Origin of the sequence: Caldisphaera sp., from assembly GCF_023256325.1 — an archaeon.
Taxonomy (GTDB): Archaea; Thermoproteota; Thermoprotei_A; order Sulfolobales; family Acidilobaceae; genus Caldisphaera.
In genome coordinates, this window is record NZ_JAGDXI010000015.1 from 20,305 (window position 1) to 77,975 (window position 57,671).

A 57,671-nucleotide genomic window follows, 5' to 3' on the forward strand; every position below is an offset into this window, starting at 1 on the left:
CTTCCGCCTACGGCAGGCTGGCTGCCTATTGTCTACGGGTTAAAAGCCCGCCGCTCTACCTGGCTGAGCTACGGGCCCTCCGCATATATTGCTATTTTATTTAGGATTAAAAACACTACTGTCAGTTTGAAAGAAGATATGGTTAAATATCCCTAACCAAAAAAGTTAGATTTATTGAGATTTCTTAGACCTGGCACAAGCCCCTAGGCCTTTTGCAATATCGAGCAATATACCTAATCCTTGAGACACATCAGGATCTCCTAAGGCTCTCATTAATCCTAATAAACCTAATTTTCTTGGCTTACTAACATCCACATTCCCTAACGCATTAAAGGCACAATTTGTTAAATCTTCAACAGCCATTTTTGCCTTTGCATATTGAGTTCCATCAACTTTTTCAATACCTCTGCCTAATGTTGCTAGTAAGCCTGCTAGTCTCATTAATACTGGATCATCCGCTACTGTCAAGAACGTATCATCAGATTTTTCAGCTAGATAATTTAAAAGACCTAGAAGACCGCTCTTTTTAAGAGCAGCAACAGAATTTAATAACTCTCCTAAAGTTTGAGCTTGAACTTCGGGTGAAACTTCCTCTACATTTCCTTCTACCATCTTTCTCACCTCAGAATTTTAAAGAGTCAATCCAACCTCCATAGAATCCTTGCTTCAATAACCTTCCAACAGTATATTTACCAACAAAGTAACATTTTGGTACATACATCCCTTTTTGTTCATCAAATGGTACTTCGCAAGTTCCCATCCATCCTCTTTCTCCTGCGTATCCGACGCATGTAACTGGGCTATAAGGCTGTGCGGGGGCGAATCCGGTTAAATCAGCTATTATATTACCTGATGCAGTAATTGCCATGGATTCAACAAATACTCCTGCTAAACCAATTCCTATTGTTGGTAAACTATGTTCTCCAGCCATGTATACATCATCATATTGTGGATGCCTCATACTTCTAGGCATAGCTGGTGACCATCTTGGATCCTGCTTAAATACAAAGCCTTCACTATTTTCCAATGCTTTTGGTAATCTTGCAGGCGGAATCTTTACTAATAAATCATATTTAAATTCACCAGAACTTGTTACAACTGTTTTCTTTTGAACATCAACTTCTCTAAGTTTCGCATTTGGCACATATTCTACTCCAAACTCGTCCAAAGTTTCCTTTAAAAATCTTGATATTTCAGGCCCTAAACCTCCATTTGGAACTGGCATTATTGGAGCAGGTATTGGATCCAATAATGTAACTTTCGCTTTTCTACCCCTTTGCTTTGTGTATAAAGAAAGCATCGGCGCGGCTTCGTATGGATAAATTCCGCATCTATAGGGGAATTCTGGAACTAGTAAAACAATATTAGAATTATCTTTAACTTGGCTTAATGCTTTTTTCATCTCTAATGCTCCTTCTAATGTAAAGTTATGAACACCATCTTTATCTAATCCTGGATAGGCATTCCAACCTTGGTCTGTACCTAATGAAACCACTAGGTAATCATACTGATATTTGCCTTTAGCTCCGACAACAGTTCTATTAGCAGCATCTATTTTTTGAATTTCATCTACAGCTGTTTTAATGCCATATTTTTCCATATTCACAACAGGAGCCCTAGTATCTTCGGGCTCTCCATAACCGAAGGCTACATCAAAGAAGAGAGGAGGCATGTAATGAAAACCATCTTTGTTTACAACCAAAACCTCTGCATCTATATTTTTCTTTTTAATCTGTTCTTTTAGTCTTTTTGCTGAAATATAACCACCAATACCGCCACCTGCTATAACAATCTTTTTTGTCAAGCTAACCACCTTTCCTTTTAAATTGTTAATACATCACTTTAAAAAGCCTTACTAATAAAAAATATTAAACGTTGAAAACAAATAAAAAATAAATATTATAAACTTATGAACCCAAGGCCTTTAATAAATTTAGCATAACATTTAATCCTTTTGAAACCTCTGGTTCTGATAATGTTGTGATCATCTTAGATATTGACATTGGTTTGACTTTTTCTTCAGCCTTAATAGCTTTAAATGCATTACTTAATTTTTCAAGCATCTGTTTGTCTAAGGATTGTAATAAGCTTAACATTAACTCAATTTTTTCTAAGTTTTCTTGTCTTGTTAGTTGCTCTATTAACTTAATTAGTTGAGGTAGCCTATCAATTATCAGAAAGGTCTCCTCACTCACAACTAACTTAGATATCGCCTTTAAGAGTTCTTCATCTTTTAAAATATTATTTACCATTTCAACCAAATGAAGAAGCCTTTCGAGGCTTTCTGATTGGAGTTCTGCCTCATTTATTTCCTCCATACCATATCACCTAAACAACTTCCATAAAACCTCTGGTTGTGTATTTTCAAAATAAACATCAAATATAGGATCCCAGAATTCAGGATGTCTTATTATATCCCAATAAGCATCTGCAAACAATCTCTTCATTATAAAATTAATTGTATTAGCTGGAACCTTTGCTGCAGGATGATTATAATCGCTTATAACAAATGTTCCTTTTTCGAATCCTAATTCTGTTGGACAATTTGTTCTTCCTGTATTCCTAGCATCTAATCCTAAAACCCTTTTAGAAACAACTTTTGCTTGTAAATGAGCTGTAACTCCAGTCTTTGCATTAGCTGAAGTTGATGCATCTCCTATTGCAAATGCATCATCATATTTCAATATTTGATTTGTAAACTTATCGGCATTTATAAAACCATCTTGGTTGATTGCGTCATCTGGTTTAATTTCAATTTTTGGTCCCTTGTGAACTGGGACTACAATAGCTGCATCGTAGCTTAATTCTTCTCCTTCTAGAGACGTTATCTTTTTATTTTCTGTATCAATTTTATCTGCTGTGAAGAAAGTCATTACATTAATGCCTCTTTCTTTTAGTATAGGCTCTAGTACTTCATTAAACGTTTCTGCAGGATAAGCCCTAGGATATGGTACTGCTAATATCATATTAATATCATTTCTAACTCCTCTCAATCTAAACACTTCATCTGCTAACAAAATACCTTCATAAGGTGATGGCGGACATCTATGGTATGGATCTCCTACAGCTATTACAAATGTCCCTTTTTTCATATTACTAACAACATCGAAAACCTTTGACGCATTTTGAGGTGTAGAATGAAAATCTCCATATTGCTCTACTAGCTTTTCATTTCCATCGATGCCTTTATGTTCTATTGTAACTCCTGGAGCAATTGCTACATAATCATAGTTCATAGTTTTATTATTGCTTAAAGTTACTATCCTGTCTTGTAAATCAACTTTTTTAACTCTATCTATAACTAAATTTACACCCTTTACTAATAAAGAGCTTAATGATCTATATAAATTAGAATAATCATTTCTAAATGCTATTTGCAATAACTGAGGCCAATAATAGTGATATGGGCTATCATTTATAACGGTAACATCAAAATCTTTAACTAAAGAGTTAGCCAGAATAGCCCCTCCAGCCCCTCCCCCTACTATCAAAAATTTCTTTTTTTCTGCCATATTAATCACGCTTAAAAAAATTATTTTTTAGCTGTAATTTTAATAATTGCTATAATTTTATCCTTTTCTTCCCTTAACTCGACTAATTCATTTTTCGTTCTCTCAATCCATGCTTTTATATCGCTCTTAAAACCAGGATCAGTAGCCCAAATTTCTAATACATCTCCATTTTTAGCATCTCTATAAGCTTTTGTTAAATTCGTGATAGGCCCAGGGCATGACAGACCTCTCGCGTCTACAACTTTTTTAGCTTCGCTCATATTTCTCACCTTAAATAAACAATGTTTGACCTCCTTCAGCTTGTTGTAAAAATGTTGCAACTCCAACAATATCATCAATCAATTCATTGAAATCTTCTTTCTTTAGCCCCATGACAGATGCCATTAAGCTGCACGCATATACTTTTGCCCCCATAGATTTAGCTTCTTTTACCATTTCTATCCATGAAGGTGCGTTGCTTTTCTTCATACCTTCCATTAGCATTGGAACCATATTTTCAAATTCCTTCGGCCATACAGGATTTGATTGCTTTTTTGTGAATTTAGTTAATGCCCATCCTGTTACAAAAATTTGCACATCCATACCTAGGGCAGCTGCGCCCTGGGCTATAACCCCTACAGGAATTAATTTATCATCCGTACCCGAATAAACTATAATAGATAGCTTAGACAACATACCACACCTCTCACTTTAATATTTCCTTTGTAGAGAATCTTATATTTTAACATATACACTATCTATACAATAAAAATAGTATAATTTATATACTAGTCTCTATAAAGAAAATCAAAAACTATTTTAAATATAATATAAATTTAAATTCCCTAGAAAACAAAATTCATATTAGGTGCTGAATAGAGTTATGGAGCAATTCCCACTTGTTTATGTAGATCAGGTAATAGGTCTTGTAAAATATTTAAATTCGATAGGTGGTAGGGTAGACTCTTCTAGATTAGATGAAATGCTAGACGTGGACTTAGATATCTTGCCTCATGTAATTAAAGCAGCTGAGATGTTAGGCCTTATAAAACAGGAAAACGGAGATCTAGTATTAACTGAAGTAGGTAAAAAAATGGAGGATATGGAAAACAAAGATTTAAGAATTATTTTGAAAAAGATAAATAAAAATATAGAACCATTTAAAGATATAATAGCTGAAGTTAAAAAGAATAAAATAACTCTAGAGCAATTAAATAAAATTTTAGAAAAAAATGGTTATACTAATTTAGACGTTGCACTACCTGTAATAACGCAATGGTTGGCATTAATAGGAATAAGTGTCGTTTCAGATTGAATTTTTTAATAATTATGATTTTAACTTTATTTAAGCTTATTACCTCTGCCATAAAAAGTTCTATTTAGAACTCTAATCTATAATAATCTCAATGATCAAATATAATAAATTTAATAATAAGAAATAATTGAATTATAGTTGTTGTTTTTAGCACAAGATCTGTTTACTTTAAAGTGTTTTATATTTTTATATTAAATCCTTTTCTTGAGCTTCTTGTAACTTATCTGGAGCTATTACCATAACCATTTTATTTACCATCAACTCAACGATTTTTTTAATGCCTCTTTGACCAGGTGAATATTTTGACCTGACAATATCAACTTCTTCCAATCTCCTTATTTGGCTGCTTACATTAGCCTTGCTTTGGTTTACTAAATTTGCCAAATCTTCTAAGTCAGCAGGCCCTTTTTGCAGTATTGCTAATATTTTTGCTCTAGTATCGCTTGCCAATGCCGACGAAACCTTAGCGATTGCTTTGGGTCCAATTACATACAATACCTTATCCCTTTCATAAATACCTTCCTTAGCAGGCACACTTTCTGTCATATCATTTCACTCTCTGCTTCTAACTATCTCAGCGTTTAATATCTATGCAATACAGGGTTAATATTTTTTTGTATCCAATATAGTTATTAAAGTATTAATTTTATTATTTAAAAAACAGCTAATCTTTCATTTACAAATATATTTGTAACATATTCCCACTTTAGTAAAAAATAAAATACATTCTATAATAAATTATAAAAATTTTAAATGCTGTATAAAAGCATTAAATACAGAAGAAATAATTACAGTGATAAAAAATTGGGGATATCATTAAAGGAGAAATACTACAACATGGATACAAATGATTTCAAAGTTTTAAGTTTAATTGAAAGGCTAATGAAAAAGTACGGTTTTGTTCCTTTAGAATTAATTGAGAAGGCGTCTAAATTACCGTCGAGTTCCATTAAGCGCACGATACAAAAACTGCTTGACTTTCATCTAATAGTTTCTGAAACTTCCCCTTTTTATGGTTACCAATTAACTTTTGATGGATTAGACATGCTATCTGTAAGATTCTATTTTAATAAAAATATTATTTCGGATTTAGGGCATAAAATAAATACTGGTAAAGAAAGTGATATTTATATTGCTCAATTAGTTTCTGGAAAGGAATCGGTTATTAAATTTCATAGAGAAGGAAGAACATCATTTAAAGCAATAAAAAGAAAAAGAGAATTTGATTTCAAGAAATGGATATCATGGATAGACTTATCAAAAAAAGTTGCTTTAAGAGAATTTAAAATTTTAAATGAACTATGGAAAAATGGAGCTAACGTGCCAGAGCCTATTTATAACAACAGAAATTCTTTCATTATGGAAAAAATTGATGGGATAGAGCTATATAAACTTAAGTATTTAGATAAGGAAATAGCTAAAATTATATTAAATGATATAATAATAACATTAAGGATTGCCTATACGAAAATAGGTATAATACATGGAGATCTAAGCCCATATAATATAATAGTTAGTAATAATGAAAAGCCAAGAGGTTTTATAATAGATTGGCCGCAATATATAAGAATAAAGAACAAAAATTCAGATATAGTTTTAAAAAAAGAACTTGAATATTTAGCCTTTTATTTGCATAAAAAATCTGGAGTAGAGGTAAAAGTAGAAGAGCTAATAAATAATATTAAGGGGGGAATTGATGGAAGATAAAAAAGAATTTTTTATTGGCATTGATATAGAAAGTGGAAGCCCCCTCTCTAAAGAAAATCATAAATTTACTGCCATTATATTAGACAAAGATTTAAAAATGATTAACAAAATTAATGGAGTCTCTTTGTCTTCTCTAATTAGGCTTGCATGGGAATGGAGACCTAAATTAATTGCAACAGATAACATATTTGAGATAGTTCCTGACGAAAAATCTTTGTCTAAATTTCTCTCTCTTCTTCCCCCTAATACTCAGCTAATCCAAGTAACAATAAATGAAGGCAAATTTGTTGAATTAAAAGATGTAGCAAAACAATTAAATTTAGAGATAGACCAAGCAAAGCTTTCACCAAGCAAAACAGCTTACTTAGCAGCAGTAATTGCAGCTAAAGGTAAAGGAGTAAAAATTGGTTTTAGCAATGAAAAAACACAAGTTATAGTATCTAAAGGTAGGTGGTCAAAAAGCGGTGGTATGAGCCAAGGTAGATATCAAAGAAGAATAAGGGCATCTGTAAATATTGCTGCTAATAAAATTAAAGAATCTCTTGAAAAAGCAGGTATTGATTATGATATGTTTGTAAGAAAGGGAGAAGGTGGTATAGATTCTGCAGTTTTTACTGTGTATGCCCCAAGAGAGAAATTATTTGGTATAGTTAAACCTCATAAAGGAATAGATTACAGTATATCAATTAAATCTGTTTATGATGGAAAAATCTTGTTTGGAAACAATACTGAAAAACCTGATAAACCAATAATAGTGGGTATTGATCCAGGTATTACTGCAGGAATAGCAATTATAGATCTAAATGGAAATATATTATATCTAGGAAGCAAGAAAGAAATGGATAGAGGAGATATAATATCTCTTATTTACTCCTATGGAAGACCTATTTTGTTAGCCGTTGATGTTGATATAATACCTGACATGGTTAAAAAACTTGCTGGCCAGATAAATGCTGAAATTTATGTCCCTCCTGAAGACATGCTCGTTGTAGATAAAAGCAACCTTGCATTAAAAGCAACGGGCGGAGATAATCCTGATACAACACATGAAAGAGATGCCTTAGCAGCCGCCTATAAGGCTTACCTTAATTATAAATCAAAGTTATCACAAGTAGAATCTTATGTAGAAAAAATAGACATAGACCTTGATGTAGAAAAAATAAAAGCAGATGTGATAAAAGGTATAACCATAGCTGAAGCTATAGAAAAACAAATCAATGAGATGCTGAACTTAAATGAAAACTACAAAGAGCAAATCAATAACAATTGCAACAATGATAATCAAAGTTTTAACGAATTAATTTACAAAATACAAAAATTAGAAGCAGAAAAAATTGTACTCGAAAATAAGCTCAATGAAATGAAAAAATCGCTTTCTATAGCTGAAAATGAAGTTAGAATTGCTAAACAAAACTTAAAAGCAGAGCTACTAAAAGATGAAGAAATAAAGAAGCTTAAAGGAGATGTTACTAGACTTAATTCACTTATTAATGAAATTGAAATGAACTTAAACGTTGCAAATGAAAAAAACAATATATTTAAAAGCGTTTTAATAAAAATATTAAACAATGAGCTAATAATTTTAAAAAGATTACAATCTTTAAAAATAAACAATATTAAAAAAATTGAAGAAATTTATGGAAAAATAAAAGAAGGAGATGTTATATTAGTTGAAGATCAAGGATCATTTGAAAACGAAGCATTAAATTATATAGAAAAAAGCAAAGTCTATGGGGTTTTATTAAATAGAGATGATACTACTCTTTCAGAACTCTTAACAAAAAAAGGAATTGTTGTTTTAAATAAAACCAAATATAATATTTTCGATATAGATATTTTCACTTTTGGTCCATCAACAATATTAAGTGATATAAAAAGAAAAGGAAAGGAAATCAGAAAAACTAATGAGGATAACATCAATTTGAAAAATATAATAGAGCAATATAGAAAAAATAAATTTTAAACTAGTATAGAGATGCTTCTCCTTTAAGTATTCTCATCGTTAGCGAAGGTAAATTCTCAAGATATTCCTCAACAATACTGTTTATCTCTTCTTTCATATTAGATGTTACCTTTGAATTATTTTCAGGTATTACAGCGACATCTGCTATCAAAGGATCATTTATTGGCCTTCCGATTTGGCCTAATAATCTCACTGTTACTTCCTTTACACCATTAACTTTAGAATATATTTGTTCAGCTATTTCTTTTGATGCAACATTATAAATTTTACCTATATGAGTAACTGGGTTTTTACCAGCCGTTGCCTCAAGACTCATTGGTCTCATTGGAGTTATCAAACCATTAACCCTATTTCCTCTACCTGTTGCACCGTCATCTCCATGTTCTGCACTTGTACCTGTTACTGTAAGATAAAATACTCCTTCGTCAGGCAAATCTCCATTATTTATATATACCCTTACATTATAATTTGATGCTAATCTTGATGAGATATCTAATACTTTTTCCTTGATTTCTTCCTTAATTTGTAAATACTCACTAGGATTAGTTACAAACCTTGATACTATCGCATTTGCAATTGTTATATCTATATTATTTCCATTCCTTAAACCCATTACCTTAACATCTTCTCCTGATGCAGGAACTTTGCTCTTAAATTCTTTACTGTTCAAAGCTCTCTCAGTCTCATAAACTAATTTTTCAAGTGTAGTCATAGGAGCAAAACCAGCTCCAAAACTTGTATCGTTAGATCTATGAGATTGAGACTTTGAATCATATATACCTCTTAAATCTGCGCTTCCTTTTCCTATTTTATAATCAACTATAACATGTTGTTCTGTGTCTAAAAACCTTAAATTGTTTGAAATCCAATCTTTAACAGCTTTAACTACAATCCTTCCCAGAGGAATCTCTTCAACTCCTTCCGAGGTTTTAACTTCAGTTGTTGCCCTGCCCGAAACTATTATGTATATAGGCTGAAGTACTTCTCCTCCGCCCCACTTTGGCATTGCCTGACCTCCAACTAGTAAAACCTTATCTAAATTATGATGCATTATAACCCCAAATCTTTGTAAGTAATAAAGGCTCAGCTGTCTACTAGCTTCTTCAGATACAGCATCACTTATATAATCCGGATGGCCAAGGCCCTTCCTTTCAACAAGTTCAATCTGATTATCCTGAACAGAAGCGTTTACCAATTCCCTTATTACTACATTTTTCACCATTCTTCGCACCTTTTAAATAGTCTCTGCTCTTTTAAAATATAATACAAAGTTTTAAATTATTTTGCCCATACTTATTTATTATATAAATTACAAAATATTTTTATTTCTTAATTAATTGTGTTATTAAGTTTATCGTATAACCTACTTTAGAGTTAATTGAAAAAAATCTAAAGATAAACATAAATACTTGATCATTTATAATATAAATGGGTGAGAAACCTGCAGAAATCCTTTTTGTATGAAATAGGTAACACAAAAATTATTTCCTTAATTGACAAGTCCAGACCCATTGGATATAGTGATGACTCTGTAGCAACTTTAAGAAAAATTATAAGAACTACAGGAGCTAGAGCATTACCTATAATAGACAAGAATACCGGGAATTTCATAGGCATTATAGATAGAGGAGATATATTAATAGTATCTTCTACAAAAACCAATGCAATAGCTAGTTCTATAGTTAAAGAATTACCAATAGAATTAAACCCAGATATTAAAATAATAGATGCTTTAGAGCTCATGTTTAAATATGATAAATGGGAACTTCCAATAATTGAGAATAAAAAATATATTGGATTATTCAGTATTTCAGATATAGTAAGATTTTTATTTAATAATGCAAAGGATTATTTAAAAAGTCTTAAAGCAGAAGACTACATGACCAAGGATCCAATAGTCGTAAGCCCTGATGATCCAATATCTAAAATTTGGAAAAAGATGGTAGAATTAAAATACGCAGGTCTTCCAGTTGCAAATGAAAAACAGAAACTGGTTGGAATTATAACTCAGTTTGATTTAATTAAAAAGGGTTATACTAGAGTTCATTTTGAAAGTGAATCTGGAATAGTTAAAACCACAAAGGTTAAAGATGCTATGACCTATACTGTTATTTACGGATATCCGTGGTCTACCCTTTATGAAATTTCCATACCAATGGTCAAAAAAGATTATGGCAGGATACCAATAGTATCTAGCGAAAACGATAAAAAAGTTATCGGTATAATTGATAGAGAAGATTTAGCAAAGATAATAATTAGAGGTGATTGATATGAGCAGTTCTAGGAGGATGACGAACATTAAGGTATCTAAAGCAGTTAAACCTGTTACAAGCATATCATCAAAGTATTCTATTGGTTATAGATATGTAAGAGCTGATTCAGAGCCGAATTGGTCTCAAAAAATAAAAGAGAAACCAGGAGATGCTAGCATATTAGCATCAAAGCCAGCAATCACTATAAACTATAATTCAACTATTTTAGATGCATTAGAGAAAATGTCTCAATATAACGTAAGGGGTTTAGTTGTTGTCGACACGAAGCAACTATTAAGAGGCATACTCATGGCTACTGATTTAGTGAACTATCTTGGAGGAGGAGAGTTCTATAATATAATACAAAAGAGATATGCAAAAAATCTATTTAATGCTATCCAAAATGAAAAAATATCAAGTATAATGAATTCTATGCCAGTATTTGTTAAAACATCAAACAAATTGACCGATATAATTAAGATAATGGCTGTTAATAGCCTAGGCATGTTACCAGTTGTTGATGAGCAAAGCAAGGTTTTTGGAGTAATAACTGAGCATGATATTGTTAAACACATAACATACAAAAACACAGGAAAGAAAGTTTCATCGATTATGACATCAAATATAGTTGCAGCCTATGATAACGATACATTAAAAAGAGCGGCCCAGTTAATGTCTTTATATGGTTTTAGAAGGATTCCAGTAATTTCTATATCTCTACCTGAAATTATTGGAATAGTATCAGCAAAGGATTTCATTAATTATTTTGGCTCTCACGAAGCTTTCAAAAACCTTAGTTCATATGATATAGAAGAAATACTCTCCACACCTTTAACTCAAATAATGAAAAAGGAAATAAATACGATCAATGAAAATGCTGATATAGGAGATGCTGCAGCTGAAATGATAAACAATAACACAAATAGCTTAATAGTCACTAATGATAACAATGAGGCTGTTGGAATTATTACAGAGAGAGACGTACTTATGTCATTAGCTTTAAGGTGATATCAAATGGCACCCAGAATATCATCATATATGAGAACCCCAGTATATGCTGTTTCTCCAAACGATTCCTTAGCATATGCGAGAAATTTAATGCTAAAAAAAGAAATAAGCAGGCTAATAATAGTAAATGAAAAAGAGGTTCCGATAGGTATATTAACAACAACTGATATAATTGGAGCTCTTTTTGGAAAAAATTATCATAAACCTCTCGATTCTATATTAGTAGGAGAAGTTATGACAAAAGATCCTATAATAATAGAAGAATCAAAAAGTATAAAATCTGCATCCCAGCTAATGCTAAAGCATAGAATAGGAGGACTACCAGTTGTTAATTCTGATAAAAAGCTCGTCGGAATTATAACTAAAACAGATATAGTCAAAGCATACTATGATAAATTCAAAGGAAAATATAAGGTTAGCGATATAATGAGAAAGGATTTTTCAACTGCTTTACCAGGTCATAGCATATTTTATATAGCTAGGCTAATCGAAGCTGACCTTACTGGCAAGGTAATAGTAGTTGATGAAGCAAATAAACCTATTGGAGTTATAACGAAAAAAGATATTGCATATGCACAAATTCCTTTATCAGTTCTTATGTCTAGGGGTAAAGATAGGTATATTAAAAATAAAGTACCAGATTTATATAAAGAAAAAATAATTAGTTTGAGGATGTATTTGGTCCCAATAGCAGAAGATATAATGTCTCCTAATCCTTTGATAATAAAACCTGATGAAGATTCATCTAATGGAGCAAAAATTATGATCGATGAAAATATAGGCGTTCTGCCAGTAGTTGACAATAACATGTTAATAGGAATAATAACAAAATTGGAATTCATGAACATTGTAGCCAGGGAATAAAATACTGATTTTTTAACTAACCGAATAAATTATTTACATATTCAATTGAATCAAATCTCTTAATATCATTGTAACTTTGCCCATACCCTATAAAAAGTATTGGCTTGTTTGTCACATTAGAAACAGATATCGCTACACCTCCTTTAACATCAGCATCAATTTTGGTTATTATTATACCATCAATTCCTATATTCTCATTAAACATCTTAGCCTGCTCGACTGCATCATTACCGGTCAATGCGTCGACTACTAATATCTTCATATCGGGTTTAGTTACTTTAACAATCTTTTTTAATTCTCCCATCAGATCTACATCGCTGTGCATTCTTCCTGCTGTATCAACTAAAACAGTGCATAGACTTCTTGATTTTGCAAATAATATAGCGTTATATGCAACACTTGCGGGATCCGCTCCATACTGACCTTTTACTATAGGTACATCGATTTTCTTAGCATGAACATCAATTTGTTCTTGTGCACCTGCTCTAAATGTATCCGCAGCTGCAATAACTACAGAAATGCCGCTCTTTTTTAACATGTTTGCAAATTTTGCTATTGTTGTTGTTTTTCCTACTCCATTTATTCCAAGAAAAACTATAACATAAGGCTCGCTTTTAGAGCATTTGCTTTTTATTTTATCTATTAAGTCAATATTATCATTACCAAACGATTTTATTATTGATTTCTTTATAGAATCCTTAACAACTTCTTCTACTTCTTCCCCTCTTTTAATTTTAAGTCCTATTAATTGTTTTTTTACATCATCGATAATATTATTGGCTATATCGTATGCCACATCATTTTCTATCATATCTAATTTTAAGTCATCAAGTATTTCTTCAATATCATCTTCCTTTATTTCTTTATATTCAACCTTTTCCTTAAAAGTATTAGCTACTTTTTGAAAGGCCTTTTTTAGGCCTTCAAACAAAACATTACACCTTTTGTTGCTGTACCTGCTCTGCTATTTGTTGTAAAATCGCTTCATATTGATCTTCGAGCTTTTCTAGTTGAGAAAGCCTTTGACTAACATCATTTATAGCTTGGTTTAGCTCCCCTTCTCTTTCAGTCAAAATTTTCATAGCTTCACTAGTATCTAGCTTTGCAAATATATCTGCACCTAAATATATAATAAAATGGTTTTTATCGCTTGGCTTTGCTAAAGTCATTGCAACGTAACCTGGATCTAAAGGAAAAACCACATCTCCTTCTGGGCCATTGCTTATAGAATCTATACTAGATTTTGCCTTCGTAACTCCATCTTTTTGAAGTAGTAGTTGAGATATCAATGTTCTTAATTGCGATATTTCTGATCTTATAGCTTCAAGTTGTGCAATCAACGCATTTGGATCTATTGTTTGAGATCTCGACATTAGTGCTTCACCACTCCATTAATTTCCAACAACTTTAATAGCGACGGGTCAGACACATATTCTAATGGAATTTCTTCAACAGATTCTATTTTTATATGCTCCCTTTTCATTTTATGCCTGCTACCTAATTCTGAATATACTCTTTCTATAGCATGCTCTTTTTTCATACCTCTTACATATACTTCAAACTTACTCCATGTTGGGAATTTATCATGAGCAACCATCATTTTTCCTTTTACTAAATATACCTTTATTTCGCTTGCCATTCTGAATCCTCCTTCTATTTTTAACTCCCATTAGCTAAATAATATTATGTAACATTTTAAATGTTTTTAAATACATAAGGTCATTTAAAAAAAGCTCCATTTTAACTTATAAATTCTAGGAAATGGTAAAGATATGGTGCTAAAGTTGCCAAAAAAGAGAGAAAGCAGGGGTAGAAGAAAAGGGGATAAAGGCAAATCAAGATTAATTCAGTGCGACAATTGCGGTAGACTAGTCCCAGAAGACAAAGCAATATGCGTAACTAGAGATTACATGCCAGTAGATCCACAACTAGCTGAAGAGCTAACAAAAAAAGGAGCAATAATACCAAAATATCCAGTTACAAAGTGCTACTGCATAAGCTGTGCGATACACTTTGGATTAGTAAAAATAAGAGCAGAAGATTCAAGAAAACCAAGAACAAACCTTTTGTAGGTAGTTCTTGGGGATATTAATGAAAAAAGAAGTTTTGATTTCTGCGCCCAGTCATGTTCATATTGGAAATATAGATCTTAACGGTAATTTAGGAAGAAAGTATGGAACGCTAGGATTCGCATTAGAAAATCCAAGATTTGTATTAAAATTAAGTTTATCAGAAACTGATTATGCAAAAAATGAAGATATTATTAATTATATAACAATTTATAAGCAATATTTGAATTGTAATAAATCTTTTGAGGCCGAAATAATTGAAGATATACCAAAAAACGTTGGCCTTGGAAGAACTACATCATTAATATTGTCTATAGGATTTGGTATTACCTACTTATGCAATAAAAAAGCAAGCATAGATGAACTAGCAAAACTAACAAATAGAGGTAATCAAAACTCAGGATTAGGTGTAAATGCTTTCAAATATGGCGGATTTATTATAGACGGAGGAGTTAAAGATAATAATGTGGCCCCACTAATATTTAGAGGCATCGTTCCTGACGACCTTAGAATTATTGTTGCATTACCTGAAAAACCTATTAAAAAAATATTGGAATTGAAAGAACATGAAGAAGAGATTTTATCAAACTTACCCGTAATGGAAGAATCATTTTCCTCCTATTTATCAAGATTAGTCTTAATGAAAATAATGCCGAGTTTTGAAGAAGGAGATTTTAAATCTTTTGGTGAAGGGCTTACAGAGTTTAATTCTTCCTTGGGGAGATATTGGAAAAAATATCAAGACAGTATATACTGTTGCAAAGAGGTGGAAGAGATAATAAATGAGCTAAAAAGCTTAGGCGCATATTGTGCATGCCAATCAAGCTGGGGTCCTACAACTTATGGGCTATTTGATTATAAAAAATCAGACAAAGCATTAGAAGTAATAAATGAGCTAGTTAAAAAACTTGGTGGAGGAAAAGTTTGGGTTACAAAAGTAGATAATACTGGTGCTTTTTTAAAAGCATAAATTTATTATAAACATAAATAGGAAAAAAGATTTATGAATCCTTGTTAAACAAAATTAAGAGAGTAGATAAAGATGCTAGAGAAAAAAAGGAAGCTGGAAGACGCAATTAAATCAATTGAATTATATTTAAAAAATTTAGACTCTATCAGAGAAGAAGTAGTAAAAATGTCTAGAGATGTTATTAGGCTTAGTGGATGGAGCATAACTGAAGCTCATAAAGGTAATATAAATAATGCTTTAAACTACCTAGATGAATGCGAAAGAAAAAGTAATGAATTGATGAAATTAGCTATAAGTGTACCAGAGCTTACCTATTCTGGTTTACTATATAACGCTATAAGCGAATATGTTGAGGCAAAAATCTTCTTAAACATAATAACCAACAAAGAAATACCTATATATAAAGAAATTAATGTACCTCCAATACCTTATCTTCAAGGATTGGGAGATGTTGTTGGAGAACTAAGAAGATATGCATTAGAATCTGTAAGAAAAGGAGATTTTAATTCAGCATGGGAATCTTTAGAAATAATGGAATCAATATATTTAGAACTTAGGGGCTTAGATTATCCTGATGCTATTTTACCTGGTGTAAGGCATAAAGCTGATGTAGCGAGAAACCTAGTTGATGAAACTAAGGCTTTGTTAGTTGATCTGCAATCAAGAGAAAACCTAAAAAATGTTATAAGCAATCTCATGGAGAGGAAAAAAGATGAGCGACGTTGATCCAATAGATCAAGCATTTAGAAATATAATGGAGAAAGTCTATTGGATAGAAGATCTAAATGAAGCAGAAGTCGAGCTAGTAAAATGGCTAAATAAAATGGATGATGATTTAAAGCAATTACTTATAGAAAGGAGGAAAAAATATTGCGGGAACCCAATGTCAGTTTTTGAAATAATTGGACTTCAAAATTACTTAGAACAAAATGAAGAAAATAAAAAAGATATAGAATACAGAATTGCTATGGCTAAAGAATTAATAGATATGGGATTGCTTCTTCAATGCTTGCCTATATGGAATAGCATTGAAATTAAGGTTAAAGCGAAAGTGCTTGCGCCATTATATAAAGCATCTTACGCTTATGAACTTGCATTGAAAAATGGTATTGAAGATATAGATGAAACTCATCTAAATAAATCTATAGAAATGGCAGAGACAGCATTAGAGAAAGCTGATGATTTAGGATTATTAAGCGAATTGAGAAGCTTTGTGGAAAATTCTTTGGGAAAATTTGTATCAAGTTCATTTAATTAGGTATTAAAATAAAAGAACTTTAATAAATATTTCTCATACAAATCATAAAAATTTAATGATCCATTTTAAATCTAATATCATTTTCTTCATAACTAAATATATCCTTTAAAAAATAATAAGTTGGCAATGATAATAGGAACATTAAAATAGAATTCATAAAAATAACGTTTGTTAACGGAAAAAATTTTGCTAAAAAACCATAAATTAGTGCCATTATTGGAGAAGAACTTGCTAAAAAAATAGTTGCAAGTGAGTTAACCCTGCCTAAAATCTCATTTGGAATTATTTTTATTAATTTTGATGTTAATGGTATGTTAGTAAATGCGCTAAATAAACCAAGTATAGTAACAATTCCTATATCTATAATAGGTACCTTGCTTAACGATATTATAAGAAAGCATAAACCGAAAAAAGCTATAGAAAGTGATATAAAATAAACATTTTCAAGATACCGACTTATCTTAATTCCTATTAAACCTCCAAGAAATGAACCCAAAGAAAATCCAAGTAGAAATAAAGTATAATAAACAGAATTTGTATGCAATACAATATGAAATAAGCCAGCAGCATAAACATCCAAAGATATAAATAGGCCATTTATAATCATACCTATTAATAAGAAACCTAATATGATTCTTATAACTTTTATAATAATTTTATAGCCATATTTATTCGTTTTATTCATTGTAACTATTTTCTTAGGAATGCTTAGAATTATGGATACAAAGGACAAAAAGGCAATTAAAGTAACAAAATATTGCGATAAAAAACTTATAGAAATACCTCCTAAGACTATACCTATAATTTCTGAAAAACCTCTACCAGCTTCAACAAGTGAGATAGCCTTGCTCATATTATTATAACTTACTAATTCTTTAATTAATGTTGAAAATATGTCGGATGAAATATTTGAAAGTAAAGAGGATAAGCAGGCAACAATATAAATCCAAAATAAATAATGAAAAATAAATAATGAAAAATAAACTAAACTCATAAAAACAGAGCTATAAAACATAACTTTTTCTCTTGGGAATCTATCAAGAATATACCCCTCAGGGAAGAGAATTATTAAATACCCTAATAAAGATGTAGTTGGTATCAAGCTTACCAAGAATATTGAGTTATATTTTACCATTAATATCCACATATAATATATATAGAACATTATTGAGGTTAATCTTAAAAGATTCCTGCTCATAAAGTATCTTAAAAAAGTTAATCCAATAATATCAGTTGAACGCATAAGTAACGCCACCTCGTATAAAAGTTTCTTATACGTAATTTTATATATTTATACGACAACAAATACCAAGGGAGGAAATATGGATGAAACAAATTTAGCCGATTCCTTGCTAAAAGCATTTAAAAATCCGACAAAGCTTTCAATAATAGCATTATTATTTAAAAACAAAGAAATGACAGTAACTCAAATATCAAAAATACTTAAAACAACTAGATCTAACCTTTATCAATCAATTAAAGATCTTTTAAAAGAAAAAATAATACTAATATCAAGAGTTCAAATAACAAAGAATTATGTTGAAAAATACTATAAAATTAACGAGGAACTATTCAACAAAGTAAAAAGAATAAACTTGATGGAAAAAATTAAAGAGACTAATGAGAATGATTTTAGAGAGTTAATGATATCCTTTTTAGTTATGAACTCTTTCATATCAAATGTTTTCATACAAGAATTAAAAATTGCTTCTTCTGAAGAACTTAATTCATATAAAGAAAAGTTTCTAAATGGATTAATTACTGTTTATTTTTCTACACTTAATGAAGAAGAAGCAAAAGATTTTAATAAAATCTTTTACACATTCATGGACAAGATTGAAAAAGAAGAAAATTTAAAAGATGAAACGAATTTATTATTAACTATTGTTTTACCATGGAAGCTAGCGTAAAAACTATAAAGTTATGTTTTAACCATAAACATAAAAAATAAGGGGGTAAACCTCATGGTAAGAGCAATAGGTATTGATTCAGGTACAATGAGTATGGATATTTTGGGTTTTGATGATCTTGATAATAGAGTTTTCCTAGATGTAGCAATTCCAAGAGATGTTATAACAAATAATCCAGAAAAACCCATAGAAATAATTAAGTCGATTGGTAATGTAGATTCCATAGCTGTTTCTAGCGGATATGGCATACCTTTCAAAAAAGCCCAAGAAACCTCAGAAAAAGAAATAGAATTAGCAACATTTATAAATAGTGATGATCTTCAGAGAAAATTAAAGATCGTAGGACTCAGAAATTTGATGAAAATCTTTAAATTATCCGATTTACCTGCATATTTTATTCCTGGAGTAATTCACCTTAAAAGTGTACCAGAATTTAGAAAAATTAATAAAATTGATTTAGGAACATCAGATAAGTTATTCAGCGTTGCTGAAGCCTTAAGAAATGAAAAGGATTATTATAAAAATGATCCGAAAGAATCTAACATAATTTTAATAGAAATAGGATATGCTTATACAGCGGCTATTTCAGTTTTAAATGGAAAAATTGTTGACGGGATTGGAGGTACAAGTGGATTTCCCGGATATAAAGGTATGGGCGCTATTGATGGAGAATTAGCATACGCCATGGCTAGTGCTGAACCCTATTTCACAAAACTTAGGCTATTTCAAGGAGGAATATCTGATTATTTAGGGTATGATAATATAGAAAGACTAAATGATATACATTTAAGAGATGAAAAAAGCAATAGAGCATTAAAGCTATTTGTTGAATCAATTTTGAAAGATCTAAGCATTATGATGGTTTCAAATAATAATCCAGAAAGAATATATATTAGCGGTAGGTTTACTAGATATGATTCAATATATACATATATTAAAGAAAATATAGAAAATTACCTAAAAGGATTTTCAATAAAAGCAGAAGTAGTTAGACTTAATGGTTTAGGTAAAATAAGTAAAGAGGCAGCATCCGGAGCAGCTGTATTAGCAAATGGGATAGCTAATGGTATCTATAGGGATATATTTGAAACGTTGAATATCAAAGAATCTGAAGGATCAATTTTTGATCATATATTGCCAAACGATTTAAGGAACAAAATAATGGATTATTTTGCAAAACAATAATTCCAAAAATTAATCTAATATTAGCTTACTGAGCTTTAAATTTAGCTAATTCTTTCTTCTTTGGCCTCAAATCAGTGCTTTTACATCTTCTACATTTCTTAGCTCCTAATGGATTTCGTGCCCCGCACTTTCTACATATAGATACCTCAAATACTCTTTTTTCAACTATCTTTATCAGCTCTGGATCTGTTATAGGCATTTTTATCTCCTCCTATCTTTGTTAGAGGAAGGGATTTAAATAAATTATTATTCTATACCATTTTATATATAAAGATTTATATGTTACTAACTAGAAAATATTTCTAGGTGAAAAGAGTGTCTGCAACTGCTGGTAAACTCTCTTTAGGCGAAGAAGTTTATCTTAGAGGTCTAACTGGAAGGCTTGTTGGAATATACCTCTTCAAAGGCTTCAATAAAATTGCAATACTTACATATCCTGATAGGATTTGTGAATCTATATCTTCTGCTGCGAGCGTTTCTTATTTAGATAACTATGGCTATGCGGAGAACAAAATAAAAATATTTGATTATGATAAAAATGTAAAAGAAGTTATTAAAAAAATAGTTGAATGGAACCCAGATGCAATTTATTTAGCTTTTGGCGGAGAACAAAAAATGGTTGATGTAAATAATATTACTATAGATGTTATAAAAGCATTAAAAGAAGAAGGATATAAAGGAAACATATTAATTCATGTAAGAACCTGGCTTGCTACAAAACAGCTATCAACAATTTTATCTAACAATGAACTAAGAGATTATTTAAAATCTGTATCCGGAATTAGGGTATTTACTGCAGACGCGAATTCAAGAAAGTTTGCATTCCATTTAATAACAATATCTGAAGATGGAAAGGCTAGTATTAACAAATACGCTGAGACTGATATAACGCAAGAACATGCTGATCTGCTTAAACAATCTATACCCCCTTCATAATTATTTCATAGTATTTTTCTTTTTTTCTCTCTATATAGATAGTTATTAAAAAATATTTAAAAATTTAGATAATAGATATATAGCCAGGAGATGAATAACCTATTGGCTAAAGGAATTACAACAATAAATCTAACCAGAGAGTTTAAGAACAAAGGACTAACAATTAAGGCATTAGATAATATTAATATAGAAATACCAAAGGGAGTTGTTGCATCATTAGTTGGGCCAAATGGTGCAGGAAAGACTACATTGATAAAGATCTTATCAACATTAATGCTACCAACAAGAGGAACAGCCTATATAAATGGTTATGATATAATTAAGGACGTAAAAAATGTTAGAGCATCCATAGGCTTAGCAACTGGAGGTGAAAGGACTTTTTATTTTAGATTAACAGGATATGAAAATTTAGTATTTTTTGCGTCACTTTATGGTTTATCGTTAAGAGAAGCTAAATCGAGAAGCAAAGAATTACTAGATTTAGTTGGCCTTTCAAATTTTGCCAATTATCCATACATGAAATATAGCCTAGGAATGCAAAGAAGACTTTCACTAGCAAGAGCACTAATAAATGACCCGCCAATTTTATTATTAGACGAACCAACGCTAGGCGTAGATCCTATATCAGCTAGAGAGTTTAGAAGACTTATCAAAACAATTTCATCTAAAAAGACAATTCTATTAACAAGCCATTACATGGGAGAAGTAGAGGAGTTATCTGATATAATTTTCCTTATAAAAGATGGGAAGATCATCTTAAATGGCACATCGCAAGAACTCAAGTATAAATTAGGTAAAATAGTTGAAGCAATTGTACCAGTCGATCAAGTTTCAGAAAATATATCAAGATTTGTTGTAGGAATTAGAGCAAATAGAGCATATTTAAGAGTTCCAAAAACTTTAATTAATTTAATTGATGGCAATTCAGAAATTATTGGAGAATCAGAGCCTACTTTAGAAGATGTTTACGCAGCAATTATCGGCAGTTCGCCAATAGATAAAGGAAATAGAGTTAAGCCTATGAGGATGGGAAGATGGCAAGCCTAAGTTCTTTTATTTCTAGGATTTACTCTTTCGTGTATTTAAGAGGATTTAAAATTTGGATTAGCTATAAGACTCAAGTCGTGTTAAATGTATTGAGCTGGGTTCTCCCAGTTTTTACATACTATTTTGTCGGTACCTCATTAGGTCAAAGGTTTATATCATCAATTAACACGCCAAATTATACTGCATTTGTAGTAATAGGGCTTGCCTTTCAAGGATATGTATCTTCTGTTATAACAACTATAAGCGGTAGGATGAGAAATGAGCAACTTTTTGGAACTATAGAATATTACATGCTATCTCCAACAGGTGTTTTTGGTATGTTATTTTATTCGGCTGCATGGGGATTTGTTTTAAATACTATAAATGCAATTGTAATAATTTTAGTAGGTATGGGACTAGGTGTTTCTTTCATTAATGCAAACATATTGGGAGCCTTTATTATAATTATTGAACTTTTAATTTCCACATTAGGCCTCTCAATGATGGCAGGAGGTATAGTCATGATAACAAAACAAGGCAATCCAATTTCGTTCTTCTTTTCTACTATTACTACATTATTGTCCGGTACCGTGTTTCCTGTTAGCGTTTTGCCAAAATATATTAAATTGCTAAGCTATGCAATACCGCTAACTCCGGCTCTTAATGGTTTAAGATTAGCACTTCTAGATGGGGCCTCATTATCACAATTGTCATATTACTTCATTGTTCTTCTAATATTTGATATATTATTGTTACCACTAGGAGCTTATATATACAAGATAGGTTTTGATATAGCTAGAAAAGATGGAACTTTAAGCGAGTATTAGCTATAAAAACATTGTGAATAATAAGGCTATTACTAATACTAAAGATAAAATTAATGTCATGAATCTTGTGTTTTTATCTTTAGATAAAAATGCTAAAAAACTCTTTTCTATAATTCCTGCAATTAATGAGAGTTGTATTAAAAATGCAGCATACCTTGCACTAATCTCTCCATGTAAATAAAGCAATGAAACTGAAAAAACTACGCTAGCTACATTTGCAAATGCTGATGCAAACATAGCTATAGGCAATAGATAAGATGCTACTATAGCAACAAACTTTGAAATCATCATTATAGCAAAAAACATTAATGCAAATTCTATTACTTTTCCTATAGGTAAAGGAGTTTCTGGAGGGCTTATGTTGCTTATCTCCAAATACTTATATCCAACTAAACCTATTATTAATAAAACTATGACTAAGACTAAGACTGAAGGGGCAAGATAATAAATTATTCTATTTGAATAAGTTGAAAAATATGAGAAAGCCAATACTTGTACTAAAACTAATGGTATATTAGACAATATTATATTATATGCTATTGCTTTTCCTACGTTTTTTTCCTTATTACCCAAATCTATCAGACTTATAGTTACAGTAGTGCTAGATACTAGCCCTCCTATAATAGAAAAAGCAATTAAGCCTTTTTTGTATATCTTTAAAACTAAATATTGAACAACAAATATAATTCCAATTACTACTACAATTAGCCAGAATTGGAAAGGATTAAATAATCCATACGGACCTATTCCTTTATTTGGCAGCAAAGGTAAAATAACTAATGATATGACCATTAGGTTCAATATAGCTAATAGTTCTTCTTTCTTAATTTTAGATATGGCATCTAATAGTTGAGTCTTATAAATTCCTAAAGTTGCAACAAGTACCGATATTATAACTCCCAATATGTAAAACCCCATTCCTTCTAACATGCCTGAAAAGAATACTAAAAAAATGCTTACAAACGTTGTACCTCCAGGTGACCCAGTTGCTTTTACCTTTTCAATATATATAGCCGTTGATATTGATGTTATTGTAATAATAGAACTAATCAATACAACATCTTTTGGAAACAATAAATTAAAAACTGAAAAAACATAACCAAGTAAAGAAATAAATATTGCTGTTCTTAAACCAAGAAACAATCTAGCTCCAGAAATTTTTCTATATTCATTAATAAATCCTACTATTCCTCCTACAGCTATTGCCATCAGCAAATTTGTTAAGTTTAAACTAACCATAGTTTCATCCTTTCTTCATATTAAAAGTTAAAGATCGCTTTAAAAATCTTTTTAACTTTTAACTATTGCTATTTTTTTAATATTTTATTCCCATAAAAAACATATCTTAATAAATCCAAAGTGCATAAAGAAAAGTGAGGGCCCGTAGCTCAGCCTGGTGGAGCGCTCGGCTGATAACCGAGAAGTCGGGGGTTCGAATCCCCCCGGGCCCATTAACTAAATTTTAAAATAACTTTAATTATAAATAATTTTTAACACTTTTAATCTTTAACCGCAATACAAATATATGTGGCATAATAAATGTGTGCCAACTATGCTGATCTTCCATTGCATAACGGACATGTGCCTAAATATATGCTAAAAATAATGAGAAATCTTACAGATATAATAACAAAGTTTATAATAGATGAAAGAGGTCCAGATAATTTTATTAAAGCCCTATCAGATCCTTTATGGTTTCAGGCCTTCAATAATGTGATAGGTATGGATTGGGATAGCAGTGGAAGTACTACAGTTTTATTATCTTTGCTAAAGAATATCTCGCAAATAAATGATTTGGGATTTCTAGTCTTAGGAGGCAAAGGAAAGCATATGCTTAACATTAGGGAAGAAGCCGATTATTTTTCAAAAAAATTTGATTTAGACTCTAATAACATAATAAAATTTAGTAAAGTTGCTGCTAGGGCAGATTCATCATTCTTGTTAGACGGATATGAAATTTATATTCATTCAGTAATAATATCAACTAACAACAAAAATATATTGGTCATTCAGCAAGGTATGAATAAAGAAAATCTGATGGCTAGAAGATATCATGTAGATAAATTTTCCTTAGAAGCACCTAATAGTGGAATTACGGGAATTAAAACCGAAAATATAGTTGACGTAACATCAGAAAAAAGCAGAAATGCCAGGAAGTTATTTATTGATTTATTATCAGAAGGAGGAGAAAAATTTAGAAACAATTTAATACAAGCAAATAATCTCTTAGGCAAAAAATCTTTAGATTATTTTATGGAAGAACAACAAATGAAAAGAATCGAAATAAACAAATATTATTATCCAATTATCCCCTCAAAAAAATTACTGGAAGCAGTTAATGAAATTGCAAAAAATCCCCCAATTAATGATATCGAGTTAGCATTAACACCTAAAATTGGACCACAATTGGTTAGAGCGTTATCTTTAATATCTGATGTAATATATTCTGTCCCAGTATCTCATAAAGATCCTGTTAACTTAACTTTGGATCCATTCAGTTACTCATTCGCAATTGGTGGTAAAGATGGCATTCCATATCCATTTGATGCAAAAACAGCCAAAGAAGCGATAGAATTTTTAAGAAATGCATTAGAAGAAGCAAAAATAAATAATAATGTAAGAAAAATGGCAATGCAAAGGTTGAGCAGCTTTATAAAAAGAGTTAGATTTGAATAACTTTATTATTAATTGTTTCTACTTGCAAATAAATTTTTTATTATCAATAATTATAATTATAAAGGGGTAAAAATTGCAAATAAATATAATTCATATCAGCGATATACATTGCAACAACGAAATGCTAAACAAAATAATAAAACTAAATTATGATATACTTATTTCTTCAGGAGATTTTGAATGCTTAGAAAGTGCTGAATTATTTTCAAACGCTAACAACACCTTCGCAGTATCGGGGAACATGGATGACGTTTCTATAATGAAACTTCTATCAAAAAATGGTATATTATTAGATGGAAAAATTAAAAGAATTAATAATATAACTATTGCAGGCATAGGAGGTATAGACCCAAGGACTAATATTACATCTTTAAGAAATGAGCTGACAAAATCAAATTATAAAATTGATATACTTATTTCTCATAATCCACCTTATGGAATACTAGATATGACCTATTTTAAAATAAGGGCAGGATTAAAAGAATTAAAAGAATTATCTGAATTTATAAAACCTAAGCTACACCTTTTCGGCCATATACATGAAAGTCAGGGCATTAAAGAAATAAACAAAACAACTTATATAAATCCTGGACCTTTGTATTTAGGAAGTTATGCTGAAATAATTTTAAATCAAAATGTTATTGCAAAAATTAAAAATATAGCTAATCTTTAAGAAAATTAACTACTTCTGGCATAACCTCATTAAACTCATCAATATTTTTAGTTACCTTATTGTATTTTAATCTTAATAGTTTCTTTATCTCTCCATATAAATACCTATAATCAAGCAAAAAGTAGACTCCTTTATCATCTGGAAATCTTATTGCCCTTCCTAAAGCCTGTTTTATTCTAACGTATGCAGCAACCTTATATAAGTAATATTTAGTTTTACTTAGTCCAAGCCTTTTAGATAGAATTTCTTCATGTGCTGTTAAATAGGCATCTCTTTGAGGATATGGAATTCCTATTATAGTCACCACCTTTATTTTGCTTCTTCCATTATTAGTAATTTCTATTCCTTCAGTTATCTTGCCTCCAGCAACTGCATTAATTATGAGTCCATCATTTTTCGAAGCCTGATCTATTACTTCTTCTAACGATGTATTTTTACCTTCATTTATATAATTAAATTGATCGCTTAACCCCTTACTTATTTTATCCATCAATTCATAGCTCGGATAGACAAATAGTTTTATACCTTCTAGTTTACCTATTTGGTTTAAGTAATATGAAATCCTCTTATACATGCTTTCTCCTCTAGTTTTATACAGAGTAGAGACATCTCCTGATACTATAGTTAAGCTTTTCCCTATTCTACCTTTAATGCCTAGCATTATTTCAGCATCAAAAAATACTCTTTCTTTATTAATGTTTAACATTTCACCAACAAAATCCCCTGGAGGTATAGTACCACTTATCAAAATTGCAGATTTTACTTTCTGCAATGGCTTATTAACTACTTCAGAAGGGTCAAGAGGAGTTGATATCAATCTATAAATATTATCTTCTGTTGATACAAATAAATAAGAATAATCATTTTTAAGGCTCAATAGCCATGAGAGCAAATGAGTTAAATAAACCTTTATACTATAATTTAAATTATAAAATTTTTGAAATTTTTTATCTCTTATTTCTTCCGCTACATCTGAAATTATGTCTATATAATTCAAAGACTCATTAAACTTTTCCTTTTCAACTCTTCTTACTGCATTGTCTAATTTTGGTTTCAAGTCCTTAGCTGTATTATATAGATTAGATATTATCTTTTCTATTTCTGTATTTGAATATCCGTATTCCTTAATTTCACTTAGCGATTGCTCTATATCTCTTAAAGTTATGCTTGTTTCCAATATGCTATGGGCATTCATAAGACTATGAGCTTCATCAACGACAACAACAGATTTTTCTAAATCTAAAAAATCTAAAACTCTTTCAAATATTTCATCTTTAAAGTAGTATGGATATGTTGCTATTATAAATCTAGTATCTTTTGATAACTCAGCTAATGAAAAAAATGGGCACGATTTTATTTTATTTGATATAGCATTTGCTTGTTCAATACTACTAAATGTTTCCATTTTTTCAATTACTTCCCAAATCTCCTTGTTATCTATTTCAATACTTTTTGTATAATAATTACATAAGCCCTTTATTCTTGCAAGCCTGCAGTTTTCCCAGAAATCTTCTGAAGAAATAGTATTGTCATTTTGATTTTTAAATAAGGGACAAGTTCTTTTTGCACTAAATAAAAATGAATAATCTAAATTAAACCTTTTCAACTCTCTTATTATAGAGTCTATTTCATTTACAGTTCTTACTAACCATAACACCTTTTCTGCTTTACTTTCAATGATTCCTTTTATAACTGCTGCTGTTTTACCAAAACCTGTAGGCGCATTTATTATAGCTATGCTATTCTTCTCTACAGCATCTTTTACTAAATCAGAAATTTCTTTTTGACCTGGTCTCAGTTCATCATAAGGAAAGCCCTTATTCTCCCATGTAGACAATTTTTATCATCCTCTTTCTAGGCCCATCAAGCTCTATAAATAATATCCTCTGCCATGTACCCAAAACAATTCTATTTGAATCTATAAATAATACTCTAGAGTTTCCTATGAAACTAGAAGCAAGATGAGCGTGAGCGTTGTTGTCTATTTCGTTATGATGCCAATTTCCTCCAGGCTTGAATATATCGATTATTATTTTCTTTAAATCATCAACTAAATTTGGTTCATATTCATTTATGGTTATAGCAGATGTCGTGTGTTCAACGTATAGCAATAAAATTCCTTTACTATAACTACTTTCCTTGACAATATTTTCTATTCTATCAGTTATATCTATGATTTCTATTCTATCATTGGTTTTTATTTCTACTTCTTTTACTTCAATTTTCAAAATCTTCTCCCTACTATTAATTATAGGGAAATCTATTATTTTTAGCTTCATAAATTCCTTTCTATAGCTTGTCCAGAATTAATTTTTTTATCAAAAATAAATTCTATTAAAACTAAATTTAAATATAATCTTTTTCATTATTATATAAATTAGTTAATGAATCTAATAGTTAAATTTATATATTAAAATAATGAAAAATCTATTGGTGAAATTCTTAATGGTTGAGAATAGGTCGAAGCTGATAGAGGAAATACCTTGGACTAAAACTCATACAATAACATTTGCAGCGTTTGCTGTCGGTTTATTGCTTGAGGGATACATTTTTTCACTTGCATTTATTGCCTCTTATTGGTATCAGGTTCCTCTCTATTTAGAAAAATTACTGTTTTCATGGCCATATTTATGGCTTGTTATAGGAATTTCTATCGGGGGATATATATCAGATAAAGTGGGTAGAAAAAAGACGTTTATTTATTCTATGGCCATGTATGCAATTGGAGGTATATTATTAACTTTAAGCGTTAACTATGCTTTAGTCTTAATATCTCTCGCATTATTATTAGCAGCTGCTGGATCTGAAATGAACAACATTATGACTATGGCCCACGAAATTTTCCCAAGAAAGCATAGAAGCAAAGCCATGATGATGCTAATGGACTTTGTAGCATTAGCAAGTGTAATTACAGCTGCTGTAAGTTTCATAAGCATATCTACAACAATATTTTTTGGAAGACTTATGGCAGGTACAGCTGTTTTATTGGCTCTTATCGTGTTAATTTTTCTTAGAATGAAGATGCCAGAATCGGTTAGATGGCTAGAAAAAGTTGGTAAAAAAGATGATGCTATTAAAGAAAGTCAAAAAATTTTGGTCAATGCCTCCGTAACAAATATTGATCCTAAAGATCCTAAAATTGAAGATAACAATAAATCAGATAAAAAACTTCCATTATGGTTTAAAGAAGTTATAGTAACATTAATTGCTTTTTCGAATGCAGTAGGTTACGGATTTATGGCTTATACTTTAGCACCTTTATTCTTCCCTTCTCTTTTCCCTTATATAGTCTTAATAGCTGGAGTTGCAGGCTTTGCCGCAGGTTTTCTTGGTTTAACTGGAGACAAATACAGTAGAAAAATGTTTTTAACTATATCAAGCGTCGCAGTAGCTTTACTTATGTTAATAATAGCATTAACATTAAACATTTGGAGTAAAAATTTAATAATTTTCTGGTTTTTATTGATTGCTTTTTATGCGTTCGTTCAAATAGACTATATGACTGAAGACACATTAAAAGGAGAACTTTGGCCCACAGAACATAGAGGGAAACTAACAGCATTAGCAAGAGCAGTATCTATTGGTGCATATATTCCCCTAATTTATTTAATTCCAAATCCAAGTTCTCCAAATGCTCTTTCAGAATTTCTTATGATAGCAGTAATAATATGGGGTATTGGAGCTGTTGCTGCAATTATATGGCATATTTTCGGTATAGAAACTGGCAAGGGAGTTAGCATATCTATAGCATCTGGTGAAATTTAATAATTTAGATTCTGAATTATAAAAAATTCTTTTTGCAGTATTTCAGTTTATAGGCATAGAATTACATAATAATAAAAGGGGATAAATATGAGCAAACAAGTTCAAAAAGATCTTCCTTTTAGTAAGGTGGCAGAAACTTTTGATAACATGGAAAAAATAACATCAAGAATAGCATTAACTCAACTACTTGTTAATTTAATAAAGGATTCTCCACCTGAAGTTATTGGAAAGGTAGTATATTTAATCCAAGGTAGGCTTGGTCCTGATTGGAAAGATATACCAGAACTTGGTATAGGAGAAAAACTCATAGTCCAGGCATTATCTTTAGCTTTTGGAAAATCTGAACAAGAAATTAACAAATTATATAATACCGTAGGCGATTTAGGAAAACTAGCAGAAAATTTTTCTCAAGGAAAGCAAAAGAAAGGCAGTCTTATAGCATATATTGGAGGCGAACAAAACTACTTAACGGTTAGCAGGGTTTTTGATACTTTTTTAAAAATTGCTTATTCTCAAGGAGAAGGCAGTAGGGATTTAAAGCTTAGGCTTATAGCTGGATTATTAAAGGATGCCCAACCAATTGAGGCAAGATATATTGTGAGATTCTTAGAAGGCAGATTAAGATTAGGTGTAGGTGATGCAACAATCTTAGATGCTCTTTCAATTTCTTATGGGGGTAGCAATTCATATAGAGATGTAGTGGAAAGAGCCTATAATCTAAGAGCTGATCTAGGCGAAATAGCAACAATAATTGCAAAACAAGGGATTGATTCAATTAAAGAGCTAAAGCCTGAAATAGGAACACCTATAAGACCTATGCTAGCTGAGAGATTAAGCGACCCAGAAGAAATATTGCAAAAGGTTAATGGAAAAGCCTTTGTTGAATATAAGTATGATGGAGAAAGAGGCCAATTTCATAAGGATGGAGATAAGGTAAAAATTTTTTCTAGGAGACTTGAGGATATAACTGACATGTATCCTGATGTTGTAGAAGCTATTAAAAAAAGCGTAAAGGCTAATAAAGCCATATTAGAAGGTGAAATTGTTGCTTATGATCCCGATACTGGAGAGCTAAGAACATTCCAGGAATTAATGCACAGAAGAAGAAAATATGATATACAGAAAATGGTTGAAGAGATCCCTGTTAAGACGTTTTTATTCGATGCTTTGCTTAACGAAGATGAAGACCTAACCAAAAGAGTTTTACCATATAGAAGAAAAGCTTTAGAAAGTGTTGTTGAAGAAAATGAAAAAGTCAACATAGCAAAATATATTGAGGCTAGTGATTCAAAAACCTTATGGAACTTCTTTTTAACTGCCATATCAGAAGGTGCTGAAGGTGTTATGGTAAAGGCCGTTCATGATGAAAGCATCTATAGAGCTGGAGTTAGGGGTTGGCTTTGGATAAAACTGAAGAGAGATTACAAGAGCGAAATGACGGATACTGTTGATCTGGTTGCTGTAGGAGGATTTTACGGTAGAGGAAGAAGAGGAGGAAAGATTGGCACACTACTTTTCGCAGCCTATGATCCAGATAAAGATGTTTTTAGAACAGTTTGTAAAGTAGGGAGCGGTTATACTGATGATGATCTAAACAAGATGTATGATTTGTTTAAGCCTTATATAATTGATCATAAGCATCCAAGGGTTGATTCTAGTATAGAACCAGATCTTTGGTTTGAACCAGTAAAAGTTGCGGAAATAATTGGAGCAGAACTTACGTTATCTCCATTGCATACATGCTGCTATAATAAATTAAAAGAAGGCGCTGGATTATCTATTAGATTCCCAAGATTTTTAAATTGGAGAGAAGATAAAGGTCCTGAGGATGCTACAACAGAACAGGAATTAATAGAAATGTACAATAGGCAGTTGAAGAAAATTGAAGAAAAGCAAGTTAAAGAAGGGATCCAAGAAAGCTAAACTTGAGGAACTTGTACATGAAAGAATAGAAATTTTGTACAACATATCAAGCCAGGAAACTATCAAAGGAAATATTGATTATGCTAGAGAATTAAATGAATTAATTTTTAGAATATCTTTAAAAAACAAAGTCAAAATACCTTTAAATATCAAGAGAAGTATCTGTAAAAATTGCCATGTAACATTAGTGCCTGGCATTACATCAAGCGTAAGAATTAAATCCCAAGGAAAAATGCACTACTTAACCATTAGATGTGTTAAATGCGGTTACATAAAAAGGATACCATTTAGGAAGTACATTAATAAAAACAATTCATTGCAAAACTTGAGAGCGAATTAGTATTGAGAGTTAAAAAGGGGTTTTGATTGAACTGACCTCTCCCTGCCCTAAAGGGCGAGGGTTCCCTCAGAGCGGATCATGGGTTTGTGGTTTACCGCCTTCATTTTCATCACTTCATAGCTAGTTGGTAGATTTAACACCCACATCGCTCTACTCGTTTAACGGTAGACCAATGGCTAGGTCTTCAGCCCATTACCCCTATCCCTCACCACGGAGAACCATCTACTCCTAGATTCTAGGGACTCGGGGATATGTAGAGCCCTTATCAAGCATCCCCCTATGGGGACACATTTTTCTATACTTTAAAACGTTTTAGAATTTACAATTTTTATTTTGCCCCTGGAAGGGGGAGGCTTGTCGTTTTTTGTCAAAAGATCTGATTATAGGAAAGTAAACGTCCATATAGTTTTCATAAAAATTAAGAGAGCGTGAATATAGTACACTAAAATAATCTTAAAGTTTCGAAAGCATAGGAACAAACAATAACCCTTTACTATTAAAGAAAAAAGGCTCAAGATCTCCAAGACTCTTATCTTTTAAGACAGCATATTAACAATAAAGACATTAAACTTAATAGAAACAAAATTTTATTATCAGGAGTCCTATCCCGTGCAACTAGAGTAATTCCAGTCCGGATAATTACTACCTGAAGATACTCCTGAGACATATGAATTTGGCCATTGTGAAGACAGAAACAGACCTGTAACACCTGTAAAGTTTGCCAGGCTGGACGATTGCGGTACAATAACTAGGTACCAGTTGACGTTAGTCCATATAGACTCGTATGTGAAAAGAGGAGTGGTGCGTGCTCTTGGTATATAACAAGTCAATGCATAATTAGAGAAGTCAACATTAAATGTAACAGAGTAATTTTTTATTGAATAGCTAGTAGGTGAAAAGTTAGGAAGAATTATAGTCGGAGGAGTATTATCTAAGAATTCGTTGCTAAAGGCCTTACCGGAAACACTAGAGCCTTCAAAATTAAAAACCCAAGTAATGTTGTCTATATAAACCATTGTTCCGCCTACATTAATTGTTTTCATTGGATTGGCTGAACCACCTATATACTCAGAACCAATTGGTACCGTTATTCCTACATTTACTGTTGGAAGGCTTGATCCAAGGGCTATTGATATACTATAACCAGAGATCTCTGACGTAGGTGCTGGGAACCAGCTTGTACCATATAGGTTGCCACCAGGTTCTATTATAAAGGCGTTATTGTTTCCTTTCTCATACATCTGATAGCCATAATAGTAGTCAATAGCACTAGTCTGCCGTTCTTCCCTTCCGTTATTATTATACATTGTAGGACTTTCTAAATAGCTTTCATACCCTATCACATTATTTATAACCATCGAAGAAACGCTCAAGCTCGTATATATACCATGAGGAACTTCGATACATGTGTCCCAATAAAATGTTCCATTACCATCACTATATCCTGGGATTCCATATTGTGGAAAGGTAGAACCAAACTCTGGGGCCGCCCAAAAGAATGTATAGTTTTCTTTTGTTGCAGTTGCTGTGGGACTATTACCTGATGTAAAGTTCTCATATGCCGCATAACATGGATCCAAGGGATCATTGCCTGATATTCCAGCATTACCTTGTTGTCCTAGGCCAAGTAAAAGATTTATATAGAACTCTGGGAATTGAGATAGATAAACCGGTCCTATTATAAACCCCCCAGGTCTTACCCACTTAGCAACAAAAAGTACTGCCTCTTGGGAATTTAAAGGTACAAGAGGTATGCTGAAAAAATAAGGATTTGAGTCAGGAAAGTCAATCATAGCAACTTCATTAGAAGCCTTAGCCCAAGCATAACCCAATAAAAATTCCGCAACTTTACTATATGTAGCATTTGCAAAAATTGTTACCAAGTCTCCTCTTCTTATAAGCATGCTGAGTTCATTTACAGTGAAGCTTGAAAGGTTTAATATAATGATATTGCTTGGATCACTTTTAACAATGCTTGAGTTTACATAATTCCAGTCAACTATAATGATACTATCGTTAGGTGTTTGCTGCAACTGCTGAATAGATATACTCATAACAGGAGGACTAAGACCAACGCTGCTAAAAGCATTATTAATGGATTTTAGCAACTGTTGAGATCCCACCACATATACAGGTAAGCTACTGTTAGCCGATATATTACTCACTAGTATTGTACTATTGCTTTTTCCTTGACTAACTACTTCTTGAGTAACTTTCCTATAAGAAATATTAGTAAGCACAATAATGGTAATCAGTATTATTAGAAATAAGGGCGCTAAAAACTTTACGGTCTTTACATTGGCCAAAATACTTCACCTTTCTATAATAATTTATTTCATTCCGAATTTATATATAGATAGATGAAACCAAAATACATTATGCAGTGTTTAACTTAAGTTCTCTGTTACCCATTATCTGATATGTTAAATTAAAGAAGTAATTATGCTAGACCAGTTTTCCTTTAAATGTAAAATATAACTTCCACTATAAATGAAGCCGCCGGCGGGACTTGAACCCGCGACCACTGGCTTACAAGGCCAGCGCTATCGGTTCCCACGCAGGGATCTACCGGTCTGAGCTACGGCGGCACCACAATTTCTTATATAATTAGGGTTTATAGTTTTTTTCTGTGGAGAAGAAGAGTTTAAAGTTAAAAGGTGTTAAAGTTGGGAAAATACTACGCATTGCTCTCAGGAATTCATCCGACACTTCCATTGGCTGAACTTGAGTCATTAATAGAAATAACTTCTAATGCAAAAATTGTCTACAATTTTGATGGCGTTTCCATAATGGAAGGCTCACTAGATACAAACATTGTTAATAGATCGGGGTATATTAAAGAAATTGGTTATTTAATAGATTTGTACGATATCAATAATATCGATTATTATGACATAGCAAAGAAATTAAAGGAATTCGAAATAAAAGAGGCTAGAGTTAAAGGATATAGATATAGGGGGTTATCTTTTGATGTAAACATCCCAGATTTAGAAATAAATCTTTCTAGAGCACTTGATAAAATAGGAATTAATGCAAATCCCAGATCGAATAATGTTGTTAGAATAATAATCACAGAAGGTATAATCTTAGTTGGTTTACTCATTTCAAGTCAGGATAATTCATATAAGAGCAGAATTGAAAACAGAGTTTTCAGCAGACCTGGACAAATAGATCAACAGTTATCGAGAGTTATGGTTAATTTATCAAGACTTAGTAATTCCATATTTTTAGACCCATTTTGTGGAACAGGCAGTTTAGCATTAGAGGCATGCTCATTAAATGCTTCTCATTCAATATGCATGGATTTAGATGCAAACATGGTTAATGGTTCCATAATGAATATGAAAAGCATTAAATGCTGCAAATCTTTTCTAGTTGCAAGACATGATGCCTCAAAAATGCCTTTAAAAGATGAGAGTATTGATTCCATAGCAACAGATCCTCCTTACGGTAGAGCTACATCAACAAAGAAGAGAGGATATTACAATTTAACAAAATTATTCCTAGAAGAAAGCTTAAGAATACTTAAGAGAAATTCATACTTAGTTTATGCTGGTCCTTCAAGTGAAAAACCATATATAATCGCAAAGGATTTAGGATATAAAATAGTTGGAATCCATGATATGTTTGTCCATAATGGATTAAACAGAGAAATAGTTATTATTAGAAAAGTTTAAATTCTTTAAAAAATTAATAATTTTGGTGGTATATTGATATTAACATATAAATCAAAATATGAATTTAATGAATTAAAAATTAAACTTGAAAGTATTATAATAAAAAAGGGTATGAAGATTTTTGCCATTATAGATCACACGAAAAATGCTAGCAGCGTTGGAATGAAAATAAATAGATCAATACTATATATTTTTGGAAATCCTAGGAATGGCACCCTATTAATGAATCAAGATATGAGGATTGGTGTTATTTTACCTTTAAAGCTCTTAATATGGGAGAATGAAAACAAAGAATTACTTATAACTTATTATACCATATATGACATATTAAAGGATTTTAAATTAAACAATGAAAGTTTAGCCATAGCAAAAAACATTGATAACAATGTAATAGAAATTCTAAAAGAATTAGGAATAGAACATTAACTATTTTAAAACATTCTTAGACTTTATTATCAATTTATAACTTTTATCATCCCAATAAACATCGTATATTATGGGTAAACCCGTTGGTATTTCTAGGTGAGGTATGTCATCTTCGGATATATTTTCAAGATACATGACTATTGATCTTAAACTATTACCATGAGCAACAACTAAAACATTTTTACCATTCCTTAAATCTAACATTATTGTGTTTTTAAAAAATGGTACCGTTCTTTTTTGTGTATCCTCTAAGCTCTCTCCATTAGGAGGTCTTACTTTATAGCTTCTTCTCCATAATTTTACTTGATCGTCTCCATATATCCTAGCTGTTTCCTCTTTATTTAAACCTTGCAAATCTCCATAATGCCTTTCATTTAAATGTTCATCTTTAATAACTGGAATTTTATAACCCAGCGTAAGCAAAACTAAGTCTAAAGTTTCTATGGCCCTTTCTAATTTACTTGTATAAGCGACATCAAACCTATAATTTTTTAAAAGAAGTCCCGCTCTAATTGCTTCTTCCCTGCCCTTATCTGTTAATGGAACATCAACCCATCCTGTAAATCTATTTTCTTTATTCCATAATGATTCGCCATGCCTTAGCAAACACAATATAGGCATTTTGTTCACCCATATTTTTTATCTCTTTTAACTTATTATCCTTTTTTAGTATTATTCATAAATCAAACTTGCAATCTTTTTATGTATTGATTATTACAATTTCCTTATACAATAAGGAATTGCCTTAATCCACAAATTAAAAGAGTGGGCACCTACTAAATTATTTTATGATTATATAAATTTGTATAATAAAATTTAATAAATCCTTTTAATGATAAGTTTTAAATTATATCCATAGCATAAGAATTTTTAGCTATAATTTGACTATATCTTTAATTATTTGTTTAATGTAGTTGTTTTGACAATATTAATATCCCACCAAGCTACATAACAAAACAATGCTCCCATAAAGGCTCTTCTAACATGTAATGGTATTTTGACAAAACACTTTCTTAATTACATCTACGATAATTTTTAGCTATAACAAATACTTAACAAAAATCAGTGATTCAACACTATTAGCACAACTATCTATTCGTCATATAAAATTTCGTATTTTAGCGAAAAAATAGTATTCCAAACCTCTAGCTTATCTTAAATTGAATTTGCACATAAATTATGTTATTTGTAATTATGATTGATCTCTTTGCTCTCTTGCCGACCTGGGAACTGAAGGATATGGCAAGTATTCAATACCAGGCCTATTCGTTCTTGCCTGTGGATAAAGCGTCATTAAATTATAAACTTCTAAGGGAACTTCTGTTGATACTTTAAGGCCCATTTCTCTTATTTGCTCAACAGTTATTGGATAATCATGAGTATAATAACCGCTAACTAATCTATCTGCTATAAACTTTGCTTTTTCTTCACCAACTTTATCTTTTATTAACTCAACAACTAGCCCTTTAACCTGATTAATAGCTTTCTCTGCCATATCGGCAAGTATTAAAGTTTGATCTTCAACCTTATCCTTACCTTTAGTTTCTACTGCTTTCAAAATTGATGGAGCTGGTAAATAGACTCCATTTGAAACACCTAATTGAGGGTCAAGAGGTCCCAGTATGGCATTAGGATCCATTATTATCTCATCAGCGGCCAAAGCAATTAATGTACCACCAGACATTGCATAATGCGGTACCACTACCACCTTTTTTCCAGGATGCATTTTAAGTGATCTTGCTATTTGAGAAGCAGCTAAAACCAAACCACCTGGAGTATGCAAGATAAGCATTATTGGCATATTTGGCGGTGTAGATCTTATAGCCCTTATTATTGCTTCAGAATCTTCTATATCTATATACCTATAAATCGGTATGCCCAGCAACCCAATTTTTTCTTGCCTGTGTATCATAGTTATGACTCTATGCTTGTATTTATTTTCAATCAATGATATAAGCCTTAGTCTTGCCTGTTCTAAGCTTTTCATAGATAACCAAGGTGTTAACATAGATACAAAGAGCAGGATCCAAAAAAGATAACCCAATATATAAGTTAAAATACTTAATGACACCATAATTTTTGTCCTCCAATATAATATAGTAATAGGTTATTTATAAATTTTACCATAAAGTAATTTTATAAAATAAATAATTATACTTTATTTTAACGTTTAACAAACACAATTAAACCTGCATTTTCCGCTCTGTAAAATTACTGATTTAATGTAAAACCTTTTTTAGCATATTCTTGCAGTGTGCGATAAGATATACCCAAGCGATGGCAAACTTCCTTAGGTCTTAGCATCATGATAAATATTATATTCAAGATATATAAGCTCCAAAGCTTATTGGAAACTGTTATCAACGGCGGATGCCGCGGCCGGGATTTGAACCCGGGTCACGGGCTCGAAAGGCCCGCATACTGGGCCGGGCTATACTACCGCGGCGTCCATCCAAAAAGAGTAATGAGAAAAGGTTCTAAAATCTTTCTATTCTAAACTCAATGAGAAAATTTTAATTTTTATTATAACTACTGTAGTTTTATATTATTTAAACAATAGTAACCCTCAAAACACAAATATTTATGAAAAATCTATAAAAATCCTTCTAGATTTTTAATGAATATTATTTTTGTTATACTTTTAACTAATGGAATTGCAACATTATATATTGGTATGTTTTGCAGTAAAGCATACGCTGTACCTCTATGAGCATGACCATGTATTGCAACATCAGGTCTTGTTTCAACTATTATTTTCTCCATCTTTGAGCTGTATAATTCCCCATAGGAATATGGATTTTCTCCCTTTAAAGTAAGCTTAGAAAGGGCATAATGAGATAACAATATTGTTTTTTGAGAAATTTTTTTAGCTTTAATTAATAATTCCCTAATTTTTGTAATCCTATTATTATAAATCTCTTGTATATTAGGGATGTTTTTAATTTGCCATCTTGTAGGTTTATCTAAAGCGCCTGGTGTTCCTATTACAGAAATTGAAATATTATTGCATGAATAGATCTTGTAATCATCAACAATCCAATCTATATTAGAGTACTCCTCCTTTAACTTATCCCATAACTCGTTCCATTCATCGTTTCCAAATGTTGCAACTATTTTAGAGTTAGGAAATTTATTAAAAATAGATTCAAAAACAGGCTTTGCCCCATCAATTTTTCCCTTATCTATTATATCTCCTGCAAGCAAGAATAAACACGGTTCCTCTGATATATTATTCAATGATTTTTTAAACAAATCAAAATAATGCGGATAATGTATATCAGAAGCTGCATATATTACAGGTAAATTATTGGACCTCGGTACTGCAATATTTCACCACCTATCAGACTGCCCATCGGCCCTCATCGGTCCAAATATTTATTATAATTTTAGGTTAATAGCTTATTTATTGAGTAGAGGTTTTGGCTTCTTCTTTTACTTCCTCTTCTTTTTTCTCTTCTTTTTCTTCTTTAAATTCAACTTTTATGTTTAAGTTAACTTCTTTTGGCTTTATGTATTGATATAAGTCCTTTGTTAACAACTGCATTTTTGATTCTAAATCATTAATTGCCAAAGTTTCTGATGGCAGATTTATATTTATTGTATTCTGGTCTCCGCTTATCTCAACCTTGTTGTTTGGTATACCAAGCCACCTTTCAACTAAATATTTTACCTTATCAGTAAAATCATCTATTTTCTTTACTACCTCCAAATCTATTAAAAGTTCCCTACCTGCTAATGGATGGTTAAAGTCTATATAAGCGAATCTTTCTGCAATCCTTTCTATTACACCAACTCTTCCTCCAATTTCAACTTGTTGGCCTATTCTCAATGGTATGTTGTACCTTTTTAATTGCTTTACGGGTATTCTTAATACCAAATCATCTCTTCTTTCCCCATAGGCCTTTGAAGGTTCAGCCTTAATTTCCTTCTTCTCTCCTATCTCCATTTCTTTTATTGTTTCATTAACAGCTTCTATCAGCTGGCTTTTCCCTATAACTATTAAATATGGACCATATTTTTTATTAGCATCAAATATACCTGATTGCTTTGCTACGTCTTCATAAGTTGTCTCTTGAACTAAATATGTATCACCGTTCTTTACCTTAATTGTATAGTTTATTAGCACGAAATCTCCATCATTAAATACCAATATTCATCCACCTCTTCTTAAATACCAGCCCAAATCTTTTACTGGCTCGACTATTTTAATTTCTTTTTTCCGATTAATAACTTTACCTATACCCCATCCTATAGGTTCATCGTTCTCATTTAAAATCACACGCAAACCTTCCTTAAATGATATAATGTTATTTTTAACTATTTTTCCATATAGGAATTGCTTTTCGCCTTTTTTATTTAATTTTATGCAATTTATCTCATTACACAGCCTTGAAATCCTTCTTAATAATGTTAATCCTGGATAGAATTTATTATTTTTTATATACCCTAAATAAAAGCCTGTTGTATAAATTGATTCTAGGCTGTTAACTATTATTTCTAATTGAATTGGTATATCGAATATATCATTATATTTCCCATTTTCTATTTCCAACTTTTTTAGATTTGTTGCTATACTTGAAATATTTATTCCTAGCTGGGAAACAAAATTTTCTAATGCTTTTAAATCTGATTTTGACAAGTTTACTAATTTTCCTCCTTTCTCAGCTTGCATATAAAGAACCCCTCAGTTCCATGCTTATGAGGCCATAGTCTAATGCAATTCTTTACTCTATCATCAAACACGATACCATTAAATTCTTCATAAGCTTTGTCACCAATAGGTGAATCAACTTTTATAGTATCGACATTCCTTTTATTTAAAACTCTATCGATAACAAATTCCCCTTCCTCTATAGCAGTGCTACATGCAGCATACGTTATTTCTCCACCAGGCTTAACTATATCTATTGCTTTGTTCAAAAGCTGATATTGTAATAAATGTATTTTTCTCATATCACTTCTTGGTCTGCTACTTTTCCTTTTAGGATCCTTCCTAATTATCCCTTCCCCTGATGAAGGAGAATCGAGCAAAATCATATCAGAATTTTTTAAAGAGAGTTTTCTTGCATCTGTTTCTAAAATTATGTAGCTTGAAAAACCCATCCTTTGCAAATTAGACCTTAAAGCCTTTATTCTCGCTTTTTTTAATTCTACAGAAACTAACTTAACGCTATCTTTTGTTAATTGCAGTATTTGACTTGCTTTTCCACCAGGAGCAGAAGCCATATCTATTATAAAAGAATTTTTTAAAGGGTTCATTAAATAAACAACAAGCATAGAGCCAGGATCTTGCAAGTAGTAATAGCCCATCAAATACTCATGTGTAGCACCAACATTATAAGGAGATTCTATTATCTCATATCCGTGAGGTAAAAAAGGTATTTTTTGTATTTTAATTCCTTTGTTTTTTAACCTCTTTTCTAGTTCATCACATGAAACTAGGAAATCGTTACATCTTATAGTTTGAGGCATAGGTATTTCGTTAAATTCTAAAAGATCTATAACTTCTTCTCCCAATAATTTTATATATCTCTCTACTATATAATCAGAATAACCGTATTTCTCCGCAAGAGATTTAGCTTCATTACTAATTTCATAACTAAATATTTTATTTTCTTTTTCAGATTCGTTCAAATTAATACCCAATTAATGCTTATAGTCTTGAGAGTTTTTTTATATTGTGGGGATATTTAGTGCAAGAAAATTACAATAGGTTAATATTTCCAGGTAGATTCCAACCATTACACATAGGGCATATAAAGGCTATAGAATATGCATTAAACCTTTCTAAAGAGCTAATAATAGTTGTAGGCTCAGCTCAAGAAAGCTATACAATAAAAAATCCTTTAACTGCAGGAGAAAGAATTGAAATCATAAAAAGCGTATTAGCAAGAGAATTTGGCTATGACTATTGCCAAAGAATTTACATTGTACCTATAATGGATATAGAGATGAACAAAGTATGGGTTCAATATCTTAAAATGTTATTGCCTGAGTTCGATGGCGTTGTTTCAGGAAATTCTTTAGTTTTGAACTTATTCAAAGATATGGGCCTTAAAGCAATCATGCAACCGATGTTTAACAGAAATTTATGTAGTGGAACTAATATAAGAAATAGTATAATTGAAGGCAACGATGATTGGAGAAAATGTATTCCAGATTATCTTTATGAGATCTTAGAAAAATATAATTTTATAGAAAGGTTAAAGTCACTATCAAGAGGAGATTGAAATAAACAAAAAAGAATAAAAATTTAAGTCCAGTATTTTTATAATATTTTGGTGAAAAGTTATGGAATTTCAAGTTTTAGACATACCTGTTCCTGAGGGAACAAACGTAATAATAGGCAGAAGCCATTTTATAAAAACAGTTGAAGATCTCTATGAAACCATGGTTACAAGCTGCCCATCAGCGAAATTTGGAATAGCTTTTTGTGAAGCTTCAGGAAAAAGATTAATAAGATATGAAGGTAATGATAAAGATTTAACAAAACAGGCAATAGAAACCTGCAACATAATTTCCTCAGGTCATGTCTTCGTTATATATCTAAAAGACTCATGGCCAATAAATGTATTAAACGCAATAAAATCAGTTCAAGAAGTTACGTCAATTTATGTAGCAACTTCAAATCCAGTTAAAATAGCGATTGCTGATATGGGTGAAAGTAGATTAGTTTTGGGATTTTCAGATGGGTTCAAGCCTCTAGGAGTAGAAAAAGAAGAGGATAAAAAAGAAAGAAAAGAATTGCTTAGAAGGTTTGGTTACAAGCTTTAAATTATTACTGAAAACGATAAAATCTAGAATCTTATTACTTTACTTAGAACATTAATTGGGTACAAAAAATGAAAAGATTAGCAATTGCTATAACTGGAATGCCTGGAAGCGGAAAAAGTGTTGTAGCAGAAAAGATTGCGGAAAAACTTAATGCTGAACTATTTATTATGGGCGATATAGTAAGAGACGAAGCTAGGCGTAGAGGCATAGAATTAACAATTGAAAATATTGAAAATCTAGCAACACAACTAAGGCAAGAATATGGAAGGAATGCAATTGCTAAACTACTTTTAAAAAGGATTGAAAATAAAAAAGATAAATTCATAGTAATCGATGGTATAAGAGCTATAGAAGAATTGAAAGAATTGAAAATAAAAAATAATTTAGATATTTGCCTTGTTTCTATACATGCCTCGCCCTTGACTAGGTTTAACAGATTAAAAAACAGGAAAAGAGAGGGAAAAGATATATCATGGGAAGAATTTTCTTTTAGAGATAAAAAAAATTTAGAATATGGTATAGGTAATGTTATAGCTGTATCGGATTTTATAATAATAAATGAAGGTAGTTTAAAAGAGTTAGAAGATAAAATAAACAAAGTAGTAGAGGTCATAGAAAATGAAGAATGGGAGAATTATTGTAGAGGCGGAGCTGAGGCCTACTGAAGATGAAGAAAAGGTAATTAAGGCAATAAACAACGTATTTACATATAAAGATATGGAAATAATAGATCAAGGAGAATATAAAGTTATAAGGTGTTTTTCAGATTCTTATGATTCTTTAAGAAAGTTTCATGACCTGCTAAGAAAGCAAGCTATATTAGATGCAGCTAGATCTTATTTTTTAAAAAGAATAAGAGGCAATGTTTTACAAATTCTTTTACACAAACAAGCATTATATCAGGGAAAAATTAGTTTAATTTCATGGGATGAAGAATCCCCATTAGGACCAATAAAAATAACAATCGAATCTGATAATATCAATGCAGTTATAGATTGGTTATCTCCTCAAACAGTTAGAGGAAGGCCTTTATGGGAAAGAGATATACCTGAATAATAAAATAGATGAGAATTCCTAACTCAGGTTCATTAATTATAAGTTTTATAATAGTATAACTATAATAAAAAAATATTTATAACTACTAAAACAATTTTTATTTAAAGAAGGTTAAGCGAAATACAATCTTCTAATATTTATAATACATTGTTGGGAATATCTAAAGAATTAAAATTATAGAACAAACCTATATTTAGCTAAATCCCATGTTAATATAGTATTTTTAAATTCCTCCTTTGCCTGTTTTTCAATTTCAATAGCTTCAAATCCCTCATATCTAGAGCTTATATGAGTTAATATCAATAAAGATGCCTTAGATTTTTTTGCTGATAATGCAGCTCCTCTCCCTGTGCTGTGATAAAACTTTTCTGCTTCGCTTTGATGATCATCAGAAAAAGTAGACTCGTGAATTATTACATTAGATTCTTTTACACAAGAAACTATATTATCGCAGGGCTTAGTATCCCCTGTATAGCTTATTTTAAAAGGATTAATCCTAATTAACATTCGATTATCTTCTAATTCAAAGTACTTCTCTATATCGGGTCCTGGATAAATGCCTTGTTTTTTCATTTCTTCGATATTTATTCTTGGCCTTAAATTCCATTCCAAAGTATAACAGTAAGATTCCCTAGAATGACATGATGGATACCAATATATGTTTAGTCTGTCTCCTTTTTGGTTAAAAATCTCTAGCATGCCATTAGCACTTATTTCATAAAGATTTATATTAAAGCCTAGATGATTTCCCTCAACTTCAAGGGCATCTTTAATAAACTTTATTACATCTTTTGGCGCGATGATGTTTAATGGTATATTTCTTGTATTTAAATACATAGATTGAAGAAGACCAGGCAATCCATTAATATGGTCTCCATGACCATGAGTTATTGCTATGGTGTTTATTCTAGTTAAAGGTATATCAGCCTGTCTTAACCTATGTTGGGTTCCTTCTCCAACATCTAAAAGTATTATATTGCCTAGCCAATCCCTTATTGCATAGGATGCAGTAAATCTATTTTCACCTGGGTATGCCCCACCTGTACCTAGAGTTGTAAGTTCAATCCACCTTGACATGGTTCTAGCCTCCTTTAATTTAGGAGTTAAATTCTCATATTTACTTCTATTAAATATGATAGGCAATGATTTTAAAACCTTAACTAATATTTTCTTTTTTCTTAATTATAACATCCTTTGCTTTATAATATTGCTTTTCCCAATCTATCTTAAAGCCTGCGATACCTATTGCTATAAAAACTACAGTTAAAATTATAGCTATATCTGGTTTTGATATGGATAGCAAATATGATGCCAAGGTAATTACCTTTAACTCGATATATATTTCAATTATTGTTTTAGAAAATTTTGCAATTAAAGTTATTAAGGCCATTTTAAGCAATGATATTTTCGCAGCTCCTCCAGCTAAGTATAGATAATCATCAAATGGCAAAACAGGTATAATGGATAAAATGAAAAGTATTAATAAAATATATTTATTCGGTAAGCTTGATAACATCTTAACATTTTTATTTTTTAATAAAGGTTTTTTGAACAAGCTTCCAAACAAATAGATAATTATTTTTGATAAAATTGCTCCTAATGAAGCTAATATTATTAATTCCCAGAAGTAATTGTAATTAAGCTGAATTATGGCAGTTGCAGTGATTATCGTGTAAGGAGGACCACCAAAAGGAATTGCATTTGATATGAATGATATCCAAAAAACTAACAATAAATAATAAAAAGCATCATTCATAATCCAACTACTCACTCAATCTGCTGACTGTTTCAACTTCTACGTCTTCTACCCCTTCTACTCCTCTAATTAATGATTCGAGATCTTCCGTGCCTCCTTCTGTATTTTCAGGCATAGAAACCAATAGTATTAGAGCTTTTAACCCAAATGCAACTGGTTCTTCTTTGCTGTCTATTATTTGATAACCTGTAGGAAGTGATTTTTGTATTTCGTTTTTAAGGCTATCTAGCTTAATATCTAGAGAATTTGGCATTACTTTCAACAATACAGCAACTTTTGCCATATAATATCACCTAAGGTCCAATAAATCCACAATTTGGACATTTATATTTCATACCTTGCTTTCTACATTTGCTACATCTCCAAATCAATGCTTTTCCACAGTTAGGACAATAAAATGATACTGCTTTTTCTCTCGGATGAATTATTTTTCCGCAACTAGTACATATTGGAGGCTGAACTGTATCGAGCATATCCAATCTCTTTATTGCTGTGACTGACACTTCTAATAGCACCTCATTATATTTTGGACACAGAGTTTTAAAATCTTGTTATCTTTAAAATCTTCATGCAGTCTAATCTTTTTATTCTCTAACGATGAATTAAAAGATTATTTTTATTTTCTAGTATAAAATAAAATTGTTCAGTAAATAAGTATAGAAAGAGAAATAACTAAATTAAAGCTCTAAAAATTTTTTAATTTATATCAAACAAGACCTAGGCTTCTTAAATAAACTATTTTAAATATATTAATTAAAATTTATTATTGAAAAAATTAAGATGAATCCGAAAGATCATATTTCAAGTTTATTGTACTTTTATTTAATCCTTTTTTAACGAAAATTATTCTAGATTTACCTGGAATTTTTTGCATGATCTCATTTTCATTTAACGCAAGCATGTATATTCTTTCCTTATCATTAAACAACTTAGAAAATTCTATTTTTAATTCTTCTGCAATTTCTTTTTGCCCTTTTTCACCTGGAATAATCTTTGAATATACTATAGATTTTAGCTTGACGTTTTCTTCACTACCAGATATTATAATCGGTATTTCCTCTCTAAAGGTAACGCCAATATAAAGTTCAACATTAAAGGGCTTTAAGAAATTCTTTTTACCATATATCATAAATGATCCCTTTGATAAGTATTCTCCCGAAGGTGGAGACTTTGAAACTTGATTGCCATATACCCAATATACTCCAACGCTCCCCATGCCAGCTTTCCAAGCTTTGCTATATGCAACAGCTATTATTGCTGCATCATTTATATCATCTTCCTTAACTTCTTTATTTCCAGTGAATAAAACTACTGATGGAGAACCATGAATGTCTGCATGAATATAAACATCTTTATCTTTTAAATATTTCTTTACAATACTTTCATTCTGATCAGCATCTTTACCACCAATAGCTAAAAAATCGTTTCTTGTTATAACCCAATGATATTTTTCGTACCACTCCTTTCTTCTATTTTTTATCAAATTTTTAACTTTTTCTACCTCAATTTTTTCTTCAAGCTCGTTTAACCTTTTCATCATGTCATTAATGGAACTGATAGCTTTTTTAGATTTTGATCTAAGTTCTCCTGCTTCCTTATATAACCTAATAATAGTCTTATCTAAACTTTCATTAAAGTATACTTTAATCAGTTCCCCATTAAAATCAATAATTGCATACTTTTCTTTGTTATCAATTTTTACAACATTTTTACAATTCCCATTATTTTTATTAATGCAATTAACTATTTCTTCTATAGCTGAATAATTCTGTGCAATTAATTGCGCATCTCTTTCTAATTTTTGTGACTCTTCAATATATTTTGCTGATAAAATTTTATTCTCTTCAATACTGTGCATTATCTTTGATTTTTCTTCTTCAATTTTAGTATTAACTACTTCAGATATCATGTTAAAGTAATCATCTAAAGCAATATCAAAACTTTCATATTCGATCATTCTCCCTCCATTCTCCAAAATGTTTTTTGATATAAATGGTGTTGCTTGCACGGGGTTTTCATTAATAAAATATATGTAACCCTTACCCTCTAAGCTGTTGTCTATTAATTTTTTTAAATTTATTAAGATTTGTTCTATACTATTCTTGTCAATATTTGATGGATTAGTTTCTTTTGGTATACCTAACAAATAAAGAACTTCTTCAGCGACCTCTCCTGGAATATTCAAACCCATGACCAATCCTCTAGCTATATCTTTATATTTAGATATATTACTTATAATTTCCTCTAATTTTAATTCCCAGGGCTTTGTCTCAATAATTTTTGGAAAAATGTAATTTACTTTTGTCTTTATTTCTCTATCCTTAAACTTTAGATACTTTGTTGACCCCAGAATTTGGTTCTCTTCATTGGTTAAAACTACAACCCCCTTGGGAAGAATCTCAGCAAATAATTTTTCGTTAGAAAAAACGATTTTAACAATTCTATCAAATCCTATTTGCTCAACTAAATTAATTTTCTGATTCCTTATATATTTTCTCAACAGCATAGCAAAGGGTTTGCTCACAAATTCGCTAGATGGCCTAACTCTTTTAGTAAAGTGAATCCTTATTGAAGGTTCTATTAACAGAAAATCACTTATTTTAGTTTTTATTTTTAATAAAACAAATTTTCCCTCATAGTATGCATTGTCTACTCTTTGTCCTAAAATTAATTTTCCCGATGTGTTAACCCATGAATAAATATCAAATGAAGACATTGATTTTCTTGCCATAATTTTTCCCCATAATTACCAAGTTCTTTCCGTTTTTCTATCCTTAAATATCCACTTAAATTTATCATAAATAAAGCAATCAATTATAACGTTTTTACCATCTCTAATTATTGAAAGACCATCTAATGGATTATCTGGAGGCGAAGGTAATATCTTTGGTTTTGTTATGCCAGAATATATCATTTTTTTACCAACTTTCTTCCACCAATATCTTCCATAATATTCATAAATTACTTTATTTTTACCATTTTTTACTTTATATACTTTATGCACGGGTTTTAAATAATAACCTTTTAATGATATATCAGCATTATATATATAAATCTTTTCTTTTATTTCATTAAGCAGATTAACTATATCCAAATAGCCATCATAAACTATTATTTTACATTCATGGGGCTCATTCGGCTTTTCCAGATCATTCCCCAAATAAGGTCACCTCGTCGCAAGGCATTTCATAGCCCTATTATATAATTCTATTATGCGTATTAAAGTTATACATTGATATAGAGCTATGAGCCGGGGCCGGGATTCGAACCCGGGAATAACGGGTCTCAGCAAACGATGGGCTTGGCCACATTATTACTGCAGCCCGCCGCCTTAGACCGCTCGGCCACCCCGGCCCATAAATTGAAAGGATTACAAAAATATTTAAATTTCATTTGCAGATCTTACAATTTTTATCTTATTAGCATCAAAGCATAAATACACTTTATTGTTCTCTTCAAATTTATCTTCAGAAAATATATTAAAAGTTTTATCGTTAACTTTTACAGTATACAAAAAACCACGAGAAGTTAAGCCGACATCTGTTATTTTTCCTTCAAAACTATAGTCGCAACATCTATTACCACATATTTTTGCATCTTCTGGCCTAAAAACTGCATAAACTTTACCATCATAATTCAGTCCTTTTAAATCATGAAAAATATTTTCTAATATTTCAAAAGAATTGGTATCGATCATATTAGAATAACCTAAATATTCAGAAAATTCCAGCGTTTTTGGATTATTGATTATCTCTACAGGATTACCAGCTTCAATTATCTTACCTTTATACATAAAGAAAAGCTTTGTAGACAATTCAAAAGCATCCTCAATAAAATGGCTTACATGTATTATGGTTGTTGTTTTTAATTTGGTAATTTTTTTCAAGATATTTCTCAAATTCTTTTTAACGTTTGGATCTAAGTTGGAAAGAGGTTCATCTAGCAATAAAATTTTGGGTTCAATAACTAATGCCCTAGCTATTGAAATTAATTGCTGCTGACCCCCACTTAATTCTTTTGGCTTTTTATTCAAAAGATTCTCTATATTTAACATAACTGATATGTCTTTAATTCTTTTTTCTCTTTCACTTTTATTCAATTTCATTAATTTGAGGCCATATTCTATATTAGATTTTGCATCCATATTATTAAAAAGAGAGTAGCTTTGTGTAACATAACCTATTTTCCTTTTTTCTATGGGTAAGTTTGTTATATCTTTTCCATATAATATAATTTTCCCATATAAAGGCCTGTAAAACCCTAATATTGATCTGAGGAGTGTTGTTTTTCCACTCCCATTGGGACCAGCTATAACATAATATCCGTGTTCCTCTAACTCTAAATTTATTGGCCCTAATACAAAATTTTTTAGTTTTACAGTTAAATTTTGTATAGTTAGAGCTTCCAACTCTTTATCTCCTCAAGTTTAGGAACAATCTGAATAAGATAAATATGCCAATTACTATTACTAATAATGCAGCAGAAAACTTAACTGCATCTATCAGTCCTAAACCTACATAACTCTCATAGATATATACGGATGATGGATAAACAGTTGTTTTTCCAAATAAAACATAATATGCTACAATAAATAAAGCCCCTGCCTCGGATGTTGCTCTGGCCCATGTCAAAAGAGCACCATTAGCAACAGACTTCCATATATTTGGCAGAATGACATTAAAGAAAGTCCTCATTTGTGATGCCCCTAAACTCCTAGATATTAGTTCCATTTCGGGATCTATCATTTTTATTGAAGATTCTATAATTCTAATTGTGTATGTTGAAGAAAGATAAGAAACGGCAAGAGTTGCTCCTAATATTGTATCTATAACGTTAATTCCAAACCTATGTAAGAAAGGCCCTAAACCATATTGAGAAGAGAATGCCAATACTATCATTATTCCTACTACCACATGGGGTATTACTATCGGTATATCTATAATGGTCTCTATTACGCTCTTAAATTTAAATTCATATCTAGCTATTATATAGCCTAGTGGTAAACCAAATATTACTGCGAAGATTGCGGCTGTAGTAGATATAATCAAAGTAACATAGACCGCAGCCAGAAATGATTCATTTTTTAATGATGATATAATGCCTTTGCTACCTACTAATAGGAGAACAGTTATTGGATAAACAAAAAATATTAAAAATATTAAAGAAAAAATTAGAGAAAAAATAAAAAATATTTGTACCCTCTTCAAAATTTTTCACTCATGGGAATATGCTCATCAAATTGGTCTCATTAACCGGTATTACAAAGGGCTTAATTACTGATGGAACGCTTGAGTAATTTCCATAAACTATTCCTGGTACTATTGGTTGTATACCATAACTCTTTAATACCTGTTGTCCTTGAGGACTGTATAGCAATAAAATGAAGTTTATTGCAGCTTGTGGATTAGGTGCATACTTAGGAATAGTTATCGTATATACTACTGGATTACATGTAAAAGTTTTTGTTTGGCCTAGTTCTGACCAAGTCACGTTAACATTATGATAATAGTTTACGTAAGATAAGTTACCCAAATTTACTAAAGGCGGTAAAGTTATGTATGTTATATTATATCCTTCGCTTTGATAGCTCTTAGTTTGAGGTAAAGCATTAGACATATAAGCTGATAATATGAATGAAACCGAATTATTTGTTGCCATTAATGTAAGTAAATCCGTTTCAGTATTTCTCATCTGATATTTTGAAGGATTATTATAAACGGAATTATATAAATATGATGCATTATTAAAGAATGATAAGCCTGCCAGTTTTAAGACACATTGAGCTTGATACCCACTAGGATCAGTAAAGGGATTAGATACTCCAATCACTGTTGATGGATTAGATGCAATTATCGAAAATATTTCCTTCCATGTTTGGTTCCATTGGCTTGATAAAGGTTGCATATTCTGAGTTTCTTTCCATAGACTATATACCTGTTTTCCTGCTGCAGTTTGTAAATCAACAATTATTACCATTTGAGTTATTCCAAAAGCTATTTCATAGTTAGCTATATTAGGGAACAAAACTGATGGAATTGTCGTTGTATCTGCAGAAGCAACTATACTAAATTCTTTAGTTGTATTCTCGGTTTGCGCTACTTCTCCACTACCTTTAAACATTGGTGTTCCAACACCAAGTCCTGGATAATAAGTGCTAGTCAAATTAATTAATTTGCCAAACGAAAACTTTAGAGTTCCAGCAGCCCCAACCGTAAATACGCTTGTTTGTTGCGAAGTTGTAGTTGTAGGAGGTGTAGTTGTAACTGTTTTAGTAGTTTTTGGAACAACTGCATAACCTATACCGGCACCTATTACTAATCCTACTATTAATCCTACTATTAAATAAGTCCAAATATTTGCCATTTTTTATCCCTATATTTATGAAGATGTTCTTTCATAAATGATTTATTGTATCGACTATCTATATAAAAATTATTTAATTTCATTTTTTAAGTATTGCTCTATAGCCTTTCTTATAACTTCACTTCTATTACTTTTTGTTTTTAAAGTTATTTTATCCAACTTAAATAAAGTATCAGTATCTATTCTAAAACTAACTATCCTCAATTCGTCTACCTTTTTATTAAATTCGCTCATTATCTCACCGATCATAAGTATTACCTATGAAACTTTTTAGCAACCCGAGTATAAACATAACTATACAATTAATTGAAAATAATAAAATTTTACCGAAAGTATTCTAAAGAAAAGGTTAAATTTCAAACAAGCTTCTCATTTAACAATGGGCCGCCGTAGCTCAGGAGGTTAGAGCGCCGGACTCATACGGCGTTTAACCGAAATCGATAAAGCCTGAGTAATCCGGAGGTCCCGGGTTCGAATCCCGGCGGCGGCATTTTCAAAAAAAAAAAAATTAATAATAAATGTTTACTATAGATTTTAATAAAAACGGTGCATATAAACCAATAATAATTAATGCTAAGGCTGAAATAATTAAAGCAGCAGTGTAACCTTTTCCAACTGTTATCTTATTTTCACCTTTAGATAATATTTCTCTTGATGCAATAATATAATAAACCGCACTTATTCCACTGTTAATCAATGCCAACAGCACAAGCCATATACTATATCCTGAGGCAGATAAAAACAAGTAAAGTTTCCCCCAGAAACCTAATAATGGTGGTATACCTAAAAGGCTGAAAAGTAATATTGAAGCAGAAATTGCAGCTGCAGGATTTGATGAAAGCAATCCATGTAAATCACTTAATTCTCTTTTTGTCTTTCCAACAAATGCAAATAAAGGTGTTTTTGCAATGCCATATGCTATCGATTGCAACGCAACTGCAAATAGAGCTAGTCTTAAAAGACTTATTTCAGAGTTTCCTGAAAAATATGCTGCAGCAGCTATAGCCGCAAAAATATAACCAACTTGAGCCATACTGCTATAAGATAATATTACCTGGAAATCCCTTGATGTTAAAGCAGCTATATTGCCATAGACCATACTTGCCACAGATAAAAAGGCTATTAAAAGGGCTGCATAACTTGCTATGGGACTTATACCGTTTATTGAAGATGCCATAATAACTATTGATCTAGTTATTATTGCTATAAATCCTAACTTAATTATACCAGCAACAAATGATATACCCCTACCATCGCCTCTTCCATAGACACTTGGTAACCACCAATGGAATGGGAATAAACCTACCTTAAACCCTAAAGCTGCTATTAGTAACAAAACTGTTAACCCAACTATACTAAAACCTGATTTTGTTGTTGGGATTAATGATGTTAATAGAAAACTACTTGAATCTGGTCTAGGAGAAATTGCAAATGATGCTACCCAGAAAGCTAGTATCAATGTACCTATCATTCCTACCATTATATACCTAATAGAAGCCTCCTTGCTTTCTTTTCCATCTGGTAATGAAACAAACACATAGCTTGCAACAGATACTAGAAGCCATGACGCCAGTATCATTAATGCATCAGTTGCCCCTGATAAGAAGAACAAACCAAATAATACTAAAGGTATTAAGCTATATAGAGCAGGTCTGCTTGACCATTTAAGTCCATCTTTACCTACTGCAATGATGTAAATTATTGATGCTATGGATGAACCCAATAGGATTAAAGAAGTGAATGAATCTTGAATCACTAATCCATTGTAAAATATAAGTATATTTTGGAAGCTGGCATATAATGATAATAAAGATACAACAAAAAAGGTACCTATTCCAACAATTCCCATCACAACAGGCCAATCGCTTTTATCGTTTCTTATCCCTAATATAGGTGAAATTAACCCCATAGCCAATGTCAGATATAAGAAAAATTCAATAATTCCTACTTCCCACATCATTTATCACCATCCAAAGAATACAATTAATATAACGATACTTGCCATAATTATGTAAAGGGCTATCAAATAATCTGTCCTGCCTCTGAAAAATGCCCTTAATCCTTTTGATGCCAATTCTCCAGCTTTAGGTATTACATAGTGATAGAATAAATCTATAGCGGTATTGATAACTCCCATTAGCCATGATAATCCCATGAATGAGTATAAGAACAAATAGTATAGAGCTGAATTTATGAACCATCTATCGTATAAGAAAGTATGCAGTGATTTGAGAACAGAGCTCCTATCAAGCATTGCCATAAAGTTATATCTTCTTATATAAAGATAAGCTATTATTGCGAAGTCAATTACAATTAAAGTGGTTATAATAATAGTTGATGCATCAACAACTACGTTAAATGCTGGAGATGCCTGTATACCTAAAGTTTCAAATATCCCTATTTCCAATCCTTTACCTGTATAGAACCATAATATACCTAAAACGAGGGCTGCTAAAGCTAATATTGTATATGGAGCAAGCATTAATATAGGAGCTTCATGCAAATGATGTTCTTTTGATTCTTGATATGGTGGGGAATGGAATACTCTTATGATTAGCCTAGATATGTAGGCAGCTGTGAAAAATACTGCTAAAACCGCAAATATGTAAATTCCTAAATATCCTGTCTTTGCAACATTTTCTAACACTAATTCTTTTGCAAAGAAACCACTAAACGGAGGTATTGCTGCTAAGCTTAGACCAGCTAACCACATAGATATCGTTGTCACTTTCATATATTTTGAGAAATTACCCATATAATCGATAAATCTGCTATCAGTTGCATGCAATGCATATCCAGCTATTAAAAATAAAGCTGCTTTAAATATTGCATGAGCTAAAAGCATTGCTATACCAGCTAATTCAGCATCCGCCATAGCTGTATAATTATGAGTTACAACAAATAGTCCTCCTGCCGCAACAGCTAATATCATATAACCTAAGTATTCGGCAGTTGAATATGCTAATATTAATTTAAATTCATTGCTTACTATGGCCATAGTTGCCATAATAAATACTGTCGTGACTGCTAATCCTGCTACAATGTAAAAATATTCCTGTGTTTGCGATACTGCTAAAGAACTTGCAGCTATTGCTCCTATAAAGAATATAGGGGCAAAACGCAATATATAGTAAACACCTGCCTTAACCATTGTTGCAGCATGTATTAATGCAGAAACAGGTGTTGGACCTGTCATAGCTGTTACTAACCACTCGTGGAATGGGAATTGTGCGCTCTTTGCTAATGCGCCTAGCGTAAATATAAGCAAAAAAGCAGTTAACATTCCTTTAGATGCTAAGAGACCCATCCAAGTTCCTGCAGTAGAGGCTATAGTAGGGATACTAAAGCTATTTGCAATGAAAAATAATGAAGTAAATCCCACTAGAAAGCCTACATCTCCAACTCTCGTAAATAGAATAGCTCTTATACCGCTAGTGCTTGGTTCAAAATACATTGGTAATCCTAACGCTTTTCTTCCTGGAACCCCTACCCAATATTCTTCCTCATCAGTATACCAATGGCCTATTAGAGCATAGCTTGCAAGACCTGTTCCTTCCCATCCTATAAACATTAATATCATATTGCTTGCAGTTACAAGCAATAGCATGCTACCTACAAAGAATGATATAAAGAAGAAATATCTTTGAACTCCCCAATCTTTCTTCATATATTCTACGCTATACACGGCTATTAAAAAGCTAAGCCATGAAACTATTGTAGACATTATAGCCCCAAGACCATCTAAATATGTGCCCACTTTAATTTTAAGTAAACTTACCCAATACGTTGAAGTCTCAGCAACTATTATCTCATGTTTTATCAAAACATCATACAATGCTACAGAAGATACTATTGACGATATAAATATGCTTAAGACGCTTATTATGTTATATACTTTTTCATTTCTCACATTGAATAGCCATAATAAGGCTAAAATACCTGCACCTATAAAAGGAGACAACCATATTGAACTCCATTCAAACCAATTTGAATATACAGTAATCATTTATAATCACCTACCCAAAGATGATATTATAAAAGTTATTACTGATGTATTTAGACTTGATATAAGAGGATTTATGACTAAGAAAAACACAAAACCAAATATAGCAACTCCTAATATAGATAATTTAAATACATCGATTTTTTCGCTTCCTTCTATTTTACTTCTAGAATGTCCATAGAATATTCTTCTCATCATTATAAATGAATATGCACCAGTTAATGTTAGAGAAACTATAAGCAAAGCAGTAAAACCTATAAGAGAAGCTAGATTTCTAAGCATATAAGATTGGACTAATCCCATAACAACTAATATTTCACTCCACATGCCAACACTTGGCGGTAATCCTGTTAAATTCATAAATCCAAACAAAGCGAGAGCTGCAGTTAAAGGATATTTCTTAGCAAGCCCTCCCATTTTAGTTATATCCCTAAGATTTTTAAGTTCTGTAATAAAGACACCTGCTGACATGAATAATATTGCCTTACCGATTGCGTGAGATAAATATATAAGCATTGCTCCAATAATGCCATATGATGTTAAAGTTGCTAATCCTAATAACATATAACCCATCTGGCTAATGCTTGAATATGCTAAAAATCTCTTAAAATCTTTTTGTCTTAAAGCAACTAATCCTCCATAAATTATTGTTACAAATGCAAGGGTTAACAAATATGGTCTCCAAGTTAACATAGTTGTTGGGAAAAATTGGAAAACAAATCTAGCAATAGCGTATCCCGCAAGTCCTATCAGGTTTGGTGATAACAAAGCAGAAATAGGCGTTGGTGCTTCTGCATGAGCATATGGTAACCACATATGAACTCCAAATACTGCCATCTTAACAAAGAGACCTATAAGCATTAAGAGTGCTATAATTGTTGTTGCACCACCTAATATTGCTTCTTCTGAACCTATAGGTGTTAAGGAGCCATTTAATAATGTCATATAGTTAAAAGATCCTACAAGATATCCAAAGTACAAAATCCCGGTTAATAACAATACTGCTCCTATATGAGTCCAAACAAAATAAAGCAATGATATCTTTTTCCTATCGCCATAACCATAGTATGCAATTAATAAAAATGACGAAATTAATGTACCTTCTAAAAATATGTAAAATTCAATTAAGTTGCTTGAATATGCTATTCCAAGCATTGTAACTGCAAATATATTATATAAAAATGCATAAACGCCCAAATTAGGAACCTTTTCATTTTCTTCTTTCATTTCTTCGATCCTTTTAGTCATATATTTGATGCCATAAAATGAAACAAAAGCTGTAACTATAGATATCCCAATCACTATAGGAGCTGATAGACCATCTATGCCGAGATAAAAGGTTCCAATTCTATATGATACTAGGTTTATATAAATAGGGTCGACTATACTTTTAGATATTTCACCAGATGCGTAATAAGATAATACTAACGCTAGTGGGACTAATAATACAAATCCTGA

The 57,671-nt window shown here is 31.2% G+C and carries 62 protein-coding genes, 6 tRNA genes and 2 pseudogenes (2 of these 70 only partly in view); 28 read left to right on the forward strand and 42 right to left on the reverse strand.

Going from position 1 to position 57,671, the window contains the following annotated elements:
* The 7 genes from Q0C16_RS01930 to Q0C16_RS01960 all read right to left on the reverse strand — a co-directional run.
* Positions 1-78: transfer RNA gene (locus Q0C16_RS01930), tRNA-Lys, on the reverse strand (it extends 40 nt beyond the left edge of the window).
* 93 nt (positions 79-171) lie between these two features.
* Complete coding sequence (locus tag Q0C16_RS01935) at positions 172-612, reverse strand: DUF1641 domain-containing protein (protein WP_292319358.1); 441 nt, start codon at positions 610-612, stop codon at positions 172-174.
* 10 nt (positions 613-622) lie between these two features.
* Positions 623-1,804 carry an FAD/NAD(P)-binding oxidoreductase gene (locus Q0C16_RS01940; RefSeq protein ID WP_292319359.1) on the reverse strand — a complete coding sequence of 394 codons (1,182 nt, stop codon included), beginning with the start codon at positions 1,802-1,804 and terminating at the stop codon, positions 623-625.
* Positions 1,805-1,907: 103 nt separating this feature from the next.
* On the reverse strand, positions 1,908-2,318 hold the full coding sequence (locus Q0C16_RS01945; RefSeq protein WP_292319360.1) for a DUF1641 domain-containing protein: 411 nt from the start codon (positions 2,316-2,318) through the stop codon (positions 1,908-1,910).
* 6 nt (positions 2,319-2,324) lie between these two features.
* Entirely contained in the window at positions 2,325-3,512 is a 1,188-nt protein-coding gene (locus tag Q0C16_RS01950; protein WP_292319361.1) for an FAD/NAD(P)-binding oxidoreductase, read from the reverse strand.
* Between the two features lie 20 nt (positions 3,513-3,532).
* Entirely contained in the window at positions 3,533-3,772 is a 240-nt protein-coding gene (locus tag Q0C16_RS01955) for a sulfurtransferase TusA family protein (protein ID WP_292319362.1), read from the reverse strand.
* A gap of 10 nt (positions 3,773-3,782) precedes the next feature.
* Complete coding sequence (locus tag Q0C16_RS01960) at positions 3,783-4,187, reverse strand: DsrE/DsrF/DrsH-like family protein (RefSeq protein WP_367117878.1); 405 nt, start codon at positions 4,185-4,187, stop codon at positions 3,783-3,785.
* A gap of 172 nt (positions 4,188-4,359) precedes the next feature.
* Here Q0C16_RS01960 and Q0C16_RS01965 point away from each other — a divergent pair, with 172 nt between their 5' ends.
* Positions 4,360-4,806: an AAA-associated domain-containing protein gene (locus tag Q0C16_RS01965; RefSeq protein WP_292319364.1), complete on the forward strand. Its 447-nt coding sequence runs from the start codon at positions 4,360-4,362 to the stop codon at positions 4,804-4,806.
* 186 nt (positions 4,807-4,992) lie between these two features.
* On the opposite strand, the gene Q0C16_RS01970 is transcribed toward Q0C16_RS01965, so the two are convergent.
* Positions 4,993-5,352, reverse strand: coding sequence for a winged helix-turn-helix domain-containing protein (locus Q0C16_RS01970; RefSeq protein ID WP_292319365.1), 360 nt, complete (start codon positions 5,350-5,352; stop codon positions 4,993-4,995).
* 258 nt (positions 5,353-5,610) lie between these two features.
* Between Q0C16_RS01970 and Q0C16_RS01975 the strand changes: the two genes are divergently transcribed.
* Positions 5,611-6,513, forward strand: a complete 903-nt coding sequence (locus tag Q0C16_RS01975; protein WP_292319366.1) for an RIO1 family regulatory kinase/ATPase — start codon at positions 5,611-5,613, stop codon at positions 6,511-6,513.
* Entirely contained in the window at positions 6,503-8,476 is a 1,974-nt protein-coding gene (locus tag Q0C16_RS01980; RefSeq protein WP_292319367.1) for a DUF460 domain-containing protein, read from the forward strand. The genes Q0C16_RS01975 and Q0C16_RS01980 overlap by 11 nt, the downstream gene beginning before the upstream one ends.
* A gap of 1 nt (position 8,477) precedes the next feature.
* On the opposite strand, the gene Q0C16_RS01985 is transcribed toward Q0C16_RS01980, so the two are convergent.
* A complete protein-coding gene (locus Q0C16_RS01985; RefSeq protein ID WP_292319368.1) occupies positions 8,478-9,698 on the reverse strand; it encodes a methionine adenosyltransferase in 1,221 nt (406 codons plus the stop codon).
* Between the two features lie 234 nt (positions 9,699-9,932).
* On the opposite strand from Q0C16_RS01985, the gene Q0C16_RS01990 reads away from it, so the two are divergent.
* From Q0C16_RS01990 to Q0C16_RS02000, 3 genes are read left to right on the forward strand one after another with little or no spacing between them, the layout of a single operon-like run.
* Entirely contained in the window at positions 9,933-10,745 is an 813-nt protein-coding gene (locus tag Q0C16_RS01990) for a CBS domain-containing protein (RefSeq protein ID WP_292319369.1), read from the forward strand.
* 1 nt (position 10,746) lies between these two features.
* Entirely contained in the window at positions 10,747-11,736 is a 990-nt protein-coding gene (locus Q0C16_RS01995) for a CBS domain-containing protein (RefSeq protein ID WP_292319370.1), read from the forward strand.
* Positions 11,737-11,742: 6 nt separating this feature from the next.
* Positions 11,743-12,600 carry a CBS domain-containing protein gene (locus Q0C16_RS02000; protein ID WP_292319371.1) on the forward strand — a complete coding sequence of 286 codons (858 nt, stop codon included), beginning with the start codon at positions 11,743-11,745 and terminating at the stop codon, positions 12,598-12,600.
* 16 nt (positions 12,601-12,616) lie between these two features.
* On the opposite strand, the gene ftsY is transcribed toward Q0C16_RS02000, so the two are convergent.
* The 3 genes from ftsY to rpl18a are packed head-to-tail and all read right to left on the reverse strand — an operon-like array spanning position 12,617 to position 14,239.
* Positions 12,617-13,531 carry a signal recognition particle-docking protein FtsY gene (gene ftsY / locus Q0C16_RS02005; RefSeq protein ID WP_292319372.1) on the reverse strand — a complete coding sequence of 305 codons (915 nt, stop codon included), beginning with the start codon at positions 13,529-13,531 and terminating at the stop codon, positions 12,617-12,619.
* A 4-nt stretch (positions 13,532-13,535) separates the two neighbouring features.
* Positions 13,536-13,973, reverse strand: coding sequence for a prefoldin subunit alpha (pfdA, locus tag Q0C16_RS02010; RefSeq protein ID WP_292319373.1), 438 nt, complete (start codon positions 13,971-13,973; stop codon positions 13,536-13,538).
* The gene (rpl18a, locus tag Q0C16_RS02015; RefSeq protein ID WP_292319374.1) at positions 13,973-14,239 is read right to left on the reverse strand and encodes a 50S ribosomal protein L18Ae; all 267 of its coding nucleotides are present in this window, start codon (positions 14,237-14,239) and stop codon (positions 13,973-13,975) included. Before rpl18a ends, pfdA begins: the two co-directional genes overlap by 1 nt.
* A 145-nt stretch (positions 14,240-14,384) precedes the next feature.
* Here rpl18a and Q0C16_RS02020 point away from each other — a divergent pair, with 145 nt between their 5' ends.
* The 4 genes from Q0C16_RS02020 (at position 14,385) to Q0C16_RS02035 (ending at position 16,897) form a co-directional block, all read left to right on the forward strand.
* The gene (locus Q0C16_RS02020) at positions 14,385-14,672 is read left to right on the forward strand and encodes a 30S ribosomal protein S26e (protein ID WP_367117879.1); all 288 of its coding nucleotides are present in this window, start codon (positions 14,385-14,387) and stop codon (positions 14,670-14,672) included.
* A gap of 19 nt (positions 14,673-14,691) precedes the next feature.
* Positions 14,692-15,639, forward strand: a complete 948-nt coding sequence (locus tag Q0C16_RS02025; RefSeq protein WP_292319375.1) for a beta-ribofuranosylaminobenzene 5'-phosphate synthase family protein — start codon at positions 14,692-14,694, stop codon at positions 15,637-15,639.
* Positions 15,640-15,711: 72 nt separating this feature from the next.
* Positions 15,712-16,365 carry a haloacid dehalogenase gene (locus tag Q0C16_RS02030; RefSeq protein WP_292319376.1) on the forward strand — a complete coding sequence of 218 codons (654 nt, stop codon included), beginning with the start codon at positions 15,712-15,714 and terminating at the stop codon, positions 16,363-16,365.
* The gene (locus Q0C16_RS02035; protein ID WP_292319377.1) at positions 16,352-16,897 is read left to right on the forward strand and encodes a hypothetical protein; all 546 of its coding nucleotides are present in this window, start codon (positions 16,352-16,354) and stop codon (positions 16,895-16,897) included. Before Q0C16_RS02030 ends, Q0C16_RS02035 begins: the two co-directional genes overlap by 14 nt.
* Before the next feature lie 52 nt (positions 16,898-16,949).
* On the opposite strand, the gene Q0C16_RS02040 is transcribed toward Q0C16_RS02035, so the two are convergent.
* Positions 16,950-18,140 (reverse strand): MFS transporter, encoded by a 1,191-nt coding sequence (locus tag Q0C16_RS02040; RefSeq protein ID WP_292319378.1) that lies wholly within the window; start codon positions 18,138-18,140, stop codon positions 16,950-16,952.
* A 79-nt stretch (positions 18,141-18,219) separates the two neighbouring features.
* Between Q0C16_RS02040 and Q0C16_RS02045 the strand changes: the two genes are divergently transcribed.
* Together Q0C16_RS02045 and Q0C16_RS02050 are read left to right on the forward strand one after the other, a co-directional pair.
* Positions 18,220-18,807: a winged helix-turn-helix domain-containing protein gene (locus Q0C16_RS02045; protein WP_292319379.1), complete on the forward strand. Its 588-nt coding sequence runs from the start codon at positions 18,220-18,222 to the stop codon at positions 18,805-18,807.
* Between the two features lie 54 nt (positions 18,808-18,861).
* Positions 18,862-19,992, forward strand: a complete 1,131-nt coding sequence (locus tag Q0C16_RS02050; RefSeq protein WP_292319380.1) for a DUF1464 family protein — start codon at positions 18,862-18,864, stop codon at positions 19,990-19,992.
* A 25-nt stretch (positions 19,993-20,017) separates the two neighbouring features.
* Here Q0C16_RS02050 and Q0C16_RS02055 read toward each other — a convergent pair whose 3' ends face one another.
* Entirely contained in the window at positions 20,018-20,191 is a 174-nt protein-coding gene (locus Q0C16_RS02055; protein WP_292319381.1) for a 50S ribosomal protein L40e, read from the reverse strand.
* A 116-nt stretch (positions 20,192-20,307) separates the two neighbouring features.
* Here Q0C16_RS02055 and Q0C16_RS02060 point away from each other — a divergent pair, with 116 nt between their 5' ends.
* The 3 genes from Q0C16_RS02060 to Q0C16_RS02070 all read left to right on the forward strand — a co-directional run bounded on the left by Q0C16_RS02060 (position 20,308) and on the right by Q0C16_RS02070 (position 22,781).
* The gene (locus Q0C16_RS02060; RefSeq protein ID WP_292319382.1) at positions 20,308-20,928 is read left to right on the forward strand and encodes a hypothetical protein; all 621 of its coding nucleotides are present in this window, start codon (positions 20,308-20,310) and stop codon (positions 20,926-20,928) included.
* A 90-nt stretch (positions 20,929-21,018) separates the two neighbouring features.
* Positions 21,019-21,975 carry an ABC transporter ATP-binding protein gene (locus tag Q0C16_RS02065; RefSeq protein ID WP_292319383.1) on the forward strand — a complete coding sequence of 319 codons (957 nt, stop codon included), beginning with the start codon at positions 21,019-21,021 and terminating at the stop codon, positions 21,973-21,975.
* Complete coding sequence (locus Q0C16_RS02070; RefSeq protein ID WP_292319384.1) at positions 21,963-22,781, forward strand: ABC transporter permease; 819 nt, start codon at positions 21,963-21,965, stop codon at positions 22,779-22,781. The genes Q0C16_RS02065 and Q0C16_RS02070 overlap by 13 nt, the downstream gene beginning before the upstream one ends.
* Here the strand turns inward: Q0C16_RS02070 and Q0C16_RS02075 are convergent, their stop codons facing one another.
* A complete protein-coding gene (locus Q0C16_RS02075; protein WP_292319385.1) occupies positions 22,782-24,020 on the reverse strand; it encodes an MgtC/SapB family protein in 1,239 nt (412 codons plus the stop codon).
* A gap of 138 nt (positions 24,021-24,158) precedes the next feature.
* Here Q0C16_RS02075 and Q0C16_RS02080 point away from each other — a divergent pair.
* The 3 genes from Q0C16_RS02080 to Q0C16_RS02090 all read left to right on the forward strand — a co-directional run bounded on the left by Q0C16_RS02080 (position 24,159) and on the right by Q0C16_RS02090 (position 26,130).
* Positions 24,159-24,232: transfer RNA gene (locus Q0C16_RS02080), tRNA-Ile, on the forward strand.
* Positions 24,233-24,320: 88 nt separating this feature from the next.
* The gene (locus Q0C16_RS02085) at positions 24,321-25,457 is read left to right on the forward strand and encodes a DUF763 domain-containing protein (RefSeq protein ID WP_292319386.1); all 1,137 of its coding nucleotides are present in this window, start codon (positions 24,321-24,323) and stop codon (positions 25,455-25,457) included.
* A gap of 73 nt (positions 25,458-25,530) precedes the next feature.
* Positions 25,531-26,130, forward strand: a complete 600-nt coding sequence (locus Q0C16_RS02090) for a metallophosphoesterase family protein (RefSeq protein WP_292319387.1) — start codon at positions 25,531-25,533, stop codon at positions 26,128-26,130.
* Here Q0C16_RS02090 and Q0C16_RS02095 read toward each other — a convergent pair.
* Positions 26,120-27,967, reverse strand: a complete 1,848-nt coding sequence (locus tag Q0C16_RS02095; RefSeq protein ID WP_292319388.1) for an ATP-dependent DNA helicase — start codon at positions 27,965-27,967, stop codon at positions 26,120-26,122. The two genes, Q0C16_RS02090 and Q0C16_RS02095, sit on opposite strands and share 11 nt — an antisense overlap.
* On the reverse strand, positions 27,948-28,358 hold the full coding sequence (locus tag Q0C16_RS02100) for a secondary thiamine-phosphate synthase enzyme YjbQ (RefSeq protein WP_292319389.1): 411 nt from the start codon (positions 28,356-28,358) through the stop codon (positions 27,948-27,950). The genes Q0C16_RS02095 and Q0C16_RS02100 overlap by 20 nt, the downstream gene beginning before the upstream one ends.
* A gap of 217 nt (positions 28,359-28,575) precedes the next feature.
* Here Q0C16_RS02100 and Q0C16_RS02105 point away from each other — a divergent pair, with 217 nt between their 5' ends.
* From Q0C16_RS02105 to Q0C16_RS02115, 3 genes are all read left to right on the forward strand, one after another.
* Positions 28,576-29,895, forward strand: coding sequence for an MFS transporter (locus tag Q0C16_RS02105; RefSeq protein WP_292319390.1), 1,320 nt, complete (start codon positions 28,576-28,578; stop codon positions 29,893-29,895).
* 87 nt (positions 29,896-29,982) lie between these two features.
* Positions 29,983-31,818, forward strand: coding sequence for an ATP-dependent DNA ligase (locus Q0C16_RS02110; protein WP_292319391.1), 1,836 nt, complete (start codon positions 29,983-29,985; stop codon positions 31,816-31,818).
* Positions 31,778-32,158, forward strand: a complete 381-nt coding sequence (locus Q0C16_RS02115; RefSeq protein ID WP_292319392.1) for a hypothetical protein — start codon at positions 31,778-31,780, stop codon at positions 32,156-32,158. Before Q0C16_RS02110 ends, Q0C16_RS02115 begins: the two co-directional genes overlap by 41 nt.
* A gap of 47 nt (positions 32,159-32,205) precedes the next feature.
* On the opposite strand, the pseudogene Q0C16_RS07970 reads toward Q0C16_RS02115, so the two are convergent.
* The 3 genes and pseudogenes from Q0C16_RS07970 to Q0C16_RS02125 all read right to left on the reverse strand — a co-directional run.
* Positions 32,206-32,415, reverse strand: a pseudogene (locus Q0C16_RS07970) (RNA-guided endonuclease TnpB family protein); the annotation flags it as partial.
* A 345-nt stretch (positions 32,416-32,760) separates the two neighbouring features.
* Positions 32,761-34,464, reverse strand: a complete 1,704-nt coding sequence (locus Q0C16_RS02120; protein WP_292319393.1) for a hypothetical protein — start codon at positions 34,462-34,464, stop codon at positions 32,761-32,763.
* A 188-nt stretch (positions 34,465-34,652) separates the two neighbouring features.
* Positions 34,653-34,746: transfer RNA gene (locus Q0C16_RS02125), tRNA-Thr, on the reverse strand.
* 78 nt (positions 34,747-34,824) lie between these two features.
* On the opposite strand from Q0C16_RS02125, the gene Q0C16_RS02130 reads away from it, so the two are divergent.
* Both Q0C16_RS02130 and Q0C16_RS02135 read left to right on the forward strand, forming a co-directional pair.
* Positions 34,825-35,835 carry an RsmD family RNA methyltransferase gene (locus Q0C16_RS02130; RefSeq protein ID WP_292319394.1) on the forward strand — a complete coding sequence of 337 codons (1,011 nt, stop codon included), beginning with the start codon at positions 34,825-34,827 and terminating at the stop codon, positions 35,833-35,835.
* Between the two features lie 33 nt (positions 35,836-35,868).
* Positions 35,869-36,261, forward strand: coding sequence for a DUF302 domain-containing protein (locus tag Q0C16_RS02135; RefSeq protein ID WP_292319395.1), 393 nt, complete (start codon positions 35,869-35,871; stop codon positions 36,259-36,261).
* Here Q0C16_RS02135 and Q0C16_RS02140 read toward each other — a convergent pair whose 3' ends face one another.
* The 8 genes and pseudogenes from Q0C16_RS02140 to Q0C16_RS02175 form a co-directional block, all read right to left on the reverse strand.
* A complete protein-coding gene (locus Q0C16_RS02140) occupies positions 36,262-36,882 on the reverse strand; it encodes a 2,3-bisphosphoglycerate-dependent phosphoglycerate mutase (protein ID WP_292319396.1) in 621 nt (206 codons plus the stop codon).
* Positions 36,883-37,453: 571 nt separating this feature from the next.
* The gene (locus Q0C16_RS02145; protein ID WP_292319397.1) at positions 37,454-38,335 is read right to left on the reverse strand and encodes an ATP-dependent Clp protease proteolytic subunit; all 882 of its coding nucleotides are present in this window, start codon (positions 38,333-38,335) and stop codon (positions 37,454-37,456) included.
* A 111-nt stretch (positions 38,336-38,446) separates the two neighbouring features.
* Positions 38,447-38,565, reverse strand: a pseudogene (locus tag Q0C16_RS02150) (helix-turn-helix domain-containing protein); the annotation flags it as partial.
* Between the two features lie 67 nt (positions 38,566-38,632).
* A tRNA-Glu gene (locus tag Q0C16_RS02155) sits at positions 38,633-38,707 on the reverse strand.
* Between the two features lie 146 nt (positions 38,708-38,853).
* The gene (locus tag Q0C16_RS02160; RefSeq protein ID WP_292319443.1) at positions 38,854-39,588 is read right to left on the reverse strand and encodes a metallophosphoesterase; all 735 of its coding nucleotides are present in this window, start codon (positions 39,586-39,588) and stop codon (positions 38,854-38,856) included.
* A gap of 76 nt (positions 39,589-39,664) precedes the next feature.
* A complete protein-coding gene (locus Q0C16_RS02165; RefSeq protein WP_292319398.1) occupies positions 39,665-40,411 on the reverse strand; it encodes a peptidylprolyl isomerase in 747 nt (248 codons plus the stop codon).
* Between the two features lie 3 nt (positions 40,412-40,414).
* Entirely contained in the window at positions 40,415-40,933 is a 519-nt protein-coding gene (locus Q0C16_RS02170; RefSeq protein WP_292319399.1) for a hypothetical protein, read from the reverse strand.
* Complete coding sequence (locus Q0C16_RS02175) at positions 40,906-41,895, reverse strand: RsmB/NOP family class I SAM-dependent RNA methyltransferase (protein WP_292319400.1); 990 nt, start codon at positions 41,893-41,895, stop codon at positions 40,906-40,908. The genes Q0C16_RS02170 and Q0C16_RS02175 overlap by 28 nt, the downstream gene beginning before the upstream one ends.
* Before the next feature lie 59 nt (positions 41,896-41,954).
* Here Q0C16_RS02175 and Q0C16_RS02180 point away from each other — a divergent pair, with 59 nt between their 5' ends.
* The 4 genes from Q0C16_RS02180 to Q0C16_RS02195 all read left to right on the forward strand — a co-directional run bounded on the left by Q0C16_RS02180 (position 41,955) and on the right by Q0C16_RS02195 (position 44,091).
* Positions 41,955-42,491, forward strand: a complete 537-nt coding sequence (locus Q0C16_RS02180; RefSeq protein WP_292319401.1) for a nicotinamide-nucleotide adenylyltransferase — start codon at positions 41,955-41,957, stop codon at positions 42,489-42,491.
* Between the two features lie 61 nt (positions 42,492-42,552).
* Positions 42,553-43,035 (forward strand): adenosine-specific kinase, encoded by a 483-nt coding sequence (locus Q0C16_RS02185; RefSeq protein ID WP_292319402.1) that lies wholly within the window; start codon positions 42,553-42,555, stop codon positions 43,033-43,035.
* A 68-nt stretch (positions 43,036-43,103) separates the two neighbouring features.
* Entirely contained in the window at positions 43,104-43,700 is a 597-nt protein-coding gene (locus Q0C16_RS02190; protein WP_292319403.1) for an AAA family ATPase, read from the forward strand.
* Positions 43,654-44,091 (forward strand): RNA-binding domain-containing protein, encoded by a 438-nt coding sequence (locus tag Q0C16_RS02195; protein ID WP_292319404.1) that lies wholly within the window; start codon positions 43,654-43,656, stop codon positions 44,089-44,091. Before Q0C16_RS02190 ends, Q0C16_RS02195 begins: the two co-directional genes overlap by 47 nt.
* 174 nt (positions 44,092-44,265) lie before the next feature.
* On the opposite strand, the gene Q0C16_RS02200 is transcribed toward Q0C16_RS02195, so the two are convergent.
* The 11 genes from Q0C16_RS02200 to Q0C16_RS02250 all read right to left on the reverse strand — a co-directional run bounded on the left by Q0C16_RS02200 (position 44,266) and on the right by Q0C16_RS02250 (position 52,444).
* Complete coding sequence (locus Q0C16_RS02200; RefSeq protein ID WP_292319405.1) at positions 44,266-45,234, reverse strand: MBL fold metallo-hydrolase; 969 nt, start codon at positions 45,232-45,234, stop codon at positions 44,266-44,268.
* Positions 45,235-45,247: 13 nt separating this feature from the next.
* On the reverse strand, positions 45,248-45,862 hold the full coding sequence (locus Q0C16_RS02205) for a VTT domain-containing protein (RefSeq protein WP_292319406.1): 615 nt from the start codon (positions 45,860-45,862) through the stop codon (positions 45,248-45,250).
* Positions 45,855-46,130: an elongation factor 1-beta gene (locus tag Q0C16_RS02210; RefSeq protein ID WP_292319407.1), complete on the reverse strand. Its 276-nt coding sequence runs from the start codon at positions 46,128-46,130 to the stop codon at positions 45,855-45,857. Before Q0C16_RS02210 ends, Q0C16_RS02205 begins: the two co-directional genes overlap by 8 nt.
* A 10-nt stretch (positions 46,131-46,140) precedes the next feature.
* On the reverse strand, positions 46,141-46,320 hold the full coding sequence (locus tag Q0C16_RS02215; RefSeq protein ID WP_367117883.1) for a zinc finger domain-containing protein: 180 nt from the start codon (positions 46,318-46,320) through the stop codon (positions 46,141-46,143).
* A 302-nt stretch (positions 46,321-46,622) separates the two neighbouring features.
* The gene (gene rqcH, locus Q0C16_RS02220; RefSeq protein ID WP_292319409.1) at positions 46,623-48,578 is read right to left on the reverse strand and encodes a ribosome rescue protein RqcH; all 1,956 of its coding nucleotides are present in this window, start codon (positions 48,576-48,578) and stop codon (positions 46,623-46,625) included.
* Positions 48,579-48,593: 15 nt separating this feature from the next.
* Complete coding sequence (locus Q0C16_RS02225; protein ID WP_292319410.1) at positions 48,594-49,007, reverse strand: hypothetical protein; 414 nt, start codon at positions 49,005-49,007, stop codon at positions 48,594-48,596.
* Between the two features lie 88 nt (positions 49,008-49,095).
* A tRNA-Cys gene (locus Q0C16_RS02230) sits at positions 49,096-49,201 on the reverse strand.
* A gap of 28 nt (positions 49,202-49,229) precedes the next feature.
* Positions 49,230-50,255: an ATP-binding cassette domain-containing protein gene (locus Q0C16_RS02235; protein WP_292319411.1), complete on the reverse strand. Its 1,026-nt coding sequence runs from the start codon at positions 50,253-50,255 to the stop codon at positions 49,230-49,232.
* Positions 50,256-50,259: 4 nt separating this feature from the next.
* Positions 50,260-51,054, reverse strand: coding sequence for an ABC transporter permease (locus tag Q0C16_RS02240; RefSeq protein ID WP_292319412.1), 795 nt, complete (start codon positions 51,052-51,054; stop codon positions 50,260-50,262).
* 10 nt (positions 51,055-51,064) lie between these two features.
* A complete protein-coding gene (locus Q0C16_RS02245; protein ID WP_292319413.1) occupies positions 51,065-52,210 on the reverse strand; it encodes a substrate-binding domain-containing protein in 1,146 nt (381 codons plus the stop codon).
* Between the two features lie 69 nt (positions 52,211-52,279).
* Positions 52,280-52,444 (reverse strand): ribbon-helix-helix protein, CopG family, encoded by a 165-nt coding sequence (locus Q0C16_RS02250; protein WP_292319414.1) that lies wholly within the window; start codon positions 52,442-52,444, stop codon positions 52,280-52,282.
* 149 nt (positions 52,445-52,593) lie between these two features.
* On the opposite strand from Q0C16_RS02250, the gene Q0C16_RS02255 reads away from it, so the two are divergent.
* Positions 52,594-52,700, forward strand: a tRNA-Met gene (locus tag Q0C16_RS02255).
* An 18-nt stretch (positions 52,701-52,718) separates the two neighbouring features.
* On the opposite strand, the gene nuoN is transcribed toward Q0C16_RS02255, so the two are convergent.
* The 3 genes in view from nuoN to Q0C16_RS02270 are tightly spaced (at most 6 nt apart) and all read right to left on the reverse strand, a layout consistent with a single transcriptional unit that may run on beyond the window.
* A complete protein-coding gene (gene nuoN, locus Q0C16_RS02260) occupies positions 52,719-54,167 on the reverse strand; it encodes an NADH-quinone oxidoreductase subunit NuoN (protein WP_292319415.1) in 1,449 nt (482 codons plus the stop codon).
* Between the two features lie 6 nt (positions 54,168-54,173).
* Entirely contained in the window at positions 54,174-56,216 is a 2,043-nt protein-coding gene (locus Q0C16_RS02265; RefSeq protein ID WP_292319416.1) for an NADH-quinone oxidoreductase subunit L, read from the reverse strand.
* Between the two features lie 6 nt (positions 56,217-56,222).
* On the reverse strand, positions 56,223-57,671 hold the 3' portion of the coding sequence (locus Q0C16_RS02270; protein WP_292319417.1) for a NuoM family protein. Its footprint extends 114 nt past the window's final position; 1,449 of the gene's 1,563 nt are visible here — the last part of the coding sequence; the start codon falls outside the window, past its right edge — the gene reads right to left on this strand; it ends in the stop codon at positions 56,223-56,225.

What these genes read in the sequence shown, in the direction of transcription:
- Q0C16_RS02050 (WP_292319380.1), top strand. Translation starts at nt 18,862, where the DNA reads ATGGTAAGAGCAATAGGTATTGATTCAGGTACAATGAGTATGGATATT.
- Q0C16_RS01985 (WP_292319368.1), bottom strand. Translation starts at nt 9,698, where the DNA reads ATGGTGAAAAATGTAGTAATAAGGGAATTGGTAAACGCTTCTGTTCAG.
- Q0C16_RS02035 (WP_292319377.1), top strand. Translation starts at nt 16,352, where the DNA reads ATGAGCGACGTTGATCCAATAGATCAAGCATTTAGAAATATAATGGAG.
- Q0C16_RS02245 (WP_292319413.1), bottom strand. Translation starts at nt 52,210, where the DNA reads ATGGCAAATATTTGGACTTATTTAATAGTAGGATTAATAGTAGGATTA.
- Q0C16_RS02055 (WP_292319381.1), bottom strand. Translation starts at nt 20,191, where the DNA reads ATGCCTATAACAGATCCAGAGCTGATAAAGATAGTTGAAAAAAGAGTA.
- Q0C16_RS02085 (WP_292319386.1), top strand. Translation starts at nt 24,321, where the DNA reads ATGTGTGCCAACTATGCTGATCTTCCATTGCATAACGGACATGTGCCT.
- Q0C16_RS02145 (WP_292319397.1), bottom strand. Translation starts at nt 38,335, where the DNA reads ATGGTGTCATTAAGTATTTTAACTTATATATTGGGTTATCTTTTTTGG.
- Q0C16_RS02265 (WP_292319416.1), bottom strand. Translation starts at nt 56,216, where the DNA reads ATGATTACTGTATATTCAAATTGGTTTGAATGGAGTTCAATATGGTTG.
- Q0C16_RS02105 (WP_292319390.1), top strand. Translation starts at nt 28,576, where the DNA reads ATGGTTGAGAATAGGTCGAAGCTGATAGAGGAAATACCTTGGACTAAA.
- nuoN (WP_292319415.1), bottom strand. Translation starts at nt 54,167, where the DNA reads ATGTGGGAAGTAGGAATTATTGAATTTTTCTTATATCTGACATTGGCT.
- Q0C16_RS02250 (WP_292319414.1), bottom strand. Translation starts at nt 52,444, where the DNA reads ATGAGCGAATTTAATAAAAAGGTAGACGAATTGAGGATAGTTAGTTTT.
- Q0C16_RS01945 (WP_292319360.1), bottom strand. Translation starts at nt 2,318, where the DNA reads ATGGAGGAAATAAATGAGGCAGAACTCCAATCAGAAAGCCTCGAAAGG.
- Q0C16_RS02210 (WP_292319407.1), bottom strand. Translation starts at nt 46,130, where the DNA reads ATGGCAAAAGTTGCTGTATTGTTGAAAGTAATGCCAAATTCTCTAGAT.
- Q0C16_RS02045 (WP_292319379.1), top strand. Translation starts at nt 18,220, where the DNA reads ATGGATGAAACAAATTTAGCCGATTCCTTGCTAAAAGCATTTAAAAAT.
- rqcH (WP_292319409.1), bottom strand. Translation starts at nt 48,578, where the DNA reads ATGGCAAGAAAATCAATGTCTTCATTTGATATTTATTCATGGGTTAAC.
- Q0C16_RS02170 (WP_292319399.1), bottom strand. Translation starts at nt 40,933, where the DNA reads ATGCAAGCTGAGAAAGGAGGAAAATTAGTAAACTTGTCAAAATCAGAT.
- Q0C16_RS01960 (WP_367117878.1), bottom strand. Translation starts at nt 4,187, where the DNA reads ATGTTGTCTAAGCTATCTATTATAGTTTATTCGGGTACGGATGATAAA.
- Q0C16_RS02140 (WP_292319396.1), bottom strand. Translation starts at nt 36,882, where the DNA reads ATGCCTATATTGTGTTTGCTAAGGCATGGCGAATCATTATGGAATAAA.
- Q0C16_RS02030 (WP_292319376.1), top strand. Translation starts at nt 15,712, where the DNA reads ATGCTAGAGAAAAAAAGGAAGCTGGAAGACGCAATTAAATCAATTGAA.
- Q0C16_RS02000 (WP_292319371.1), top strand. Translation starts at nt 11,743, where the DNA reads ATGGCACCCAGAATATCATCATATATGAGAACCCCAGTATATGCTGTT.
- Q0C16_RS02215 (WP_367117883.1), bottom strand. Translation starts at nt 46,320, where the DNA reads ATGCTCGATACAGTTCAGCCTCCAATATGTACTAGTTGCGGAAAAATA.
- Q0C16_RS02040 (WP_292319378.1), bottom strand. Translation starts at nt 18,140, where the DNA reads ATGCGTTCAACTGATATTATTGGATTAACTTTTTTAAGATACTTTATG.
- Q0C16_RS02195 (WP_292319404.1), top strand. Translation starts at nt 43,654, where the DNA reads ATGAAGAATGGGAGAATTATTGTAGAGGCGGAGCTGAGGCCTACTGAA.
- rpl18a (WP_292319374.1), bottom strand. Translation starts at nt 14,239, where the DNA reads ATGGCAAGCGAAATAAAGGTATATTTAGTAAAAGGAAAAATGATGGTT.
- Q0C16_RS01970 (WP_292319365.1), bottom strand. Translation starts at nt 5,352, where the DNA reads ATGACAGAAAGTGTGCCTGCTAAGGAAGGTATTTATGAAAGGGATAAG.
- Q0C16_RS01980 (WP_292319367.1), top strand. Translation starts at nt 6,503, where the DNA reads ATGGAAGATAAAAAAGAATTTTTTATTGGCATTGATATAGAAAGTGGA.
- Q0C16_RS02190 (WP_292319403.1), top strand. Translation starts at nt 43,104, where the DNA reads ATGAAAAGATTAGCAATTGCTATAACTGGAATGCCTGGAAGCGGAAAA.
- Q0C16_RS02110 (WP_292319391.1), top strand. Translation starts at nt 29,983, where the DNA reads ATGAGCAAACAAGTTCAAAAAGATCTTCCTTTTAGTAAGGTGGCAGAA.
- Q0C16_RS02185 (WP_292319402.1), top strand. Translation starts at nt 42,553, where the DNA reads ATGGAATTTCAAGTTTTAGACATACCTGTTCCTGAGGGAACAAACGTA.
- pfdA (WP_292319373.1), bottom strand. Translation starts at nt 13,973, where the DNA reads ATGTCGAGATCTCAAACAATAGATCCAAATGCGTTGATTGCACAACTT.
- Q0C16_RS01950 (WP_292319361.1), bottom strand. Translation starts at nt 3,512, where the DNA reads ATGGCAGAAAAAAAGAAATTTTTGATAGTAGGGGGAGGGGCTGGAGGG.
- Q0C16_RS01935 (WP_292319358.1), bottom strand. Translation starts at nt 612, where the DNA reads ATGGTAGAAGGAAATGTAGAGGAAGTTTCACCCGAAGTTCAAGCTCAA.
- Q0C16_RS02065 (WP_292319383.1), top strand. Translation starts at nt 21,019, where the DNA reads ATGAATAACCTATTGGCTAAAGGAATTACAACAATAAATCTAACCAGA.
- Q0C16_RS02025 (WP_292319375.1), top strand. Translation starts at nt 14,692, where the DNA reads ATGAAAAAAGAAGTTTTGATTTCTGCGCCCAGTCATGTTCATATTGGA.
- Q0C16_RS01995 (WP_292319370.1), top strand. Translation starts at nt 10,747, where the DNA reads ATGAGCAGTTCTAGGAGGATGACGAACATTAAGGTATCTAAAGCAGTT.
- Q0C16_RS02075 (WP_292319385.1), bottom strand. Translation starts at nt 24,020, where the DNA reads ATGGTTAGTTTAAACTTAACAAATTTGCTGATGGCAATAGCTGTAGGA.
- Q0C16_RS01955 (WP_292319362.1), bottom strand. Translation starts at nt 3,772, where the DNA reads ATGAGCGAAGCTAAAAAAGTTGTAGACGCGAGAGGTCTGTCATGCCCT.
- Q0C16_RS02070 (WP_292319384.1), top strand. Translation starts at nt 21,963, where the DNA reads ATGGCAAGCCTAAGTTCTTTTATTTCTAGGATTTACTCTTTCGTGTAT.